The sequence below is a fragment of the Mycobacteriales bacterium genome, assembly GCA_035995165.1.
In the GTDB taxonomy this organism is placed as follows: Bacteria; Actinomycetota; Actinomycetes; order Mycobacteriales; family CADCTP01; genus CADCTP01.
In genome coordinates, this window is record DASYKU010000144.1 from 1 (window position 1) to 49793 (window position 49793).

At 74.0% G+C, this 49793-nt stretch carries 52 protein-coding genes; 36 read left to right on the plus strand and 16 right to left on the minus strand.

What is annotated here, in order from left to right; genetic code table 11:
• The 8 genes from VGP36_23810 to VGP36_23845 form a co-directional block, all read left to right on the plus strand.
• Nucleotides 1–1508, plus strand: a 1508-nt coding sequence (locus VGP36_23810) for a hypothetical protein (GenBank protein ID HEV7657738.1), incomplete at its 5' end; no start/stop codon positions are given.
• Between the two features lie 20 nt (nt 1509–1528).
• A complete protein-coding gene (locus VGP36_23815) occupies nt 1529–3880 on the plus strand; it encodes a hypothetical protein (protein HEV7657739.1) in 2352 nt (783 codons plus the stop codon).
• Nucleotides 3881–3890: 10 nt separating this feature from the next.
• Nucleotides 3891–6308, plus strand: coding sequence for a peptidoglycan-binding domain-containing protein (locus VGP36_23820; protein HEV7657740.1), 2418 nt, complete (start codon nt 3891–3893; stop codon nt 6306–6308).
• Nucleotides 6298–7455: a hypothetical protein gene (locus VGP36_23825; protein HEV7657741.1), complete on the plus strand. Its 1158-nt coding sequence runs from the start codon at nt 6298–6300 to the stop codon at nt 7453–7455. The genes VGP36_23820 and VGP36_23825 overlap by 11 nt, the downstream gene beginning before the upstream one ends.
• A 22-nt stretch (nt 7456–7477) precedes the next feature.
• Nucleotides 7478–7975 (plus strand): hypothetical protein, encoded by a 498-nt coding sequence (locus VGP36_23830; GenBank protein ID HEV7657742.1) that lies wholly within the window; start codon nt 7478–7480, stop codon nt 7973–7975.
• Nucleotides 7976–8021: 46 nt separating this feature from the next.
• Nucleotides 8022–8807, plus strand: coding sequence for a hypothetical protein (locus VGP36_23835; protein HEV7657743.1), 786 nt, complete (start codon nt 8022–8024; stop codon nt 8805–8807).
• A 9-nt stretch (nt 8808–8816) separates the two neighbouring features.
• Entirely contained in the window at nt 8817–9263 is a 447-nt protein-coding gene (locus tag VGP36_23840; protein ID HEV7657744.1) for a peptidoglycan-binding domain-containing protein, read from the plus strand.
• Nucleotides 9260–9754 carry a hypothetical protein gene (locus VGP36_23845; protein HEV7657745.1) on the plus strand — a complete coding sequence of 165 codons (495 nt, stop codon included), beginning with the start codon at nt 9260–9262 and terminating at the stop codon, nt 9752–9754. The genes VGP36_23840 and VGP36_23845 overlap by 4 nt, the downstream gene beginning before the upstream one ends.
• 54 nt (nt 9755–9808) lie before the next feature.
• On the opposite strand, the gene VGP36_23850 is transcribed toward VGP36_23845, so the two are convergent.
• Together VGP36_23850 and VGP36_23855 are read right to left on the minus strand one after the other, a co-directional pair.
• Entirely contained in the window at nt 9809–11107 is a 1299-nt protein-coding gene (locus VGP36_23850) for an iron-containing redox enzyme family protein (protein HEV7657746.1), read from the minus strand.
• A 10-nt stretch (nt 11108–11117) separates the two neighbouring features.
• Complete coding sequence (locus tag VGP36_23855) at nt 11118–13067, minus strand: hypothetical protein (GenBank protein ID HEV7657747.1); 1950 nt, start codon at nt 13065–13067, stop codon at nt 11118–11120.
• A gap of 130 nt (nt 13068–13197) precedes the next feature.
• Here VGP36_23855 and VGP36_23860 point away from each other — a divergent pair, with 130 nt between their 5' ends.
• From VGP36_23860 to VGP36_23870, 3 genes are read left to right on the plus strand one after another with little or no spacing between them, the layout of a single operon-like run.
• Entirely contained in the window at nt 13198–14994 is a 1797-nt protein-coding gene (locus VGP36_23860) for an FAD-dependent monooxygenase (GenBank protein ID HEV7657748.1), read from the plus strand.
• 1 nt (nt 14995) lies between these two features.
• Complete coding sequence (locus VGP36_23865) at nt 14996–16054, plus strand: maleylacetate reductase (protein HEV7657749.1); 1059 nt, start codon at nt 14996–14998, stop codon at nt 16052–16054.
• The gene (locus VGP36_23870; protein ID HEV7657750.1) at nt 16051–16908 is read left to right on the plus strand and encodes a dioxygenase; all 858 of its coding nucleotides are present in this window, start codon (nt 16051–16053) and stop codon (nt 16906–16908) included. The genes VGP36_23865 and VGP36_23870 overlap by 4 nt, the downstream gene beginning before the upstream one ends.
• Here VGP36_23870 and VGP36_23875 read toward each other — a convergent pair.
• The gene (locus VGP36_23875) at nt 16825–17490 is read right to left on the minus strand and encodes a Pr6Pr family membrane protein (protein ID HEV7657751.1); all 666 of its coding nucleotides are present in this window, start codon (nt 17488–17490) and stop codon (nt 16825–16827) included. The two genes, VGP36_23870 and VGP36_23875, sit on opposite strands and share 84 nt — an antisense overlap.
• Before the next feature lie 37 nt (nt 17491–17527).
• On the opposite strand from VGP36_23875, the gene VGP36_23880 reads away from it, so the two are divergent.
• The gene (locus tag VGP36_23880) at nt 17528–18067 is read left to right on the plus strand and encodes a YbaK/EbsC family protein (GenBank protein ID HEV7657752.1); all 540 of its coding nucleotides are present in this window, start codon (nt 17528–17530) and stop codon (nt 18065–18067) included.
• Nucleotides 18064–19161, plus strand: a complete 1098-nt coding sequence (locus VGP36_23885; GenBank protein HEV7657753.1) for a glutamate--cysteine ligase — start codon at nt 18064–18066, stop codon at nt 19159–19161. The genes VGP36_23880 and VGP36_23885 overlap by 4 nt, the downstream gene beginning before the upstream one ends.
• Before the next feature lie 51 nt (nt 19162–19212).
• Here VGP36_23885 and VGP36_23890 read toward each other — a convergent pair whose 3' ends face one another.
• Together VGP36_23890 and VGP36_23895 are read right to left on the minus strand one after the other, a co-directional pair.
• Nucleotides 19213–20058, minus strand: a complete 846-nt coding sequence (locus VGP36_23890) for an LPXTG cell wall anchor domain-containing protein (protein HEV7657754.1) — start codon at nt 20056–20058, stop codon at nt 19213–19215.
• 194 nt (nt 20059–20252) lie between these two features.
• On the minus strand, nt 20253–20942 hold the full coding sequence (locus VGP36_23895; GenBank protein ID HEV7657755.1) for an IclR family transcriptional regulator: 690 nt from the start codon (nt 20940–20942) through the stop codon (nt 20253–20255).
• 29 nt (nt 20943–20971) lie between these two features.
• Here VGP36_23895 and leuC point away from each other — a divergent pair, with 29 nt between their 5' ends.
• The 4 genes from leuC to VGP36_23915 all read left to right on the plus strand — a co-directional run bounded on the left by leuC (nt 20972) and on the right by VGP36_23915 (nt 24667).
• On the plus strand, nt 20972–22384 hold the full coding sequence (gene leuC / locus VGP36_23900) for a 3-isopropylmalate dehydratase large subunit (GenBank protein HEV7657756.1): 1413 nt from the start codon (nt 20972–20974) through the stop codon (nt 22382–22384).
• A 16-nt stretch (nt 22385–22400) separates the two neighbouring features.
• Nucleotides 22401–23000, plus strand: a complete 600-nt coding sequence (gene leuD / locus VGP36_23905) for a 3-isopropylmalate dehydratase small subunit (protein HEV7657757.1) — start codon at nt 22401–22403, stop codon at nt 22998–23000.
• A 3-nt stretch (nt 23001–23003) separates the two neighbouring features.
• On the plus strand, nt 23004–23852 hold the full coding sequence (locus tag VGP36_23910) for a class I SAM-dependent methyltransferase (protein HEV7657758.1): 849 nt from the start codon (nt 23004–23006) through the stop codon (nt 23850–23852).
• A gap of 170 nt (nt 23853–24022) precedes the next feature.
• Nucleotides 24023–24667 (plus strand): HU family DNA-binding protein, encoded by a 645-nt coding sequence (locus tag VGP36_23915; protein HEV7657759.1) that lies wholly within the window; start codon nt 24023–24025, stop codon nt 24665–24667.
• A 90-nt stretch (nt 24668–24757) separates the two neighbouring features.
• On the opposite strand, the gene VGP36_23920 is transcribed toward VGP36_23915, so the two are convergent.
• From VGP36_23920 to cofC, 4 genes are read right to left on the minus strand one after another with little or no spacing between them, the layout of a single operon-like run.
• Nucleotides 24758–25663 carry a bifunctional NUDIX hydrolase/histidine phosphatase family protein gene (locus tag VGP36_23920; GenBank protein ID HEV7657760.1) on the minus strand — a complete coding sequence of 302 codons (906 nt, stop codon included), beginning with the start codon at nt 25661–25663 and terminating at the stop codon, nt 24758–24760.
• Nucleotides 25660–27846, minus strand: a complete 2187-nt coding sequence (locus VGP36_23925) for an RNA degradosome polyphosphate kinase (protein HEV7657761.1) — start codon at nt 27844–27846, stop codon at nt 25660–25662. The genes VGP36_23920 and VGP36_23925 overlap by 4 nt, the downstream gene beginning before the upstream one ends.
• Nucleotides 27847–27886: 40 nt before the next feature.
• On the minus strand, nt 27887–28081 hold the full coding sequence (locus VGP36_23930) for a hypothetical protein (protein ID HEV7657762.1): 195 nt from the start codon (nt 28079–28081) through the stop codon (nt 27887–27889).
• 16 nt (nt 28082–28097) lie between these two features.
• Nucleotides 28098–28730, minus strand: coding sequence for a 2-phospho-L-lactate guanylyltransferase (gene cofC / locus VGP36_23935; protein ID HEV7657763.1), 633 nt, complete (start codon nt 28728–28730; stop codon nt 28098–28100).
• Between the two features lie 93 nt (nt 28731–28823).
• On the opposite strand from cofC, the gene VGP36_23940 reads away from it, so the two are divergent.
• From VGP36_23940 to VGP36_23960, 5 genes are all read left to right on the plus strand, one after another.
• Complete coding sequence (locus VGP36_23940) at nt 28824–29549, plus strand: lysophospholipid acyltransferase family protein (GenBank protein HEV7657764.1); 726 nt, start codon at nt 28824–28826, stop codon at nt 29547–29549.
• Nucleotides 29546–30556, plus strand: coding sequence for an NAD(P)H-dependent glycerol-3-phosphate dehydrogenase (locus tag VGP36_23945; GenBank protein HEV7657765.1), 1011 nt, complete (start codon nt 29546–29548; stop codon nt 30554–30556). Before VGP36_23940 ends, VGP36_23945 begins: the two co-directional genes overlap by 4 nt.
• A 47-nt stretch (nt 30557–30603) precedes the next feature.
• On the plus strand, nt 30604–31518 hold the full coding sequence (locus VGP36_23950; protein ID HEV7657766.1) for a hypothetical protein: 915 nt from the start codon (nt 30604–30606) through the stop codon (nt 31516–31518).
• 91 nt (nt 31519–31609) lie between these two features.
• Entirely contained in the window at nt 31610–32629 is a 1020-nt protein-coding gene (locus tag VGP36_23955) for an LLM class flavin-dependent oxidoreductase (protein ID HEV7657767.1), read from the plus strand.
• Nucleotides 32630–32790: 161 nt separating this feature from the next.
• Nucleotides 32791–33867 carry a D-alanine--D-alanine ligase family protein gene (locus VGP36_23960; GenBank protein HEV7657768.1) on the plus strand — a complete coding sequence of 359 codons (1077 nt, stop codon included), beginning with the start codon at nt 32791–32793 and terminating at the stop codon, nt 33865–33867.
• 4 nt (nt 33868–33871) lie between these two features.
• Here VGP36_23960 and VGP36_23965 read toward each other — a convergent pair whose 3' ends face one another.
• Together VGP36_23965 and VGP36_23970 are read right to left on the minus strand one after the other, a co-directional pair.
• Complete coding sequence (locus tag VGP36_23965) at nt 33872–34456, minus strand: DUF3515 domain-containing protein (GenBank protein ID HEV7657769.1); 585 nt, start codon at nt 34454–34456, stop codon at nt 33872–33874.
• A gap of 9 nt (nt 34457–34465) precedes the next feature.
• Nucleotides 34466–34699 carry an Lrp/AsnC ligand binding domain-containing protein gene (locus VGP36_23970; GenBank protein ID HEV7657770.1) on the minus strand — a complete coding sequence of 78 codons (234 nt, stop codon included), beginning with the start codon at nt 34697–34699 and terminating at the stop codon, nt 34466–34468.
• Between the two features lie 32 nt (nt 34700–34731).
• Between VGP36_23970 and VGP36_23975 the strand changes: the two genes are divergently transcribed.
• Genes VGP36_23975 through VGP36_23995 form a run of 5 tightly spaced genes read left to right on the plus strand, consistent with a single transcriptional unit; the run spans nt 34732 to nt 38213 of the window.
• Entirely contained in the window at nt 34732–35733 is a 1002-nt protein-coding gene (locus tag VGP36_23975; protein ID HEV7657771.1) for a thiamine-phosphate kinase, read from the plus strand.
• Nucleotides 35734–35743: 10 nt separating this feature from the next.
• Nucleotides 35744–36535, plus strand: coding sequence for a bifunctional hydroxymethylpyrimidine kinase/phosphomethylpyrimidine kinase (gene thiD, locus VGP36_23980; GenBank protein ID HEV7657772.1), 792 nt, complete (start codon nt 35744–35746; stop codon nt 36533–36535).
• Nucleotides 36532–37041 (plus strand): GNAT family N-acetyltransferase, encoded by a 510-nt coding sequence (locus tag VGP36_23985; GenBank protein HEV7657773.1) that lies wholly within the window; start codon nt 36532–36534, stop codon nt 37039–37041. The genes thiD and VGP36_23985 overlap by 4 nt, the downstream gene beginning before the upstream one ends.
• Before the next feature lie 28 nt (nt 37042–37069).
• Entirely contained in the window at nt 37070–37690 is a 621-nt protein-coding gene (locus VGP36_23990) for a cytidylate kinase-like family protein (GenBank protein HEV7657774.1), read from the plus strand.
• A 43-nt stretch (nt 37691–37733) separates the two neighbouring features.
• Nucleotides 37734–38213 (plus strand): hypothetical protein, encoded by a 480-nt coding sequence (locus tag VGP36_23995; GenBank protein HEV7657775.1) that lies wholly within the window; start codon nt 37734–37736, stop codon nt 38211–38213.
• Between the two features lie 62 nt (nt 38214–38275).
• Here the strand turns inward: VGP36_23995 and rpmB are convergent, their stop codons facing one another.
• On the minus strand, nt 38276–38467 hold the full coding sequence (rpmB, locus tag VGP36_24000; protein HEV7657776.1) for a 50S ribosomal protein L28: 192 nt from the start codon (nt 38465–38467) through the stop codon (nt 38276–38278).
• A gap of 156 nt (nt 38468–38623) precedes the next feature.
• Between rpmB and VGP36_24005 the strand changes: the two genes are divergently transcribed.
• Together VGP36_24005 and recG are read left to right on the plus strand one after the other, a co-directional pair.
• The gene (locus tag VGP36_24005) at nt 38624–40219 is read left to right on the plus strand and encodes a DAK2 domain-containing protein (protein ID HEV7657777.1); all 1596 of its coding nucleotides are present in this window, start codon (nt 38624–38626) and stop codon (nt 40217–40219) included.
• Complete coding sequence (gene recG, locus VGP36_24010; protein ID HEV7657778.1) at nt 40219–42384, plus strand: ATP-dependent DNA helicase RecG; 2166 nt, start codon at nt 40219–40221, stop codon at nt 42382–42384. The genes VGP36_24005 and recG overlap by 1 nt, the downstream gene beginning before the upstream one ends.
• A gap of 4 nt (nt 42385–42388) precedes the next feature.
• Here the strand turns inward: recG and VGP36_24015 are convergent, their stop codons facing one another.
• The 3 genes from VGP36_24015 to VGP36_24025 are packed head-to-tail and all read right to left on the minus strand — an operon-like array spanning nt 42389 to nt 44959.
• Nucleotides 42389–43357, minus strand: a complete 969-nt coding sequence (locus tag VGP36_24015; GenBank protein ID HEV7657779.1) for an ATP-binding cassette domain-containing protein — start codon at nt 43355–43357, stop codon at nt 42389–42391.
• Nucleotides 43354–44154 carry an ABC-2 family transporter protein gene (locus VGP36_24020; protein ID HEV7657780.1) on the minus strand — a complete coding sequence of 267 codons (801 nt, stop codon included), beginning with the start codon at nt 44152–44154 and terminating at the stop codon, nt 43354–43356. The genes VGP36_24015 and VGP36_24020 overlap by 4 nt, the downstream gene beginning before the upstream one ends.
• The gene (locus VGP36_24025; protein ID HEV7657781.1) at nt 44147–44959 is read right to left on the minus strand and encodes an ABC-2 family transporter protein; all 813 of its coding nucleotides are present in this window, start codon (nt 44957–44959) and stop codon (nt 44147–44149) included. The genes VGP36_24020 and VGP36_24025 overlap by 8 nt, the downstream gene beginning before the upstream one ends.
• 185 nt (nt 44960–45144) lie before the next feature.
• On the opposite strand from VGP36_24025, the gene rsmD reads away from it, so the two are divergent.
• The 6 genes from rsmD (at nt 45145) to rnc (ending at nt 48359) form a co-directional block, all read left to right on the plus strand.
• Nucleotides 45145–45699, plus strand: coding sequence for a 16S rRNA (guanine(966)-N(2))-methyltransferase RsmD (rsmD, locus tag VGP36_24030; protein ID HEV7657782.1), 555 nt, complete (start codon nt 45145–45147; stop codon nt 45697–45699).
• The gene (gene coaD / locus VGP36_24035) at nt 45696–46202 is read left to right on the plus strand and encodes a pantetheine-phosphate adenylyltransferase (protein HEV7657783.1); all 507 of its coding nucleotides are present in this window, start codon (nt 45696–45698) and stop codon (nt 46200–46202) included. The genes rsmD and coaD overlap by 4 nt, the downstream gene beginning before the upstream one ends.
• Nucleotides 46203–46745 carry a hypothetical protein gene (locus VGP36_24040; protein ID HEV7657784.1) on the plus strand — a complete coding sequence of 181 codons (543 nt, stop codon included), beginning with the start codon at nt 46203–46205 and terminating at the stop codon, nt 46743–46745. It begins immediately after the preceding gene.
• Between the two features lie 100 nt (nt 46746–46845).
• On the plus strand, nt 46846–47436 hold the full coding sequence (locus VGP36_24045) for a DUF177 domain-containing protein (protein ID HEV7657785.1): 591 nt from the start codon (nt 46846–46848) through the stop codon (nt 47434–47436).
• A 4-nt stretch (nt 47437–47440) separates the two neighbouring features.
• Nucleotides 47441–47620 (plus strand): 50S ribosomal protein L32, encoded by a 180-nt coding sequence (rpmF, locus tag VGP36_24050; protein HEV7657786.1) that lies wholly within the window; start codon nt 47441–47443, stop codon nt 47618–47620.
• Between the two features lie 22 nt (nt 47621–47642).
• Nucleotides 47643–48359, plus strand: coding sequence for a ribonuclease III (gene rnc, locus VGP36_24055; GenBank protein HEV7657787.1), 717 nt, complete (start codon nt 47643–47645; stop codon nt 48357–48359).
• 128 nt (nt 48360–48487) lie between these two features.
• On the opposite strand, the gene VGP36_24060 is transcribed toward rnc, so the two are convergent.
• The gene (locus VGP36_24060) at nt 48488–48898 is read right to left on the minus strand and encodes an SRPBCC family protein (GenBank protein HEV7657788.1); all 411 of its coding nucleotides are present in this window, start codon (nt 48896–48898) and stop codon (nt 48488–48490) included.
• 46 nt (nt 48899–48944) lie between these two features.
• Between VGP36_24060 and mutM the strand changes: the two genes are divergently transcribed.
• The coding region (mutM, locus tag VGP36_24065) for a bifunctional DNA-formamidopyrimidine glycosylase/DNA-(apurinic or apyrimidinic site) lyase (protein HEV7657789.1) at nt 48945–49793 on the plus strand (849 nt) is incomplete at its 3' end.

The following is a 49793-nucleotide window of genomic DNA, read 5'->3' on the forward strand; positions in this document are numbered from 1 at the left end:
GGCTCCGGCCGGGGCCGCTGCGGGACGCCTGGGACCAGGTGGCGCCGCTGGACCCGGCCGCCGACCGGCCCGCGGCGCTGACCACCGCCGGTGCCGCCGGGGTCGAGGTCCTGGACTGGCCGCCGCCCGGCGTCCCCGGGATGGACGCGCTGAAGGAACGGCTGGTGCGCTGGGGCTGGGACCTGCTCGACCAGAGCACCCAGGGTGCCCTGACCGCCGGAGGCGGCGCGGCGCCGGACTGGTCACAAGTGTCCGAAGTGGACACCTTGCTCTCGGGGCGGTCCTCGCTCGCCTGGCCGGTCAGGCCGGGAGGCAACCTGGCCGGCGTCGACGGTGGCTCCTACCACGAGGTCGATCTGAGCGACCCGATCTTCGACATCCTCACGGTCCGCAGCCGCTGCAACGTGGACTTCGCCCGGAACCGGATCGCCGGAATCACCCTGCAGCTGCGCTACGGGACGCATCGCCACGACGTGCTGTTCACCGACAATGCGGTCACCGACACCTTCCAGGCCGTGGTCGAGCCGACGCTGGGCCGGTCGTACGCGTACGGCGCCGTGGTCCAGTTCGCGGGCACGAGCCACCGCCTGGAACTGCCGGAGGTGACCGCGCAGGGCGAGCAGCTCCTGCTCTCCACCGGGGACGTCGGCTGGGTGCTCATCGACGTCGACGGCTCGGCGATCGACTGGGAGCTCACCGACGTCGTCGAGATCCACCTCACGTACGCCGACGCCGCCCGCGGCGTCCCGGCCCAGGAGGACACCGTCGTGCTGCGGTCCGCGGCCCCGATGGCCTCCTACGAACGGGCGATCTGGGTGCCGGTCGACCAGCCCTGGCAGTACCGCGCGGTGCACGTCCTGCACGACGGACGCCGGGTGGAGTCGCCGGCGCGGACGCACAGCAGCCGGGTGCTGATCGTGCCGCCGGCGTTCGCGCACACGCTCGCCGTCCGGTTCACCGTCCCCGGCGGGTTCGCCGGCGTGGCCCAGCACCTCGTCGAGTGCGAGCACCGGCCGGCGCCGGACGCGCCCGTCGTCCATGAGTTCCACCAGCTGACCCCGGCCACGCCGGAGGCCACCTGGACGGTCGGCCTCGTCCCGGACGAGCCGGCGACCTTCCGCTACAAGGTCACCAGCACGGCCACGGACGGCTCGGTCCGGCCGTACGACTGGGTCGACGCCGAGGGATCCCGGACCGTCGCGATCGGACGGCAACCGGCGAGCCTGCTGGAGGTCACCGTGGCCGCGGACCTCCTCGACTACGCCGTGGTGAAGCTGGCCCAGGTCTCCCTGCAGCACACCGGACCCGGCGGCCGGCCCGAGACCAAGAACATGCTCTTCCAGTCCAGCCGCTCCGGTCAGCAGGTCTGGACGCTGCCGCTGGAGGCGGGCGACCGCCCGGCCTACACCTGGAGCGCGCAGTACTACCTCACCGACGGCAGCCGGCGCTCGACCGCCGCGGCCGACTCGACCGACCACGTCCTCGTCCTGACCGTGCCACCCGCCTGAGTCCCGAGAGGGAGCATCCGATGCTCAACCTGTTCAGCAAGTTCATCGTTCCGGGCGTGGACCACGTCGAGATCTTCCAGGACGACGAGGACGCCCTCCAGTTCTGGATGCTGCCCGGCAAGCCGTCGCTGGTGACCGCCGCGGACGGGCTGCCGGCCATCTCGCTGATGACCTTCGCCCGGGACCTGTCCCTGATGGCCGACAGCTCCTCGGCGCTGCCGTCGGGCGAGACCGAGGGCGGCGTGCTGAACATGTCGCTCGAGCTGTCGGTCAGCCAGGACGACCAGGCCAAGATCCTCGACTACATCCGCAGCGACATCCTCGGCGGCCGGCGGTCGATGATCATGCCGATGATGCGGGCCGGGGGCGTCGTCTCGTTCGCCCGGCGGGCGGCCGTCGCGGGCACGCCGAAGCTGTCGTACCCGACCTGGGTCGACGGCACGGTGAAGTTCACGGTGCTGCCGGCCTCCGGGCTGACCTTCGTCAAGGGCATCGAGGGCAGCGACCACCCCTCGCTCACGAGCACGAACATCGTCAGCTACACGGCGCTGCTGGGACAGGAAGGCGTACGGCTGCTGAAGTCCTCGGCCGAGGACGGCGTCTTCCCCGGGGTCATCAACTACGCGCTGACGTACCAGGTCCGGATCCCGAACATCCACATCAGCATCACCGGCGAGGCCTCCGACATCTACGACGAGCTCAAGGACCACGTCACGATCCAGGAGACCCAGGGCGGCCGGCTGGTGCGCAGCTACCCGCAGGTGAGCAGCCTCAAGGAGCTGCAGACCAAGATCGTGAGCCTGCACATCGAGTACGACAAGAACAACTTCCCGGCGATGCCGGGGCAGGACCAGCACGCGGTCGACGACGCCAACAAGGCGCTCGAGGACCTCGTGCTCGACATCGCCCAGGGCTACCTGAAGGACCACTTCTTCACGCCGGCGTTCTCGCCGGACATCGACAAGAAGCTCGGCACCGACCCGCTGCAGAACTTCAAGCCGGCCGGGGCTCCGGTCACCGGCGGGAACCAGCTGTGGCTCAAGGACTTCGAGCAGCACATGGACGGGCACCTCGAGTTCACTCTGGACGGTCGCATCTCCCAGCCGATGCCGACCTATCCCAACGCCCTGCTGTACGAGGTCGTCACGCCGGAGGTCATGGCCAAGCGGATCACCACCGCCGACCTGAACACCCCGATCTTCCACGTCCTCGACGTCCCGGTGCGGGTCACCGCCGACTTCGAGAAGGACCCGATCGCGGCGATCACCGTGACCCTCGACTACAAGGAGACCGACGAGCGGACCGGCGACGTGATCGCGCACTCCTCGACGTTCACGTACGAGACCGGGGACGAGGTCTTCTACTTCCGCACCACGCTGGCCAAGAACGCCGACGGGTCGCCCAAGGACACCTACCGCTACAGCAGCCGGCTGAACTACAAGGCCAGCACGCAGGCCGTGACGACGCCGGTGGTGGACAGCCGGGAGCGCAGCCTGATCATCGGCTACGACGGCCTGAGCTGCGTCCAGGTCGACTGCATCGTCGGCGGCGTGCCCTGGGACGTCGTCGACCGGGTCGACGTCCGGTTCCGCTACCCCGGGCTGAACGCGCCGTCGGCCACCGAGCGGATCTCGCTGGCGGCGAACGACACCGCGAACAAGCGCTGGTTCACCTACACCGGCGGCAATCCCTCGCGCGAGTACGAGTACCAGGTCTCGTACGGGCTCACCGGCGGGCACACGATCTCGCTCGACCCGGTGCGCGACACGACCAGCCGGCTGACCATCGACGGCCCGTTCACCGAGCAGCTGGACCTCAGCTTCACCTCACAGGGCGTCTTCCCGCCGATCTCCGTCATCAACCTCAGCACCCGCTACACCGACGAGGCCCACGGCTACGGCGTCACCGAGACGCACGCCTTCACCGCCGCGGCCCAGACCTGGGAGTGGACGGTTCCCCTGCTGGACAAGGGTCTGCGCGAGTACGAGTACCGGTTCGACGTCACCTACGCCGACGGCTCGACCAAGCAGGGCAGCTGGCTGCGGACCGCGGAGACCAGCATCAACATCGGCGACGTGACCAGCAAGATGATGGCCGTCGACGTGGTGCCGACCCTGCTGGACATGACGAAGTGGAAGCTCGTGCTGGTCGGCCTCAGCTACACCGACGCGGCCAGCGGCCAGAAGCAGGCGAAGAACCTGCAGTTCACCCCGGCCGGCAACACGACCGACCCGGTGACCTGGACGGTGGCGCTGCACGACGAGAACGCGACCGTCTACACGTACACGGTCCAGGGGTTCGCGGTGGACGGCAGCAAGAAGACCGTCGGCCCGGTCGAGACGTCCGCCAACCCGCTCGTCATCGAGCTGTAGGGGCCCGGCGATGGACACCACCGCGGAGATGCGGATCGGCAACCTGTCCGCCGACCAGTTCCAGCCCGTCGCCCGGCTGGCCCGGGTCGACCGGACCGAGATGCTGGCGCAGCTGCGCAAGCGCCGGGTCACCGAGCCGGTCCCGGACCAGACGATCTGGGTCGGCCCGGACGGGGGCACCACGCAGGACCCGATCCCGACCTCGTGCGACGTGCTGTGGACGCTGGGCGGCAGGCAGTACTTCGTCCCGGCCGCGGTGATCGCGCGCCGGTCCCCGACCTCGGCGGTGCCGGCGGTCTTCGTCGACCGGGTGAGCGGGGGCTGGTCGCTGCGCCTCGTGCTCGAGTTCCGCCGGCACCCGAACATCCCGGCCGACCAGGGCGAGCCGCTCGCGATCGGCGGCCTCACCCTGCGGCTCTACTGCCCGCTCGACGGCGGCGGCGAGGACTCGCTGCCGATCACCGACATCACCGAGCAGACGCCGATCGGGGCCGGCGTGGTCCGCCGGCTGGTGGCCCGCGTCCCGGTCACGAGCACCTGGCTCGAGCGGATGCGGACGATGCCGGGCAGCGTCCTGCTCGTCACCGGCACCGCGGCGGTCGGCGGCCCGGACCCCACCGCGGCGGTCGGCGGCCCGGACCTCACCGCGCTGGCCGCGCCCCAGGAGTCCCTGCTCTTCCGGGGCGGCGGCACGATGCTGCGCTGGCGGCACCGGCCGGCCCCGGACCAGCTGCCCACGATCATGCTGACCGTCGAGCCCAGCGGCGCCTCGATGTACTTCCGCCGCGACGACCCCGCCGGCGACCCGGTCTACGCGCAGTTCGACGGCAAGGGCAGCGGCGAGTGGGTCCTGGGGCCCGGCGGTGCCTGGCAGACCGCGCCGGCCGCCGGCCAGTTCTACGCGCTGCCCACCGAGTACCGGCTCGCCTTCGACGTCGAGCACTCCCAGCCCGCGGTGACCGTGCTGCTGCTGGAACCGCCGGCGCCCGCGCCGGGGCAGCCGTCGGCGGCGTACCGGGCCCGGATCCGGTTCAAGCTGGTGCCCTGGTTCGACCCGCAGCTCGTGGACACGCTCCGCCGGGACATCAGCGAGTCCACCGGCGTCGTCTATCCCGAGCTCGTCGTCGGCGGCTACCAGAGCGCGGACTTCGCGACCTCGACGCTGTTCAACGACCTCGGCGGCACGGTGCTGGGCCAGGGCGACGCGTCCACCGCGGTCGACGGCCGGGGTTTCGAGCTCGTCTTCGAGTGCAGCATGGAGTTCTACACGCTGATGTGCGGGCTGCTGGCGCCCGCGCACGGGGCGCCGACCGGCCTGGAGGGCCGGGTGCGCTTCACGCTCGCGGCCCAGGCCGAGGGCGGCAGCCCGACCGTGCGCGACGTGCCGGTGCGGATCCGGCTCGACCTGCCGGCCGACGACTACCTCACCTTCGAGCAGGTGCCGCTGCCGGACCCGGTGACCTGGCCGCCGGGCTGGGTGCCGCCGGTGTACGCGCGGGTGCGCAACCTCGCCGCCGGTGACGCCGACGTCGGCGCCGCGGTGGCCGTGCTGCTGGTCGAGAGCCGCGACGACGAACCACCGGACGCCGCGGTCGCGGCGCTGGCCGTGCCGGCCTCGTTCCGGGTGCCGGGGGTGGGTACGCCGGTCCCGGTCGCACCGGCCCGGCCCGTACCGCCTCCGCCGCCGGCCTTTCCCGGGCCGCTCGTGATCGACACCCATCAGGCCAAGCCCGCCGTCCGGACCTTCCAGAAGCGGCTGGTCGAGCTCAAGATCCTCAAGCCCGCCGACGTGGACGGGTATTTCGGGGACTTCACCGCGGCGATGACCAAGCGCTTCCAGCGCGACGTCGGTCTGCCCGTGACCGGTGAGGTCGACGCGGCGACGTGGGCCGAGGCGTTCCCGATGACACCGCCGCCGCCACCGTCGGCCGGGCCGGGCGAGGTCGTGCTGACCCTGGCCGCCCAGGGCGGGAGCGCGGTCGACCCGAGCACGATCGGGGCGCTGGCGCTGGGCTTCGCCAAGGTCACGCTCCGGACCGAGGCATCGGCCGTGCTGGAGAAGGTGCACCAGCTGGCCGCCGCGACCACGGCCGCCACCACCGTACGGGTGCGCAGCGTCCAGCTCGCGCACCCCGAGAGCCTGCCGCCCGGCCTCACCGACCTGTACCAGCTCGACGTGCAGATCCGGCGGGACCAGCGGCCGCCGGTCACGGCCTACCTGACCCGCGAGGAGCCGGACAAGACCGTGACGCTCAGCCTGCTGATCGGCGACCTCGTCGCCGGTGTCGACCCGCAGCAGCCGACCTTCGACTGGCGGCGCCGCAACGTGTCGCCGGCCGGTCCGGGCGAGTTCTCGGAGTGGGAGACCGTCACCGGCCGGGAGCTGTTCGCCACCCCGGTGATTCCTGGAGCCCCCGATGTCAGCTGACGACGTCCCCGGCCTGGCCGATCCGCTGGTGCTGCAGGACCGGCTCTACCTGCGCTGCGCGGGCGGCACCCGGGTGGTACGGCCGCCGGCCGCGCCCGCGCTGCTCGGCGCCCCGGGCCTCGCCCTCTACCGGCACGACGACGGTGAGCCCCGCGGCGGCGGCGTCCTGACGCTGACGCTGGACCTGGGCGCGCCCTCGGACCCGGGCGACGCGGCCGACGCCGCGCTGCCGGCGCAGATCCAGGAGGTGCTCGCCCCGCAGCACGCGGACGGCGAGGTCCGCCTGGTGCTGGGCGAGCCGCTGGCGAGCGCCCCGGTGGCGGCCGGCGTCCGGCCGGTCGTCGCCCTCGCCGCCGGCCTGGACATCACCCGGGCGACCCTGCTGCGCAGCCTGGTCGGCCCGGGCACGCCGCCGGGCCTCGGCGCCACCGCCACCGGGACGCTGGTCGTCAGCGGCGGCCCGCGCGGCCGGGTGGAGATCGACCGGGACGGCGCCCGGGCCGAGCTGGCCGGAGCGGCGGGGCTGACCGACGGCGACGTGGCCGATGCCCTCGACCGGCTGCTGAAGCTCGGCCTCGTCCGGGTGACGCTGGCGGAGAGCTTCGCCGCGTACCCGGGCTGGCCGCCGCTCGCGTTCGCCGCGGCCGCGCTGTTCGAGCCGGCGGTGACCGCGCACCCGTGGACCGCGGTGCCGGGCCTGCGGCTGCCGGGGTACGCCCCGGATGCCCGGTGGCAGCCGGCTTCCGGCCGTCCGGGCGGCGGCCCGATGGTCCTGACCCTGGACGGGAACCGGCTGCCCTGGGCCGCCGCCGCACCGCTGCCGCTGGACCAGGTCGCCGTGACCGAGTGGGACCTGCCCGGCTCGCGCGTCCGGCAGGTCGACGTCATGGTGCTCGGCCCGTGGCCCGCGGACGTCGCGGATCCCGCCGTCCAGGTACGGATCGGCGACGGTCCGGCGACCACGGTTCCGCTGACGGCGGAGCGGCAGTCGGTACGCCTGGTGCCGCCCGCGGGCGGGCCGGGCGACCACTCCTGGCGGGTCACCGCCCGCCGCGGCGACCACGCGGTCGCCGGCGCCTGGGAGACCACCCGCAGCAGGGAGCTGGTCGTCCGGGCCGACCAGCAAATGCTCGACGACAACCGATGACCGACGAACGGGGAGCAGTGGGATGAGCGCGATCGACGAGAAGTGGCGGCAGTGCCAGTGGCTCGGAGCCCCGGTGGACGAGGGCGCGGGGAGCGGGGAGATGACCCTGCGGGACGGCCACGGCCGGGCCCGCGACTACCAGAACGGGTCGATCTTCTGGACCCCGGAGCTGGGCGCGCACGAGGTGCACGGCGACATCCGGGTGAAGTGGGCGCGGCTGGGCGGCGAGCGCGGTCTGCTCGGCTACCCGGTCACCGACGAGCTCGGCTGCGGGCCGGGCAACGGCCGCTACAACCACTTCACGGGCGGGTCCGTCTACTGGACCCCGGACCTCGGCGCCCACGAGGTGCACGCGCAGATCCGGGACAAGTGGGCCGAGCTGGGCTGGCAGAGCAGCACGCTGGGCTACCCGACGAGCGACGTCCGGACCGAGGCGGGCCGGCTGTCCTGCGGCTTCGAGGGCGGCACGATCGTCTGGACGCCGGCCGGGGGCGCCGTGGTCGGCCAGCGCATCGACTGACGCCCGCACTCAGATCCGCACACTGACGAACGAGAGGACCTTCGCCATGCCCGAAACCGTGCTCAACGCCGACGGGTCGACCACCGACTGGAACGACGACGGGTCGGCCACCACCAGCTGGCCGGACGGAACCGTCCGGGTCGACTACCCGAACAACTCCTCCACCACGACGTACCCGGACGGCCGGGTGCTCAACGTCTACGCCGACGGCAGCCGCGACTTCAACGACCAGTACGGCACCGCGCTGGACCCGGACACCGGCCAGCCGCTGTCCGACCCGGGGCCGGTCGTCACCCCGCCCGTGGACGCCGAGGAGATCGTCACCGACGTCCTGCACGGGGCGCACGCGCTGAGCTCGCTGGCCGACGCCGTCGGGATGCTCGGCAGCGTCGAGGTGCTCGAGGTGGTCGCCGAGCCGATCGACGGCGTGCTCACGGTGGCCGTGATGGCCTTCGAGGTCTGGAAGGCGCTGGAGGCGGCCAACCGCGCCTACGCGACGGCCGGCTACTGCTACGGCCTGATGTACGGCGCCCTGGACCTGGGGACGCCGGAGTACCCGGCCGGGACGTACTCGCTCGACAGCGAGGAGACGATCGCGGTCAAGCGGGAGAAGTTCGCCGACGGGATCAAGCAGGCGCAGGCCGAGCTCGACGACGGGGCCAACGGTGTCCTGCTGCGCAACAAGATCCTGCTGCGGACCGCGGCCAGGAACAGCGACCCGAACGCCGCCATCGACGAGATCTGGCAGGCGTCGTGCCGCAAGACCGACAACGAGTTCTACGCCGGCCACCTGCGGCTGATGTGGCCCGGCACCGGAATCACGGAACGGTAGGGGAGCGTCATGGACGAACCGGTTCTGCGTACCGGATCCCAGGGTGACTGGGTGTACTACCTGCAGCAGCTGCTGGCCCAGGCCGGGTACGACCCGGGCGGCCTGGACGGCGACTTCGGTCCCGGCACGCTGGCCGCGGTGCAGGCGTTCCAGCGCGACTACGGGCTCGGCGTCGACGGCGTGGCCGGACCGGCGACCTGGGCCGCGCTCACCGGCGTCCCGGCCGACGGCGGTGCCGGCGGCGGCGGTTCGGACGGCGGCGGGGTCGCCTCCGACGCCGTGCCGGAGTCGCTGGTGACCGCGGGCGCCCCGGCGACCCTCTCGGAGTGGTCGGACGCCGAGAAGGAGGCCTTCTTCGAGGGGACGGTCTCGCAGAGCGACGACGCCGGGGTACCCGAGGACGTGCCCCTGCTGGCCATGAGCGACCTTCCGTCCGATGGGGGTGTCATCGCATGAGCGCCGACACGATCGTGAACGTGGCCAAGGCGGCGTGGGACGTCTTCACCGACGACGCCCCCTCCGTCGACATCAAGGGCTCCACGGCCAACGCCGTGCCGAAGGTCGACGACTGGCAGGACCTGCGGGGGACCCGCGGCCCGATGTGGCTGCAGCAGAGCTGGCAGCGGATGTGTGCCTGGCCGATGGAGGACTACATCGTCGCCGAGTTCACCTTCGTCCTGAAGTGGGACTACGGCGCGACGTACCACGGCGGGGGGGCCTTCATCCCGAACATCTGGATCGAGGTCCCGCACTACGACATCTTCTGGGGCCAGCACGTCTTCCTGTCCCTGACCGTGCACAACCCGACGAACGCCAGCACGGTCCCGAACGCGCCGCTGGCGCGGGTGCCGGTCACCATCGCCGGCACCGCCCGCAACAGCCTGCGGGACCTGCACGTCGAGTGGAGCTACAACCTCTACGGCAACGGCCGGTACGAGCGGACCTGAGCCCGCGCGAGGGGGCCGGCCGGCGGTGACGCCGGCCGGCCCCCTCGTCCGTCCTCAGTGGACGCTGCCGCTGCCGTGGATCTCGCGCGTCGGGTGCTCGTCCACCCGCTCCGGCGGGGACAGCAGGGTGATCGGCCGCTCCACCGCGGCAGCGTTCGGGATCGACTCCGCCGCGACGGCGGTCAGCGATCGGGTCCAGTCCTGCCAGACGGTGATCTCCTCGGCGGAGAAGACCCGGTACATCGGCCCCTCCGGGCCCAGCAGCTCGAAGAAGGGGCTCTTCTCCGGCTCCCCGGGCACGATCCGCCCGCTGCTCACCAGCGTCGCCAGCAACCGGTCGGGGTCCGCGAACAGGTCGTTGAGCAGGGTGCCGCCGAGCTTGCGGGTGCCGTGGTTCAGCCGCGCCTTCGGCGCCCGGTCCGCGACCATCGCGGCCACCCGCTGGGCCGGGGTGGGCGCCTGCCGCAGCTTCTCCGCCACCTGCTGGCCGAGCTCGCCGGTCGTCGCGAACGCGACGTACCCGGTCCAGATCCGCTCCCACTGGTCCTGCCGGGCCTCGTCCCCGAGGTCGACCCGCACCTGCTCCAGGTGCCGCTCGACCGCCTGCTGGGCGAGCGCGCCGTGCCCGGAGGCGGCGTTGTCGATGGCCACGTGCATCTCGTAGAACCGGGTGTCGATCCCGAAGTGCCGGTTGAGCAGCACCTGGCTGCGCAGCTCGATCGAGGACCACTCCAGGTACTGCGTCATCCCGAGCAGCTCCGGGAAGTAGTCCTGCGGGAACTGCGAGACGACCAGCTGGAACAGCGGGAGCGTGTACGCGGCGTCCACGATCCGCGGGTCGTCGGCGTAGTCGCGGGAGCGCAGGTCGGGCAGGTCGAGATCGACCGAGCGGAGCAGCTCGGTGTAGATGGTGGCGTGGTTGCGGTCGGGGTCGCCGCCGCCGATCTCGTCGGAGTAGATGGAGAACAGCAGCGCCTGCACCTCGTTCATCGGGCCGACCGGGGCGATGCTGCGCAGCCAGGCGCCGTCGGTCTGGTTGAACGGCGCCATCTGCAGCAGCCACTCGATCACGTCGGCCCGGGTCCGGCGGGTCCAGCCGCGCTGCGCCTCGTACCGGGCGACGTCGTCGGCCAGGCCCTGGTAGATCTGGTCCAGCCGCTCCCGGAACGCCGCCGGGCTGTACGGGAAGGCCTGCAGCTCCGGCTCCAGCGAGCCGTCGGCCAGCGTCGCCCGGGCCGCGCCGAGGAACCGCTCGGCCAGCGTCCGCGCGGTCGGCAGGAAGTCCTCGTACGAGTCGAGGTTCAGCATGATGTGGAAGTAGTCGCGGTCCCGCAGCCCGGTGTAGTCGTCCACGGTTCCTCCTTCAGTGGTCGGCGGGGGTGACGAACAGCTCGCGGCCGGTGGTGGTCTGCCAGGGGCTGAACTCGCCCGGGCCGGCCGTGCTCAGGTTGCGGCGGCGCCAGCCGACGCCGGGCTGCTGCGGATCGGCGCCGCCGACCAGGTCGCCGATGAGCAGGGCGAGGGCGACCGTCTTGTCCGGCTCGGTACGGGTCAGGAAGACCGTCACCGGCGCCCGCCGGCCCAGCCGGACCTCGATCTCCAGCCCGTAGAGGTCGGCCAGCGGCGCGGGCAGGTTCTCCGGGTGGGCCAGCTGGTAGCTGGTGACCCGGACCGAGGTGGGCCGGGTCGTGGCGGTGGCCAGCTCGTGCACCTGCTCCAGGACGGCCGTCGCGGAGGCGGCGACCGTGATCTCGGTGAACCGCAGGTCGAGCGCCGAGATCCGGTCCGCGACCACCGGCACCGAGGTGGTCAGGCTCAGCGTGGCGCTGCTGCCCTCCGACCCCGCGGCGGCCAAAGCGAGCGGCAGCGGCTGCGCGCTCAGCGGAACCGGGTACGTCAGCGGCTGTCCGGCGACCACCAGCGTGCCGGCCGCGCCGGTGGCCGTGACCGCCGCCCGGGCCAGGTTCCGTACGGTCGCGGTCAGCTCGTGGACGGACCCGGCGCCGGTCGGGACCGGCTGCACCGGCAGGTACCCGTCGGCGAGGACGTCGAGGCGGACGTGCACGGGCACGTCGCGGGTCAGCCGGCTGTCCGCGCCGGTCGGCAGCGTGAAGCGGACGTGCCCGTCGAGCCCGGTCGGCACCCCGGTGGCGGGCGCGAGCATCGTGCACAGCAGCGTGTAGAACTCCATGCTGCAGTCGAAGACCAGCTCGAACCCCTGCGCGTCGATCGCGGTCGTCCCCTGCCCGAGCACGTCGCCCCCGAGGCTCCCGAACAGCGTGCTCGGCGTGAACTCGACGGCGTCGTAGCCGCCGGTCACCAGCACCGGGTACGGCGTCCCCTCGCTCTCCGCGATGTCCGTGCGCAGCTGCCCCAGCAGCTCCGGGTCCCACCAGGGCACGAGGTGGAACCGCACCCGGACCCGGTACTCGCCGCCGTCCGCCTCCGGCGCCAGCAGCAGCACGGTGACGGCCGGCAGCCCGTGCTCGGGGTCGAAGGCCAGCCGGTACTCGTGCGGCAGCGCGCCGAAGTCGCCGGCCGCCGTGCGTGCCCACGGACCGGCCGGGCCGACGACCCACACCCCGGTGGCCGTGCCGGCGGTGCCGTCCACGGCGGCGTAGACGGGCCCGTTGGCGCGCTCGGCGAGCGGGAAGGAGAAGGGCAGGTCGCCCTTGGGCCCCAGCAGGCTCCCGACCCGCTCGGGGTCGTACGGCACGTCCTTGCGGCTCTCGGCCTGCACGGCCGCGTCCGACCAGGCGTACCGGGGCCGGCCGGAGACGGCGAGGGTCATGCCGGTCTCGGTCTTGAGCAGGTCGATCCAGGCCCGTTCGACCGGGCCGCTGAGCACGATCTGCCGGATCACGTCCGGCCCTTCCGGCGCCTCGTCCTGCATCGTGGTGAGGGTCGTCAGCTCGCCCGGGCGGGGCGCGCGCAGGCCCGCCCGCAGCTCGACGTCGAGCGGCACGGCCGTGGCCGGGATCGTGCCGGGCCGGTAGAGCTGGAGGGTGACCCGCAGGAGCCAGCCGTCGCCGGCCGGCTCGACGGTCACGGCCGGCACCCGGGAGGTCGGGGTGCGGGTCGCGACCCGGGCCAGCGGATAGAAGTACTCCCGGCCCTCGAACGGGGTCCCGGCCGCGCCCGGGAAGGTCGTCTCGCGTTCGTACGGGAGGGCGTCGAGCGTGGGGACCGCCGGGGCCTCGTAGGCCAGCGTGGTCACCGGCCGCGCGACCGGCCCGACCGGGCCCAGCTCGACCACCGGCCCCGGTCCGGCGCCCGGGAGCGCGGTGATCGTGAACGTCGGAATCTCGGGCATGCCGTGTCCCCCCAGCGTGGTCCTCGCCTAGCAGAGGGCCCGGGCGGGCCGGTGATACGGCGGGCCCGGTGGCGAGGTAGTTGTGCGCGCTACATTCTCGGGACGGTTGCCGGGTGGGCGGAGGACGAACGTGGTCGTGTTCGACGACGGGGTCGCGGAGACGGAGCTCCCGGCGGGGAGCCTGGTCGAGACCGACGTGGTGGTGGTCGGATCGGGACCGGCGGGGGCGTCGGCGGCGCTGTTCCTCTCGACGCTCGGCGTACCGAACATCATGATCACCAAGTACCGGTGGACGGCGAACACCCCGCGGGCGCACATCACGAACCAGCGGACGATGGAGATCTTCCGCGACGTCGGCGTCGAGGACCAGGTGCTGGCCGAGGCCACCCCGCACGAGCTGATGGGCGACACGGTCTTCTGCACGTCCATCGCCGGCGAGGAGATCGGCCGCATCCTCACCTGGGGCACCCACCCGGCCCGCGAGGGCGACTACCGGCTCGCCTCGCCCAGCCTGAACTGCGACATCCCGCAGACGTACCTGGAGCCGATCCTGGTCCGCAACGCGACCGTGCGGGGGACGCAGAGCCGGTTCTCCACCGAGTACCTGTCCCACGAGCAGGACGCGGACGGCGTCACGGTGCGGGTGCGCGACCGCCTGACCGGCGCCGAGTACGGGATCCGGGCCAAGTACCTGCTCGGTGCCGACGGCGCCCGGTCCGCCGTCGCGGCCGACCTCGGGCTGCCGATGCAGGGGCAGATGGACGTGGCCGGCTCGATGAACATCACGTTCACGGCCGACCTGGCCGGGCTCGTCGGGCACCGCCCGTCCGTCCTCTACTGGGTCATCCAGCCGGGCGCGGACGTCGGCGGCATCGGCGCCGGCCTGGTCCGGATGGTGCGGCCCTGGACCGAGTGGCTGATCGTCTGGGGGTACGACATCACTCGGCCGCCGCCGCAGGTGGACGTCGCGGCCGCGACCGAGATCGTGCGGAACCTGGTCGGCGTACCGGACCTCGAGGTCGAGATCACCGGCACGTCCCTGTGGGGCAACAACGAGCAGTACGCGACGAGCCTGCAGCAGGGCCGGGTGTTCTGCGCCGGCGACGCCGTGCACAAGCACCCGCCGAGCAACGGGCTGGGCTCCAACACCTCCATCCAGGACAGCTACAACCTGGCCTGGAAGCTGGCCGCGGTGCTGCGCGGGCAGGCCGGGCCGGAGCTGCTGGACACGTACACGGCCGAGCGGCAGCCGGTGGCCCAGCAGATCGTCACCCGGGCCAACCAGTCGAGCCGCGAGTTCGGCGGGTTCTTCGACGCGCTCGGGCTCGGCCCCGGCCAGACCGAGGAGCAGATGCGGGCCGCGATCGACGAGCGGAAGGCCAACACCCCGGCCGGGCTGCGCAAGCGGGCCGAGCTGCGGGAGGCGATGGAGCTGAAGAACTACGAGTTCAACGCGCACGGCGTCGAGCTCGGCCAGCGCTACGACTCCACCGCGATCGTCGGCGACGGCACGACGCCGCCGGCGCCGACCCGCGACCCGGTCCTCTACTACCAGCCGACCACGACCCCGGGCGCCCGGCTGCCGCACGCCTGGGTCGGCGACGCGCGGCACACACTGTCCACTCACGACCTCGCGCCGTACGGACGGTTCACGCTGCTGACCGGGATCGCCGGCGAGGCCTGGGCCGCGGCCGCCGACGCGGTCGCCAAGCGCCTGGACGTGCCGCTCGCGGCCGTGCTGATCGGCCCCGGCCGGGAGGTCGACGACCTCTACTACGACTGGGCCGTGCAGCGCGAGGTCGAGGAGAGCGGGGCGCTGCTGGTCCGGCCGGACAAGCACGTCGGCTGGCGCGCGCACACGCTGCCCGCGGACCCCGAGGAGGCGCTGCTGTCGGCGCTGCGCGCGATCCTGCACCGGCCGGCCTGAGGTGCGCTTCGCCCACCGGACCCGGGGCCAGCGGGTCGTGCTCGACGCGGGCGCGGCGGCCGAGCGGGTGCTGGCCGAGCTGGACCGGCTGGCGCCGGCGGCGGTGCTGGTGATCGGCAGCGACCGGCAGGCCGCGCTGCTGGACGCGCTGGCCGACCGGACCGCGCTGCGCTGGACCGAGGTCATCCAGCACGTGCCGGTCGCGCTGGCGGACCGGGCCCGGGCCGCCGCGGCCGAGCACGGCGTCGACGTCGTGGTCGCGATCGGCGGCGGGTCCGCGATCGGGCTGGCCAAGGCGATCGCGCTGGACCGGCCGGCCCGGATCGTGGCCGTGCCGACGACGTACGCGGGCTCGGAGGCGACGAGCGTCTGGGGCCTGACCGACGCCGGGGGCAAGAAGACCGGCACCGACGACCGGGTGCTGCCCGAGACCGTCGTGTACGACCCGGCGCTCACCCTCTCGATGCCGCCCGACCTGGCCGCCGCCTCCGGCCTGAACGCCGTCGCGCACTGCGTCGACGCGTTCTGGGGGCCGAGCACCGACCCGATCGACGCGGCCCTGGCCGGGGAAGGCCTGCGGGCGCTGAACGAGGGCCTGCGCGCGCTGGTCGCCGACCCGGCCGACGTCGACGCCCGCGGCCGCACCCAGTACGGCTGCTACCTCGCCGCCGTCGCCTTCGGCTCGGCCGGCTCCGGGATGCACCACAAGATCTGCCACGTCCTCGGCGGTCGCTTCGACCTGCCGCACGCCGCGACGCACGCGATCGTCCTGCCGTACGTGCTGGCGTACAACGCGGGATCGGCCCCTGAGGCCGCGGACCGGATCGCCACCGCGCTGGGCGCTGCGGACGCCGTACAGGGGCTGGAGGACGTGCGGGCCGCGCTGCACGCGCCGCGGGCGCTGACGGACATCGGTCTGCGCGAGCAGGATCTCGCGGCCGCGGTGGAGGCCGCCCTGCCGGCGATCCCGGCGTCCAACCCGCGACCGGTCGACGCCGCCGCGCTGGCCCGCCTGCTGCACGCCGCGTGGGCCGGAGACGAACCAGGAGAGCTGACATGAGCGACCAGGAGACGCGCGAGCGGGAGCTGACCGACACGGTCGTGGCCAGCTTCGCCGGCACCCCGGACGAGCGCCTGCGTACGGTGGTCGGCGCGCTGACCCGGCACCTGCACGCGTTCGCCCGCGAGGTCCGGCTCACCGAGGCCGAGTGGGGCGCGGCGATCGAGTTCCTCACCGCCGCCGGGCACATCACCGACGACAAGCGGCAGGAGTTCATCCTGCTCTCCGATGTCCTCGGCCTGTCGATGCAGACGATCACGATCAACCACGCGGTCTCCGGCGCCGTGACCGAGTCGACCGTGCTGGGGCCGTTCTTCGTGGCCGGGTCGCCGGCGATCGAGTCCGGCGGCGACATCGCGTTCGGCGCCTCCGGCGAGCCCTGCTGGGTCGAGGGCACGGTCGCCGACGAGGCCGGCAACCCCGTCCCGGACGCGCTGCTGGAGGTCTGGGAGGCCGACGACGACGGCTTCTACGACGTCCAGTACGCGGGGGACGAGGTCGCCGCCCGCGGGCACCTGCGGACCGACGCCGAGGGAAACTACCGGTTCTGGGCGCTGACGCCGACGCCGTACCCGATCCCGGACGACGGCCCGGTCGGCCGGCTGCTCGCGGCGACGAACCGGTCCCCGATGCGGGCGCCGCACCTGCACTTCATGGTCAGCGCGGACGGGTTCCGGACGCTCATCACGCACATCTTCGTGGCCGGCGAGTCGCTCGACGGCGACAGCGTCTTCGGCGTCCGGGCCTCGCTGGTCAAGGAGTTCGAGCGGTCAACGGGTCCGACGCCGGACGGGCGGGCGGTCGCCGGATCCTGGACGCGGACGCGCTTCGACATCGTCCTGGCGCGCGGCTGAGGCCAGCCGCTGGGCGGCGATGCGATGCACCAGCAGTGCCAGCACGGCCATGCCGATGGCGAGGACGATCGCGTACACGATCACGTGGTCGTAGCCGTGCGGCCGCGGGTCCAGGAACGGGTACGGGTAGAAGTGCGCGACCGGCCCGCGGATCAGCGAGTAGGCGAAGTAGACGAGCGGGAACGCCAGCCAGGCCAGCGCCCTGGCCCGGGACGACCGCGTCCAGGGCGGCAGGAACAGCCAGTCCACCAGGATCAGGATCGGCAGCACCTGGTGCAGCACCGAGTTCGTCCAGGGCGCCGGCAGCTCGACGTCCACGGTGGACAGCAGCGCTGCGTACACGATCCCGGTGATGACCATGTAGAGCGTCACCGCGCCGCGGAAGTACGCCCAGCGCTCGGCGCGGGGATCGCGCACGCCGCCCACCGCCAGCACCACGATCGCGAGGATGTTGCTCTCGATCGTGAAGAAGCTGACGAAGTTGGCGACCGTGCCGCGGCTCGTGACGAGCGCCGTGATCACCGCCGCGGCGCCCAGTGCGGCCACCGCGACCCGCAGGACCCGGATGATCAGTACCCCCATGTGGGCAGCGTCCCATGAGATCACGCAGGATGGGACCGTGACCGAGACCCTGGAGCTGGCGCCGGCCCTGACCCGGCCCGACCTGCTGGCCGACCCCGTCCTCGCGGCGTTGCGCGGCGCGGCGGGGGAGCAGCCGGTGGAGCAGATCGCGGTGGCCGCCATCGACCCCGAGCTGGCCGACACCGCCGCCTTCTGCGAGCGGTACGGCGTGGCCCTGCAGGAGTCGGCCAACTGCGTCGTGATCGCGGGGAAGCGGGACGGCGAGGTGCGCTACCTGGCCTGCGTCGTGCTCGCCACCACCCGGGCCGACGTGAACGGCATCGCCCGCAAGCGGCTGGACGTCCGCAAGGCGTCGTTCGCGCCGATGGACGACGCGGTCGCCGCGACCGGCATGGAGTACGGCGGGATCACGCCGATCGGGCTGCCGCTGGGCTGGCCGGTGCTCGTCGACCGGGCCGTGGCCGAGGCGGGTTCGGTCGTGATCGGATCGGGCGTGCGGCGCTCGAAGCTGCGGCTGCCGGGGCCGGTGCTGGCCGCGCTGCCGGGTGTCGAGGTCATCGACGGCCTCGGCCGGTGACCGTCACCATCGGCGTCGAGGAGGAGTTCCACCTCCTCGACCCGGTCCGCCGGGTGCCGGCCGAGGACGCCGAGCGGGTGCTGGCGGCGGCCGAGTCGCTGGGCCTGACGATCGAGCCGGAGCTGCAGCTCTCCCAGATCGAGGTCGCCACCGGGATCTGCACCACGTTGCCGGAGCTGCGGGCGCAGATCGCCGAGCACCGCCGGGCCGCCGTGGCCGCGACCGCGGACGTGGGGCTGGCCGTGGCCGGCTCCGGCTCGCTGCCGGCGGCGCTGGACCTGGCCGGCCAGCCGTACCCGAAACGCCGCTACCAGCGCCTGATCGCCGAGTACGCGGAGGTCGGCCGGGAGCAGCTGGTCTGCGCGATGCAGACCCAGGTCGGCGTCGAGGACCGGGAGCAGGCGGTCGCGGCCCTGCCGTACGTCGGGGCCTGGCTGCCGGTGCTGCTGGCGCTCTCGGCGTCCTCGCCGTACTTCGACGGCGAGGACACCGGCTACGCCTCGTACCGGTCGGTGCTCTGGTCGCGGTGGCCGTCGGCGGGGCCGCCGCTGGCGTTCGCGAGCGCCGCCGAGTACGACGAGACGGTCGCCGCGCTGGTCGCCTCGGGCACGGTGGCGGACCCGGGGATGGTGTATTTCGACGTCCGGCCGTCGGCCCGCTACCCGACCCTGGAGGTCCGGATCTGCGACGCGGTGCCGCTGCTGGACGACGCGGTCACGCTGGCCGGCCTGGCCCGGGCGCTGGTCGTCACCGCGCTGCGGACGGTCGACGGGTCCGGCCCGGAGTTCGTGCCGCCGCGGCCGGAGCTGGTCCGGGCCGCGCGCTGGCGGGCCGGCCGGTCCGGGCTGTCGACCGTGCTGATCGACCCGCGGACCGCTGCCGCCGTCCCGGCCCGGGCGGCGGTCGAGGCGCTGCTGGAGCACCTGCATCCGGCCCTGGACGAGCTGGGCGACCGGGACGCGATGGCGGAGGGGGTCGCGGCGATCCTGCGCCGCGGGACGTCCGCGGACCGGCAGCGGGCCGCGTACTCGCGGCGGGAGTCGCTGCCGGACGCGGTTGACGACCTGCTGGCCGAGACCCTCATCGGGCTCTGACAGCGAGAGGGGCCGGTGCGGACACCGGCCCCTCTCACTTCCCCTCAATACCTACGCGGTCCGGCGACGCCGTCCCACGAGGCTCAACCCGATGCCGGCGCCCACCAGCGCCACTCCGATCCCGATCAGCGGGACGGTCGAGTTCGATCCGGTCGAGGCCAGCACCGGCGGTGCGGGCGGCGCGGCCACGGTCGGCACCGGCGCGACCGGGCCGGCGCTGACGGTCGGCGCCGGGACCGCCGGCATCGTCGTCGTCTGCGACGGCGTCGGAGCGGCGGTGGTCGTCCCGGTCTCCGTGGGCGTCGGAGCGGCGGTCGTCGTCCCGGTCTCCGTGGGCGTCGGAGCGGCGGTGGTCGTCCCGGTCTCCGTCGGCGTGGGCGCCGTGGTCCTCGGCGTCGGCGTCGGCGCCTCGCACGGGATCGGCTTCCCGTAGCTGTCCACGAACCGGAAGATCGAGCCCTTGATCAGCTGGCCCTTGTGCCCGGTGGTCGTCGTGACCGTGGTGATCTCCGGCGGCAGGTAGAGGTCGACCTGCACGGCGCCGCAGCCGGGCAGCGCGACCGACAGCGTGGTGGTCCCGGTGCCGGCGACCGTGCCGACCGCGGTCTCGCCGAACAGCGTCTGCGGCAGCGCGGTCTTGTCGAACACCGTGCCGGCCCAGGTGTCAGGGACGGTGTACGCGGACAGCAGCACGTCGCTGCAGAGGGCGGTCCCGGGCCTGGCGTGCACGGTCGCGGTGCCGTGCACCGCGTCGAGCGTGCCGGCCAGCTGGTCCGGGGTCGGGTTGGTCTGGCAGTCGGCGGCACCCGACTGGGTCGCGGAGGCGGGGACGGCGTACGCGAGCACACCGAGGCCGACGACGGCGAACGCGACGGCGAGGCGACGAGCGACGGACATGGATCTCCAGGAGGGGAGGTCCGGCCGGGCCTGGGGCCGGGAGGGGTCGTTGGACGGCGGAACACTAAGCGCTCACACCGGGCCGACCCGGGTCCCGAACGGGTGAATCACCCTAAGCACCGATAAAATCGCTGTCCGTCGATCAGGGCAGGTCAGACCCTGTACATCTGCAAGGATCGTACGGCGGGAAGCCCTTACAGGCGGGCGGTCAATGCGGTGGCGGCGGCGGTCACCAGCGGGGCGAACCGAGGCCCCGGACGGCGGGTCAGCCGCTCCACCGGGCCGGACACGGAGATGGCCGCGACGACATCGCCGGCGTGGTCGCGGATCGGCGCGGAGACCGAGGCGACGCCGGCCTCGCGCTGGGCCACCGAGTAGGCCCAGCCGCGGCGGCGGACCTCGGCCAGCGCCCGCGGGCCGAACCGGACGCCCGGTGGTTGCTCGTCGTCGGTCCAGGCCGCGAGCACCTGGGCCGCGGACCCGGCGGTCATCGTCAGCCGGGCGCCGACGGCCACCGCCGTCCGCAGCCCGCTGGTCCGCTCGGCCGCGGCGACGCAGACCCGCTCGTCGCCGTCGCGCCGGTAGAGCTGGGCGCTCTCGCCGCTGCGGTCCCGCAGCCGGGCCAGCACCGGGCCGGCCGCCGCCAGCAGCGGGTCCGGGGCGCTGCGGGCCAGCTCGGCCAGCCGCGGGCCGGGCACCCAGCGGCCGCCGGGATCGCGCACCAGCAGCCGGTGCGCCTCCAGCGCGACCGCGAGCCGGTGCGCCGTCGCTCGCGGCAGCCCGGTCGCCTCGACCAGCTCGCCCAGCCCGACGGGCCCGTGGGCGGCGGCGTCGAGCACGGCAACGGACTTGTCGAGCACGCCGACTCCGCTAAGCTGTCCCATGAATCAAGATGCTAGTCCCAAGATGTGAGATGAGGCGAGCGCGGATGGCCGGCACACTGGCCGAGAAACTGTGGGAGTCGCACGTGGTGCGCCGGGCCGAGGGCGAGCCCGACCTGCTCTACATCGACCTGCACCTCGTGCACGAGGTCACCAGCCCGCAGGCGTTCGACGGGCTGCGGCTGGCCGGCCGCACGGTCCGCCGGCCCGACCTCACCATCGCCACCGAGGACCACAACGTCCCGACGCTCGACATCGAGCTCCCGATCGCGGACAAGGTCTCGGCCACCCAGGTGGAGACGCTGCGCCGCAACTGCGCCGAGTTCGGCGTCCCGCTCTACCCGATGGGCGACCGCGAGCAGGGCATCGTGCACGTCATCGGCCCGCAGCTGGGCCTGACCCAGCCCGGCCTGACCATCGTCTGCGGCGACTCCCACACCAGCACCCACGGCGCGTTCGGCGCCCTCGCCTTCGGCATCGGCACCAGCGAGGTCGAGCACGTGCTGGCGACCCAGACGCTGACCCAGCGTCCACAGAGGACGATGGCGGTCACGGTCGAGGGCGAGCTGCCCGAGGGCGTCACCGCGAAGGACCTCGTGCTCGCGCTGATCGCGAAGATCGGCACCGGCGGCGGCCAGGGTTACCTGGTCGAGTATCGCGGGGCGGCGATCGAGGCGATGTCGATGGAAGCCCGGATGACGATCTGCAACATGTCGATCGAGGCGGGCGCCAAGGCCGGGATGATCGCCCCGGACGAGACCACCTTCGCCTACCTCAAGGGCCGGCCGCACACGCCGCAGGGGGCCGACTGGGACGCCGCGCTGGCGTACTGGCGGACGCTGCGCAGCGAGCCGGACGCGACGTTCGACCGCGAGGTCGTGCTCGACGCGGCGTCGCTCTCGCCGTTCGTCACCTGGGGGACCAACCCGGGGCAGGGTGTGCCGCTGTCCGGGCGGGTCCCGGACCCGGCCGGGATGACGGACGCCAACCAGCGCACGGCGGCCGAGTCGGCGCTGGCGTACATGGGGCTGGCGGCCGGGACCGCGATGCGCGACGTCGCGGTGGACACGGTGTTCCTCGGCTCCTGCACCAACGGGCGGATCGAGGACCTGCGGGCCGCGGCCGCGGTGATCCAGGGCCGCACGGTCGCCGGCGGGGTGCGGATGCTCGTCGTGCCCGGCTCCATGCGGGTCAAGGAGCAGGCCGAGCTGGAGGGGCTGCACGAGGTCTTCCTCGCGGCCGGGGCCGAGTGGCGCTCGGCCGGCTGCTCGATGTGCCTGGGCATGAACCCCGACCAGCTCGCGCCGGGGGAGCGCTCGGCCAGCACCAGCAACCGCAACTTCGAGGGCCGGCAGGGCAAGGGCGGCCGGACCCACCTGGTCTCGCCGCCGGTCGCCGCCGCCACCGCCGTCACCGGCCGGCTGACCGCCCCGGCAGACCTGTAGAGAGAGGGCCGCAGACATGGAGAAGTTCACCGTCCACACCGGCCGGGTGGTCCCGCTGCGCCGCAGCGACGTCGACACCGACCAGATCATCCCGGCCGTCTGGCTCAAGCAGGTCAGCCGGACCGGCTTCGGCGCCGGCCTGTTCTCGGCCTGGCGCTCGAAGGACCCGGGCTTCGTCCTGAACCGGGACGAGTACGCGGGAGCCACCGTCCTCGTCGCCGGCCCCGACTTCGGCACCGGTTCCTCCCGCGAGCACGCCGTCTGGGCCCTGCAGGACCACGGGTTCAAGGTCGTGCTCTCGCCCCGGTTCGGCGACATCTTCCGCGGCAACTCGCTCAAGGCCGGGCTGCTGACCGTCCTGCTGCCCGAGGACGTGGTCGAGGAGCTGTGGGCCCGGGCCGAGAAGGACCCGGCGTCCGAGGTCACCGTCGACCTGCAGAGCCGGGAGGTCCGCTACGACGGGACCGCGGTGCCCTTCGAGCTCGACGACTTCACCCGCTGGCGCCTGCTCAACGGCCTCGACGACATCGGCCTGACGCTGACCCACACCGCCGACGTCGACGCGTACGAGGCGACCCGCCCGTCGTTCACACCGACCACGGTGCCGGTCGGCTGAGCGGTGACGACCTCCTGGGACGCCGAGCTCTACGCGGCCAACACCGCCCACCACCGCCGGCACGACAGCGACGTCCTCGGCGGGCTGTCGCTGCCGGCGGGCTCCCGGGCGCTCGACGTCGGCTGCGGTGTCGGTGATTTCACCGCCGGGCTGGCCGGGCTGGGCGAGGCCGTGACCGTGCTCGGGGTGGACGCCGACCCCGGCATGGTCGCGACCGCCGCGCAGCGGTACGGCTCGGCGTCCCTGTCCTTCGAGGTCTGCGCGGCCCAGGAGCTCGACCGGGTGGTGCCGGCGGCCTCGGTGGACGCGGTGTTCTCGGTCGCGGCGCTGCACTGGGTGCCCGCGGCCGACCACCCCGGCATGCTGGCCCAGGTCCGCCGGACGCTGCGGCCGGGCGGGTTGTTCCGGGCCGAGTTCGGCGGCGCCGGGCAGATCGCGCCGGTGAAGGCGATCCTGGACGAGGAGTCGGCCCGGCTCGGCGGCGGGCCGGCCGGCTGGTTCTTCCCCTCGCCCGAGCAGTACCGGCCGCTGCTGGCCGCCGCCGGCTTCGCGGTGCCGGCCGCGGAAGGCCCGGCCGGGAAGGGGCCGGCCGACGGCGGCCCGGCCGACGGGGCTCCGGCCGGGGGGTGGGTCCGGCTGCTGCGGCAGGTCCGGGAGTTCCCGGCGGCGGAGGGGATGCTCGGCTGGCTGCGCTCCCAGACCTTCCCGGCGTACGAGCCGGTGCTGCCGGCCGGGGCGTCGGCGGAGTTCCGGGCCCGGTGCGAGCAGCGGGCGGCGTCCGAACTGCGGCGCGCCGACGGAAGTTTCGACATTGATTTCGTCCGCCTGGACCTGCTCGTACGGCCCTCCTGAGGGGTGAATCGCCTGTCCCGTAGTGGTTTCCGGATGTGAATTCGCGGGAACTGCTTGCGACACAGGCGTTCCGTGGGCAGTCCGGTGTTTGTTTTGCGCCGGATCGACGCTTACCGTTCGCCTCAGATCGGCGCGAAGAAAGCCGAGACCTGTCCCGGGAGGACCAAACAGTGAACAAGGCACAGCTGGTCGAAGCGCTTTCCACGCGCCTCGGCGAGGACAAGAAACGCACCCAAGCCACGGTCGACGCGCTGCTCGACACGGTCTACCGGACCGTGCAGAAGGGCGAGAAGGTCGCCCTGACCGGGTTCGGCGTGTTCGAGAAGCGCGACCGCGCGGCCCGCACGGCCCGCAACCCCGCGACCGGCGAGAAGGTCCGGGTCAAGAAGACCTCCGTGCCGGCGTTCCGCGCGGGCCAGGAGTTCAAGAACGTCGTGAACGGCTCGAAGAAGCTGGCGAAGGTGGCTCCGGCCAAGGCGGCGGCGGCGACCGCGGCCAAGTCGACCGCGAAGGCGGCGCCGGCGAAGGCGACGACCACGCGCAGCACCACCGCGGCCAAGGCCACCCCGGCCCGGGCGACGAAGACCGCGGCGAAGGCGACGCCGGCCAAGAAGACGGCGGCGGCGAAGACGCTCGCGACCAAGTCGCCGGCCCCGGCCAAGGCGACGAAGACCGCCGCGGCGAAGACGCTCGCGTCCAAGACGACCGCGACGAAGGCTCCGGCGGCGAAGAAGACGACGGCCAAGGCCACGCCGGCGAAGAAGGCGGCGGCGAAGTCGACGCCGCGCAAGACCGCGGCGAAGACCACCGCGTAGTCCCTCCCCGCGTCAGCGTCCCCGGGCCGGCCTCCCGCCGACCCGGGGACGCGCGCGTTCCGGACCGTACGGCCCCGGGCGCGTCCCTTTCTAGGCCGTGGCCAGGTCGGGGTAGTAGTCGGCGGCCAGCAGGCGGGCGCCGTGGAAGGTGAGCGCCCAGACGCTCGCCTTGCGAGCCGGGATCTTGCGGCCGGACCGGCGCCCCACCGTCACCGCGTGCATGGAGGCGAGGGTGCCGACCAGGTCGGGGATCACGCCGCCCTGGCTGGCCAGCGCGCTCACCCCGCCCGCGGCCGCGGCCGCCAGCACCCGGTCCAGCCCGCCGGCCGGGTCCTTGTCGTACACCTCTTCCGACAGCGCCGGCTCGGAGCCGACCGGCAGCCCGAGGTCCGCCGCCAGCGGCTCGACCGTCTGCACGCACCGCAGCGGCTCAGCGGCCCGTACGGCGACCGGCGCGAACCAGCGCAGCGTCTGCCGCAACCCCTCGGCCTGTTTGCGTCCTGGCGCGTCCAGGGGCCGCAGCGCGTCCTTGCCCTTCCAGGCCGACCGGCTGCCGGCCTTGGCGTGCCGTACCAGCAGGACGACCGCGGTCGGCATCGGCGTCCGCGCGTGGTCCGCGACGAACTCACGGTCCCGGTCGTAGGTCAGCAGCGCGCCGGCCTCGGCGACCGGGAGCCAGCGCAGCGAGTCGACCTCGTCGTTGGCGACGAACGTCCCCTCGGCCGGGGTCATCGACCAGTAGTCGACGTACTTGCGGTCCGGGCCGAGCGTGTATTCCTGGGTGGCCAGCCGCGGTCCGACCACCGGCCGGACCCCGGTCTCCTCCTCGACCTCGCGGACCGCGGCCCGCAGCGGGTGCTCGCCCGCGTGGAGCTTGCCTTTGGGCAGCGACCAGTCGTCGTACCGGGGCCGGTGCACCAGGCAGATCTCCCGCCCGGTCGCGACCGGGCGCCACAGGACCCCGCCGCCGGCGAGGATCCGCTCGCCGCCGCTCACTGGCTGCGGGAGGCGTGCCGGCGCATCAGCACCTCCTGGTAGTCCCGCAACGGCTTGCCGGGTTGCCCGGGGTTGCGCTGCCAGACCTCGTCGGGCTGCAGCTCCCAGGCCACGATGTCGTCGCAGAACGCGAGGTCCAGGGTGTCGCGCAGGACCTCCCGGGCGGCCGGGTCGGTCACCCGCACCAGCACCTCCACCCGCCGGTCGAGGTTGCGGTGCATGAGGTCCGCGCTGCCCATGAGGTATTCGGGCTCGCCGTCGTTCTCGACGCAGACGACCCGGCTGTGCTCCAGGAACCGGCCGAGGATCGAGCGCACCCGGATGTTCTCCGACAGCCCCGGGACGCCGGCCCGGATCGTGCAGAACGTCCGTACCAGCAGGTCGACCTGGACCCCGGCCCGCGACGCCCGGTAGAGCGCGTCGATGGTCTCCTCGTCGACGAGGTGGTTGGTCTTGATCCGGATGCGGGCCGACCGGCCGGCCTCGGCGTGCGCGATCTCGCGTTCGATCCGCTCGATGATGCCGCGCCGGATGCCGTGCGGCGCCACCAGGATCGAGCGGTACTCGGTCTGCCGCGAATACCCGGTCAGCACGTTGAACAGGTCGGTGAGGTCGGCGCCGATGTCCGGGTCGGCGGTGAACAGGCCGAGGTCCTCGTATATGCGGGCGGTCTTGGGGTTGTAGTTGCCGGTGCCGATGTGGCAGTAGCGCCGGATCGAGCCGCCCTCCTGCCGGACCACGAGCGCGGTCTTGCAGTGGGTCTTCAGGCCGACCACGCCGTAGACGACGTGGCAGCCGGCGCGCTCCAGCGCCTTGGCCCACTTGATGTTGGCCTGCTCGTCGAAGCGGGCCTTGATCTCGACCAGCACCACGACCTGCTTGCCGGCCTCGGCCGCGTCGATCAGCGCCTCGACGATGGGGGAGTCGCCGGAGGTGCGGTAGAGGGTCTGCTTGATGGCGAGCACGTTCGCGTCGTTCGCGGCCTGCTCGATGAAGCGCTGCACGCTGGTGGAGAAGGACTCGTACGGGTGGTGCACGAGCACGTCGCCCTCGCGCAGCGTCGCGAACACGCTCTTGGCCGTCTCGTTCTCGGCGAACCGCGGCGGGGTCGACGGCACGAACGGCGGGTCCTTGAGGTCGGGCCGGTCCACGTCGTAGATCTGCCAGAGCGAGGCCAGCTCGAGCAGCCCGGGGATGTGCAGCACGTCCTCGTCCGGGACGTCGATCTCCTCGGTGAGCAGGTCCAGCACCCGCGGCGTGATCGTGTCCTGGACCTCGAGCCGGACCGCGGGACCGAACCGGCGCCGGGTCAGCGTCCGCTCCAGCGCCTGCAGCAGGTCCTCGTCGCGGTCCTCCTCGACCTCGATGTCGGTGTTGCGGGTCACCCGGAACAGGTGGTGCTCCACGACCTCCAGCCCCGGGAAGAGCAGGTCGAGGTGGGCCGCGATCAGGTCCTCCATCGGCAGGTACGCGTGGTCGGCCCGGGAGTCCTTCACGTCCACGAACCGGGACACGTTGTTGGGCACCTTCACCCGGGCGAACCGCTCGGTCGCGCCGCCCGGCGCCCCGGTGTCCCGCACCACCACGGCCAGGTTCAGCGAGAGCCCGCTGATGTACGGGAACGGGTGCGAGGGGTCCACCGCGAGCGGGGTGAGGACCGGGAACACCTGGGCCCGGAAGTACTCCGCCAGCCGGCTGCGCTCGGCGCCGTCGAGGTCGTCCCAGTGCAGCACCACGATCCCGGTGCCGGCCAGGGCCGGCTCGATGTCGTCCTGCCAGGCGATCGAGTGCCGCGCGACCAGCTCCTTGGAGCGCCGCGAGACCTGGGTCAGCGTCTCGCGCGCGGTCCGCCCGTCGCTGGAGCGCACGGCCAGGCCCATGTCCAGGCGGCGCTTCAGCCCGGCCACCCGGACCATGTAGAACTCGTCCAGGTTGGTGGCGAAGATCGCGAGGAACTTGGCCCGCTCCAGCAGCGGGATCCGGCGGTCCTCGGCCTGGGCCAGCACCCGGGCGTTGAACTCCAGCCAGGACAGCTCCCGGCCGGAGAACCGGTCGTCGGGCAGGTCCGGAGCAAGCGGCAGTTCGTGACCGTCGAGATCGGCCGCCAGCGCGCCGCCGGCGTCGTCGGGTTCGATGTCGGCCTGGGTGCGGGCGACGTCGCGGTCGGTCTCGTCGGCGGTCATGCCGCCATGATTCCTCAGCTCGGTGAACTGAGGGAGACCGTCAGCGGAGCGTCGCGATGGTGATCCGGACCACCCGGTCGCCGGTGATCTCCAGCCGGACGCGCTGCCCGGGGCGGAGCAGGCGCAGGCCGCCGGCGGCGAAGGCGGCGCCGTCGTACGGAACCCGGCGGCCGTCGTCGGTCAGCACGCTGCCGCTCCCGGTGTCCGGATCGAACGCCGCCACGGTCGCCTGCACGGGGTGAGGGTAGTGCTCAGGCGACCGCGTGGGCGGCGGTCCAGGCGGAGGTCGCGGGGCCGAGGCCGAGGCCGGCGGCGGCCCGCAGGTCCGCCGCCGTGTCCACGTCGTGCCGCAGCGACGGCCAGTCCCCGGCCAGCTCGACCGCGCCGGTGGCCCGGTGCGCCGCGGCCGAACCCGCACCGTACCGGGGCCGGACCGGGACGCCGGGCGCGGTCGCCAGCAGCGTCGTGCCGGTCCCGTCCGCGTCCGGCACGAACGCCCGCTGCGCGCCGGCCGCGGACCGCAGCGCGGCGCCCAGCTCGGCCGGCCGCAGCGCCGGCAGGTCCGCGGACAGCAGCGCGACGCCGTCGGCGGGGGCCAGCCGCGCGGCCGCCGCCGCCCCGTGCGCCAGCGCCGGGTTCAGGCCCGCGTCGGGCTCGTCCGGGACGACCAGCGCCCCGGCCGCGGTCATCGCCGCGGCCGCGGCCGGGTCGTCGGTCACCACGACCACCCGGGCGACCTCGGCCGCGCGCCGGGCGGCGGCGACCGTGTCCAGGGCCAGGGAGAGCGCGAGCTCCTCGTGCTCGGGCCGGGGGCGACCCACCGCGTACAGCCGGGACTTCGCCACGCCGAGCCGCTTGACCGGCACGACCACGGACCACCGCACGTCGTCCCACGCTACGCGGGGTGGGCCGCGTGGACACCGGCGGTCGCGGCCGGGAAGACTGCGGGCGACGACGAGGGTGACGGAGGTGGTCCGGTGCGGCATCCGGGACGCAAGCACGCCGGGTTCTGGATCTGGCTCTCGGTGGTGCTGATCAAGCCGACCGTGGGGGCGCTGTTCAAGCGCCGCTGGCGGGGCCAGGAGCACGTGCCGCAGCAGGGCGGCGCGATCCTGGTGTCCAACCACGTCTCCCAGGCCGACTTCCTCACCGTCGCCGTGTACGTCTGGGACTCCGGGCGGATCCCGCGGTTCCTCATCAAGCACAGCCTGTTCGGCGTGCCGGGGATCGGCCGGCTGCTGAACGGGGCCAAGCAGATCCCGGTCGTCCGGGGCTCGGCCGCGGCCCGGCAGTCGCTGGACGAGGCGGTCGCGGCGATCGGCCGGGGCGAGTTCGTCTGCATCTACCCGGAGGGCACGGTCACCCGCGACCCGGACTTCTGGCCCATGCAGGCCCGGACGGGCGTGGCCCGGCTGGCGCTGAACACCGACGTGCCGGTGATCCCGGTCTGCAACTGGGGACCGCAGGAGATGCTGGACGTCGAGCACCGCAAGGTCCGGCCGTTCCCGCGGCACGAGGCCTGGTGCGTGGCCGGGCCGCCGGTCGACCTCTCGGCGTACCGGGGGAAGCCGCTGACGGCCGACCTGCTGCGCGAGACGACCGACCACATCATGGCCGCGATCCGGGACCAGCTGGCCGAGGTCCGGGGCGAGACCCCGCCGGAGACGTTCTTCCGCCGCCCGCAGGCCCGCGAGGCGTCCTGATGCGGGCGGCCGTGCTCGGCGCCGGCTCCTGGGGGACCACGTTCGCGAAGGTGCTCGCCGACGCCGGCGGCGACGTGACGCTGGTCGGCCGCCGGCCGGACCTGGTCGCCGCGGTCACCGACCGGCACGAGAACCCCGACTACCTGCCCGGGATCGCGCTGCCGGCCGGGCTGCGGGCGAGCACCGACGCGGCCGCCGCGCTGGCCGGCGCGCAGATCGTGGTGCTGGCGGTGCCGGCCCAGAAGGTCCGCGACAACCTCGCGGCCTGGGGTCCGGCCATCGGCCCGGACGCGACGCTGGTCAGCCTCATGAAGGGCATCGAGCTCGGTACGGCCAAGCGGATGAGCGAGGTGATCGGCGAGGTCGTCGGCTGCGACGCCGGCCGGGTCGCGGTCGTGTCCGGGCCCAACCTGGCCCGCGAGATCGCCGAGGAGCAGCCCGCCGCGACGGTGGTCGCGTGCTCGGAGAAGGACCGGGCCGAGCTGGTGCAGAAGGCCTGCTTCACGCCGTACCTGCGGTCCTACACGAACACCGACGTGGTCGGCTGCGAGCTCGGCGGAGCGGTGAAGAACGTGATCGCGCTGGCGGCCGGGATGGCCGAGGGGATGGGTTTCGGCGACAACACCCGGGCCTCGCTGATCACCCGTGGGCTGGCCGAGACGGCCCGCCTCGGCGCGGCGCTCGGAGCGGACCCGATGACGTTCGCGGGGCTGGCCGGGCTGGGCGACCTGGTCGCGACGTGCAGCTCGCCGCTGTCGCGGAACCGGACGTTCGGGGAGCGGCTGGGCCGGGGCGAGACGCTGGAGCAGGCCCGGGCCGCGGTCCGCACGACCGCCGAGGGCGTCCAGTCCTGCCGGTCGGTGCTGGAGCTGGCCCGCCGGGTCGGGGTGGACGTGCCGATCACCGAGGGCGTCGTCCGGGTCTGTCACGAGGGCCTGGACGCGACCCGGCTGGTGCCGGCGCTGATGGGCCGGGGGCTGAAGGACGAGCGTCCGGTCAGCACCTGAGTAGGGGCATGGCTGGCACCCCGGGCGGCGGTGGTTGACTCGGGGACGTGACCGTCCACGTGCTGCACGAGAACCGGGAGTGGATGCCGCCGTTCGCGGCCGCGTTCGCCGCCGAGGGGGTCGACTGGGACGAGACGCTCGTCACCGGGGGAGCGCTGGACCTCTCCGCGGTCCCCGCCCCGGGCGTGTACTGGTCCCGGATGAGCGCCTCGGCCCACACCCGCGGCCACGACGCCTCGGCCGAGCACGCCCGGGCCCTGCTGGACCACCTGGAGGCGTCCGGGCGGCGGGTCGTCAACGGCCGGGCCGTGCTGGACCTGGAGCTGTCCAAGGTCCGGCAGCTGGCCCTGCTGCGGGCGGCCGGCGTCGACGTGCCGCGGACGGTCGTGGTGGCCGGCGCGGCGCCGGCCGACGTGCTGGCCGCGGCCCGGACGGTCGGCGGGCCGGTCGTGGTCAAGCCGAACCGGGGCGGCAAGGGCCTCGGCGTCGCCCGCTTCGACACGGTCGACGAGCTGGCGGCGGCGCTGCCCGGGCTGGAGCCGCCGGTGGACGGCGTCCTGCTGGTCCAGGAGTACGTCGAGCCGGCCCGGCCGCGGATCACCCGGGCCGAGGTCGTCGGCGGCGAGCTGGTCTACGCGATCACCGCGGACACCGGCCGGGGCGGCTTCCAGCTCTGCCCGGCCGACGCCTGCGCGGTCGACGGCAGCACCGAGAGCCTGTTCGCGCTGCGGACGGAGGCGGTCCCGCCGGCCCTGGTGGCCGCGTACGAGGGGTTCGCCAAGCAGCACGGGCTGGAGGTGGCGGGCTTCGAGTTCCTGGAGACCGCGACCGGCCGGCTGGTCACGTACGACGTGAACACCAACACCAACTACAACGCGGACGTCGAGGCGGTGGCACCCCGCTCCGCGGCCCGGGCGGTGGCCCGCTACCTCGGCGACCTGGACGAGGAGTGGGCACAGTGAGCGAGCGCGAGGGCGCGCAGCGCGAGCGGGGAACGACGAGAGCCGGTCGCCGGGCGCTTGCGCCCGGCGGCCTGATCGAGGAGTGGGCACAGTGAGGTTCGGCTACTGGATGCCGGTGTTCGGGGGCTGGCTGCGCAACGTCGAGGACGAGGGCATGCCCGTCTCCTGGACCTACCTGCGCGATCTCGCCGTCGACTCGGAGCGGCAGGGTTTCGACCTGTCGCTGGTCGCCGAGCTCAACCTCAACGACATCAAGGGGCACCGGGCGTCCTCGGTGGACGCCTGGACGCTCGGGTCCGCGCTGGCCGGCGCGACCTCGACGCTGGAGCTGATGCTCGCGGTCCGGCCGAATTACCACGCCCCGTCGCTGACGGCCAAGGCACTGTCCACGTTGGACCTCATCGCGCCCGGCCGGGTCAGCCTGAACGTCGTCTCCTCCTGGTGGAAGGACGAGGCCACCCAGTACGGCATGCCCTTCGACGTGCACGACGCGCGGTACGCACGGACCGAGGAGTGGCTGACCGTGCTGCGGCGGCTGCTCACCGAGCCGACCGTCGACCACCACGGCGACCTGTACGAGTTGCAGGGCGCGATCCTGGAGCCCAAGCCGTCCGCGCCGGTGCCGGTCTACATGGGCGGGGAGTCGCCGCGGGCGCTGGACGTCATCGCCCGCCTCGGCGACGCGTACGTCATGCACGGCGACCCGCCGGAGGCCATCGCGGACCGGATCAAGCGCATCTCGGACCTGCGGGCCGGGGCCGGCGGGACGCCGCTGCAGTTCGGGCTGTCCGGGTTCGTGATCGTGCGCGACACCGAGGCCGAGGCCCGGGCCGAGCTGGACCGGGTGCTGGATGTGCGCTCCTCGCCCGAGGCGTACGCGTCGTACCAGGACTTCGTGCGCGGGTCCCAGCTGGAGGGGGAGCTCTCGCTGCGCGAGTACAGCGTGTCGAACCGCGGGTTGCGGGCCGGGCTGGTCGGGACGGCGCAGCAGGTCGCGGACCGGATCAGGGCGTACGAGGAGGCCGGGGTCGGGCTGATGCTGCTGCAGTTCAGCCCCCAGGCCGAGGAGATGGCCCGCTTCGGCGAGCAGGTGATCCCCCTCTTCCACTAGTCGCGGAGGAGGGGCGCGGCGGCGTCCGGACCGCGGCGACGCGCCGACGAGGTCGCCGCGCGGCGCGGAGGGAAGATGTCGCCATGGAGCGTCCTCGCGCAGCGGCCATGAGCACAGCGTGGTGGCGCGGTCGCCGAAGGCGTGCCGGTATGGTCCGCGCCATGTCAGGGCGGAGAGTGCGGGTCGCGGTGGTCTTCGGCGGTCGCAGCACGGAGCACGCGATCTCGTGCGTCTCCGCGGGCAGCGTGCTCGCGGCGCTCGACCCGGCGGTGTACGAGGTGGTGCCGGTCGGCATCACCCCCAAGGGCGCCTGGGTGATCACCTCGGGCGACCCGGAGACGCTGGCCATCCGCGACCGGGTGCTGCCGACGGTCGACACCGGCACCGCGGTGGTGCTGCCGGGCGACCCGACCGCGGGCGGCCTGGTCGTGGTCGAGCCCGGCGAGGGCGCCAGGGTCCTGCACGGCGTGGACGTCGTCTTCCCGGTCCTGCACGGGCCGTACGGGGAGGACGGGACGATCCAGGGCCTGCTGGAGATGGCCGGGGTGCCGTACGTGGGCTCCGGTGTGCTCGGCAGCGCGGTCGCGATGGACAAGGAGTTCACCAAGAAGCTGCTGCTGGCCGACGGCCTGCCGGTGGGGCCGTACGCGGTGGTCCGGGCCGGCGCCGACCTGCCCGCGGCCGAGCGGGACCGGCTCGGCCTGCCGGTGTTCGTGAAGCCGGCCCGCGGCGGCTCCTCGATCGGGATCACCCGGGTCACCGACTGGGCCGACTGGCCCGCGGCGCTCGCGACCGCCCGCGAGGTCGACGGCAAGGTGCTGGTCGAGGCGGCGGTGCCGGGCCGGGAGATCGAGCTCGCGGTGCTGGAGGGGCTCGGCGGCGGCGCCCCGGACGTGTCGGTGCCGGCCGAGATCACGCTGCTCGGCGGCCGGGAGTGGTACGACTTCGAGGCCAAGTACCTCGACGACGTCTCCGCGCTGGAGATGCCGGCCGACCTGCCGGCCGAGGTGACGCAGCGCCTGCAGGACCTGGCCGCGCGCGCGTTCGTCGCGCTGGACGGCGCCGGGCTGGCCCGGGTCGACTTCTTCGTCGGGCCGGCCGGCGAGTGCACGATCAACGAGGTCAACACGATGCCGGGGTTCACGCCGATCTCGGTGTTCCCGCAGGCGTGGGCGGCGTCCGGGCTGGACTACGCGGCCCTGCTGGACCGGCTGATCACGACCGCGCTGGAGCGGTAGGCCCCTAGTTCGCCGGGTCGAGCGGCCGGGGCCTGAGCGCCGCGATCACCGCGGTCGAGAGCCGGGCCGCCGGGCCGCCGGCGTCCGCCGCCGGGACCAGCACCTCGACGTACACGGGCCGGTCGACCACCACCCAGGCCGTCGTCGAGCCGCGCCGCTCGGCGAACCAGCTGACGCCGTTGATCTGCTGCACGTCCGCGGTCGCGATGAACGACGGCGGCCGGGCCACCCCGCAGCGCAGCGTGATCGCCGGGTCGCCCCAGGCCGCCACGTAGGGCGAGGAGGAGTCGACCGGCCGGGCCGGGATGTCCCCGAGGTCGGTCGGCAGCGCCGCGATCAGCTCCTGGCAGGACTGCTGCGCCGCCGCGCTCAACGCCGGCGGGGGAGCGACCTTCACCGGCGGCAGGGCCGCGGCCGCGGACGGCGTCGCCGTCGGCGCCACCGGTTGCGCGTTCCCGCCGCGACCGAGCGCGACGGCCAGCACCACGAGCACGAGCGTCACCGGCAGCGCGACCAGCGTCGCCAGCCGGGCCGCCGAGCGCCGGTCGGACCGGTCGCGGACGGGATGCTCGTCGGTCGCCGTGGGCACGGGCGAAGTCTAGAGATGCACGACCGGGCAGGTCAGGGTGCGGGTGATGCCCGCGACGGCCTGGACCTTGGCGACCACGAGCTTGCCGAGCTCGTCGACGTTGTTGGCCTCCGCCCGGACGATCACGTCGTACGGACCGGTGACGTCCTCGGCCTGCGTGACTCCAGAGATCTCTGCGATGGTCGTCGCCACGTGGGCGGCTTTGCCGACCTCGGTCTGGATCAGGATGTAGGCCTGGACCACGGCGAGCCCTTCGTCGGGTGGATGCGGGGAGGGTGGAAAATCTACCTCAGTCGACCCGGAATGATCTCACCGAGAGGACACGTGCCATCACTGTCGCTGAGGTCGGGGAGTTCGGGCTCGTCGATCGGCTGACCGCGCGCTTCACCGCGAGCACGGCGCCGGCGCCGGTGCTCGGCCCCGGCGACGACGCGGCGGTGCTGGCCACGCCGGACGGCCGGGTGGTCGCGACCACCGACCTGCTCGTCGACATGCGGCACTTCCGGCGCGACTGGTCCACGGCCGAGGACGTCGGGCACAAGGCCGCGGCGCAGAACCTGGCCGACGTGGCCGCGATGGGCGCGGTGCCGACCGGGCTGCTGGTCGGGCTGTCGGTGCCGCCGGACACGCCGGTGGCCTGGCTGGAGGGGCTGGCCGACGGGATGCGGGCCGAGTGCGACCCGCTCGGCGTGCGGGTGCTCGGCGGCGACGTGGTCCGCGCGGAGGTGCTGATGGTGGCGGTGACCGCGCTCGGTGACCTGCAGGGGCGGCAGCCGGTGACCCGGGCCGGGGCCCGGCCGGGCGACGTCGTGGCGTACACGGGGCGGCTGGGCTGGGCCGCGGCCGGGCTGGCCGTGCTCGGGCGCGGGTTCCGCTCGCCGGTCTCGGTCGTGGCCGCGCACCGCCGCCCCGAGCCGCCGTACGGGCAGGGGCCGCGGGCGGCCGAGCTCGGCGCGACCGCCATGGTGGACGTGAGCGACGGGCTGGTCGCCGACCTGCTGCACGTCGCGCTGGCCAGCTCGGTCGGGATCGAGCTGGACACCTCCAAGCTGGACGTGCCGGCCAAGCTGCGCGACGTCGGCCGCGCGCTCGGGGTCGAGCCGCTGGACTGGGTGCTGGCCGGCGGCGACGACCACGCGCTGGCCGCGACGTTCCCGGGCGCGAGCCCGCCGCCGGCGCCGTGGCGGGTGATCGGCCGGGTCGCCCGCGGGCGGGGCGTGGTCGTGGACGGCAGCGCGTACGACGGGCCCGAGGGGTTCGACCACTTCGCTCGCTAACGTGGTCCGGGTGACTGCACCTGTCCGGGTCCTGACCGTGGCCGGTTCCGATTCCGGCGGCGGCGCCGGCATCCAGGCCGACCTGAAGACGATGCTGGCCCACGGCGTGCACGGCATGAGCGTGCTGGCCGCGGTGACCGCGCAGAACTCGCTCGGTGTCCAGGGCTACTGGGAGCTGCCGGTCGAGGCCGTCCGGGCCCAGCTCGACAGCGTGCTGGGCGACATCGGCGTGGACGCGGTGAAGACCGGCATGCTGGCCTCGACCGAGCTGGTCACGGCCGTGTCGGAGGTGCTGGCCGGGGTGGGCGTGCCGGTCGTGGTCGACCCGGTCGGGGTGAGCAAGCACGGCGACTCCCTGCTGGCCGCCGACGCGGTCGCCGCGGTCCGCGAGACGCTGCTGCCGGTCGCCACCCTCGTCACCCCCAACCTGTACGAGGTGGGCCAGCTCACCGGCGTCAAGGTCGACACCGAGGCCGGCCTGCGGGAGGCGGCCGAGGCGGTGCTCGCGCTCGGCCCGGCCGCGGTGCTGGTCAAGGGCGGCCACCTGGCCGGGGACGCGGTCGACCTGCTGCTCACCGCGGCCGGCGAGGAGCGGACGTACCGGGCGGCCCGGCTGGACAACCGGCACACCCACGGCACCGGCTGCACGCTGGCCAGCGCGATCGCGTCCCGGCTGGCCCTCGGCGACCCGCTGCCGGACGCGGTCGAGACGGCCAAGGCGTACGTGACCGGGGCGATCGCGCACGGCTTCCCCCTCGGCGCCGGCATCGGCCCGGTCGACCACGGCTGGCGGTGGCGGTGAGCATCACGGTCGCCCGCTTGGACGACCCGGTCGTCAAGGACCTCATCGAGCTGATCCAGGGCGAGTACGTCCTCCGCTACGGCGGTCCGGACGCCGCGCCCATCGACGCCGCCGAGTTCGCCCCGCCGCGGGGGCTGTTCCTGCTGGCCACGGTCGACGGCGAGCCGGCCGGCTGCGGCGGCTGGCGCGACCTCGGCGACCGGCGCGACCTCGGCGACCGGCGGGACCTCGGCGACCGGCGGGACCTCGGCGAGCGGCGGGCCGAGGTCAAGCGGATGTTCACGGTGGCTTGGTACCGCAACCGCGGGGTCGCCCGGGCCCTGCTGGCCGAGCTGGAGCGGACCGCCGCCGCGGCCGGGATCGGGCAGCTGGTGCTGGAGACCGGCCTGGTCCAGCCGGAGGCGATGGCCCTCTACGCCTCGTCCGGGTACGAGCTGATCGACGGCTTCGGCCACTACGCCGGCGCGCCGCTGTCCCGTGCGTACGGCAAACGCCTGGTCGAGTGAGGCAGCCCGTCTGCCATGCTCTCGGTCCGTGGGAGTCGTCACGGTCTCGGCGTCGTACGGCGCCGGCGGCAGCGAGATCGGCCCGGCCGTCGCCGCGGCCCTCGGCCTGCCGTTCGTGGACCGGGCGGTGCCGGCCGGCGTCGCCCGCAAGCTCGACGTGCCGCTGGACCTGGCCCAGCAGCGGGACGAGACCACCGACCGCGGCCTGTGGCGGGTGATCTCCTCGATGGCGCTGGTGCCGGAGATGGCCGGGGCCGGGCCGCTGGCGTACCACACGTTCTCCGACGAGCACGCCTTCCGGGAGAAGACCGAGGAGGTGCTGCTCGAGATCGCGGAGGTCGGCGGGGTGGTGCTCGGCCGGGCCGCGGCGCTGGTGCTGGCCGGCCGGGACGACGCCCTGCACGTCCGGCTGGACGGCCCGGTGGAGACCCGGATCGCCCACGCCGTGCAGCGCTCGGGCCGGCCCGAGGCCGAGGTGCGCCGGACGCTGCGCTCCAACGACGCCGCGCGGGCCGCGTACGTTAGGAACTTCTACCGGGCCGATCCGGCCGACGCCCGGCACTATCACCTGGTGCTCGACACCACCGCGATCCCCTGGAACGCCGCGGCCGACCTGGTCGTCGCAGCGGCGCGTGCCCGGGGTCTGTGACACCAGCGACCCCGGCCCTGACCGGCAACGAGAGAGGCAGGACATGAGCGAGCCCACCTACGGCTCCGGCCAGTACGACCCGCAGCAGGGCTACGGCGGCCAGCAGCACGGCGCCCAGCAGCAGTACGGCGGGCAGCCGTCCGGGCAGCAGCCGTCGTACCCGACGGGTCAGCAGCCGCAGCAGTACGGCGGCGGCTACCAGCAGCCCCAGCAGCCCCAGCCGCCCGCCGGCGGCGGCTACCAGCCCGGCGGCTACCCCTCCGGCAGCTACCCGGCGTCCTCGCCGGCCACCGCGAAGGCCCCGCACGACAAGGTCTCGCAGGCGGCGACGTTCCTGACCTACATCGGCTACGTCTGCGCGGTCGCCGGCGTGCTCGGCTTCATCTTCTTCCTCGCCGCGGACGGCTTCAGCACCTCGGGCAAGATCGCCCAGGCGCTGCTGGCGCTCTCGACGGGCCTGGGCCTCGGCGGGCTCAACTACGCCGCCGGGACCTGGCTGGGCCAGAAGAAGACGACGGTCTGACGCACACGACGAGGCCCGCTCCCGGTTCGGGAGCGGGCCTCGATGTCGTTGCGGGCCTTGGTCTAGGCCCGGGTGACCTTGCCGGCCTTCAGGCAGGACGTGCACACGGTGACCCGGCGGCGGGTGCCGGGGGAGACCAGTGCGCGGACGGTCTGCACGTTGGGGTTCCACCGGCGCGAGGTGCGACGGTGGGAGTGGGACACCGACTTGCCGAAGCCGGGCCGCTTGCCGCAGACGTCGCACACGCTGGCCACGGGGGAACTCCTCTGATGATTTCCGGATCGTCCTGCACCGGCTCGCTGGGCCGGGCAACCGCGCCAGTGTAGCCAGCGGCGCGAGGGGCGACCAAACGGGGCGGGCCGAGGTCGTACCCTCGCCGCCGGGGACGTGTCCGGGACGAGCGTACGGAGGTGGCGGCGATCGAGGTGCTGGACCCGTCGGCCGTCCGGCGCTGGTGCACCGGGGCGGTCGCGGCACTGGAGGCGGCCCGGGCGGAGATCGACGACCTCAACGTGTACCCGGTGCCGGACGGGGACACCGGCACGAACCTGCTGCTGACCCTGCGCGCGGCCGACTCGGCGGTGCGTACGGACCCGCCGGGGGACCTGGCCGCGACGCTCGCCTCGATGGCGCGGGGCGCCGTGCTCGGCGCCCGGGGGAACTCCGGCGTCATCCTCAGCCAGGTCCTCCGCGGCCTCGCCGAGTCCCTCCCGGCCTACCCCCCGGACCCGGGCTCGGGGGCCGGCTCGGCGGAGGCGATGGGGTCGGGGGGACGGGCGCTGGGGGCGGCGCTGGCGCGCGCGGCCCGGCTGGCCTGGGAGGCCGTGGCCGAGCCGGTCGAGGGCACCATGCTCACCGTGGTCCGGGCCGCGGCCGAGGCCGCCACCGCCGCCGGCGACTCGCTGGCCGAGGTCGCCCGGGCCGCCGCCCGCGGCGCCGCCCGGGCCCTGGAACGCACCCCGGAGCAGCTGCCGGTGCTGGCCCGGGCCGGCGTGGTCGACGCCGGCGGCCGCGGCCTCTGCCTGCTGCTGGAGGCGCTGGCCGCGGTGGTCGGCGGCGACCCGGTCCCGGTGCAGCGGGGCCGCTCCCGAGCCCCCCGGGACACGGTCCGGGAGACCGGCTCGGACGCGTACGACTACGAGGTGCAGTACCTGCTCGACGCCGAGGAGCCGGGCGCGCTCCGCGAGGAGCTGACCGGGCTGGGCGACTCGCTGGTCGTGGTCGGCACCGGCGAGGGCACCTGGACCGTGCACGTGCACGTCAACGACGTCGGCGCCGCGATCGAGGCCGGCGTCCGGGCCGGCCGCCCGCACCGGATCACCGTGACCCGCTTCGCCGACGAGCCGCCGCCGGACTTCCGCCGGGACGGCACCTCGGTGGTCGCGGTCGCCCCCGGAGCCGGCGTCGCGGAGCTGTTCGTGGCCGAGGGCGTGCTGGTCGCGGACGGCACCGAGGACGCCGTGCTGGACGCGGTGCTCTCGGCCGGGACCGCGGCCGCGGTCGTGCTGCCGGGCCGGGTCGAGCTGGTCGCGATCGCCGACGCCGCCGCCCGCCGGGCCCGGGCCGCCGGGATCGAGGTCGCCGTGGTGCCGACCCGCTCGCCGGTGCAGGGGCTGGCCGCGGTGGCCGTGCACGACGAGGGCCGCCGCTTCGGCGACGACATCATCGCGATGGCCGAGGCGGCCGCGGCCACCCGCTGGGCCGAGGTCTTCCCGGCCGAGCGCGACGCGCTGACGATGGCCGGTCCCTGCCAGGCGGGTGACATCCTCGGTCTGGTGGACGGCGAGGTGGTGGTCATCGGGTCCGAGCAGACGGCGGTCGCGGCCGAGGTGCTGGACCGGATGCTGTCCGGCGGTGGCGAGCTGGTGACGCTGGTGCTCGGGGCCGCCGACGCGGAGCTGGGCCACGCCCTGGAACGCCGGCTCGTCCGGGACCATCCCGGGGTGGAGGTGGCGGTGTACCCGGTGGCGCGGCCCGACGTACCGCTGCTGGCCGGGGTGGAGTGATGGCCCGCCTGGACACCCCGCTGGAGGATCTCGTCGGCGGGAAGACGGCCACCCCGCTGGCGAAGGGGCTCGACCTGGAGACGGTCGGGGACCTGCTGCGGCACTACCCGCGGCGGTACGCCGAGCGCGGCAAGCTGACCAACCTGCGCGACCTCAGCCCGGGCGAGGACGTCACCGTGTTCGCCCGCGTCAGCAAGGTCGGCCGCCGGCAGATGCGGGCCCGCCGCGGCACGATCGTCGAGGCCGAGATCACCGACGGCCAGGGCACGCTCAAGCTCACGTTCTTCAACCAGCCCTGGCGGGAGAAGGAGCTGGAGGTCGGCCGGCAGGGCCTGTTCGCCGGCAAGGTCACGGTCTTCAACGGCAAGCGGCAGCTCAACAGCCCCGACTTCCGGATCCTGGACGCCGAGGAGTCCAAGGGCGACATCGAGGAGTTCGCCGGCGCCCTGATCCCGGTCTACCCGGCCACCTCGGCCACGCCGACCTGGACGATCGCCCGCTGCGTACGGATGGCGCTGGACTCCCTCGACCCGCCGGTCGACCCGCTGCCGTCCGGGATCCGGGCCCGGCACGACCTCATCGACCTGGAGTCGGCCCTGCGCGGGATCCACCGCCCGGCCGACTACGGCGCGCTGGAGCGGGCCCGGAAGCGGCTGAAGTGGGAGGAGGCGCTGCCGCTGCAGGCGCTGCTGGCCCAGCGGCGGCGGGCGGCGGCCGAGCGCCCGGGCAAGGCCCGCCCGCCCCGTACGGACGGGATCCTGGCCGCGTTCGACGCGGCGCTGCCGTTCCCGCTCACCGGCGGGCAGGTCGGGATCGGCGAGACGCTCGCGTCGGAGCTGGCGTCCGAACACCCCATGCACCGGCTGCTGCAGGGCGAGGTCGGCTCGGGCAAGACCGTCTGCGCGCTGCGGGCGATGCTGCAGGTGGTCGACGCCGGCGGCCAGGCCGCGCTGCTGGCGCCGACCGAGGTGCTGGCCGCGCAGCACGCCCGCTCGCTGGCCGCGCTGCTCGGCCCGCTGGCCCGGGCCGGCGAGCTGGACGGGGCCGAGCAGGCCACCCGGATCGCGTTGCTGACCGGCTCGCTGCCGGTCGCGGCCAAGCGCCGGGCCATGCTGGCGGCGGTCTCCGGCGACGCCGGCATCGTGGTCGGCACCCACGCGCTGCTCTCCGAGGGCGTCGAGTTCCTCGACCTCGGCCTGGTCGTGGTCGACGAGCAGCACCGCTTCGGGGTCGAGCAGCGGGACGCGCTGCGGGCCAAGGGCGATGCCCCGCACGTGCTGGTGATGACCGCGACCCCCATCCCGCGCACCGTCGCCATGACCGTGTACGGCGACCTCGAGGTCTCCTCGCTGCGGGAGCTGCCCCGGGGCCGGTCGCCGATCGCCTCGACCGTGGTCCCGGCCGGGGAGAAGCCGTCCTGGCTGGACCGCGTCTGGACCCGGATCAAGGAGGAGGTCGCCGCCGGCCACCAGGCGTACGTGGTCTGCCCGCGGATCGGCGGCACCGACCCGGACGAGGACGAGGAACCGTCCGAAGAGGACGGTGAGAGCCGGCGACCCCCGATCGCGGTGCTCGACGTCGCACCCGGGCTGGCCGAGGGCCCGCTGCACGGGCTGCGGGTCAGGATCCTGCACGGCCGCCTGCCGGCGGAGGAGAAGGACGCGGTGATGCGGGCCTTCGCCGCGGCCGAGGTCGACGTGCTGGTCGCGACCACGGTCGTCGAGGTCGGCGTGGACGTGCCGAACGCGACGGTGATGGCGGTGCTGGACGCCGACCGGTTCGGCATCTCCCAGCTGCACCAGCTGCGCGGCCGGGTCGGGCGGGGCAGCGCGCCCGGGCTCTGCCTGCTGGTCACCGACTCCCCGGCCGGGACGCCGGCCCGCGAGCGGCTGGACGCGGTGGCGTCCACTGTGGACGGTTTCGAGCTGGCCGAGCTCGACCTGGAGCAGCGCCGGGAAGGGCAGGTGCTGGGGGAGGCCCAGTCCGGCCGGTCCTCGTTCAAGCTGCTGTCGCTGATCCGGGACCGCGACCTCATCACGACCGCCCGGGAGGAGGCGAGCACGATCGTCGCCGCCGACCCCGAGCTCGCCGACCACCCCGGCCTCGCCGCCGCCGTCACCGCCCTCACCGAGAAGGAACGCTCCGAGTTCCTCGAGAAGACCTGACCACTCAGGTTCGGGTGCTGGCGGCCCGGCGGTAGAGGCGGGCGACGACGTCCTCGATGCCGGGCTCGGCGATGGTCAGGTCGCGGAGCTCGACCCGGGCGGAGACGGCGGCGACGGCCGCGGCGGCGGAGCCGGTCAGGGCCAGGTTCTGGCGCAGCCCGCCGGCCTCGACCGAGAGCAGCCGGGTGCCGGGTACGTCGGCCAGCGGCGCGGCCGGCGTGGTCAGCTCGACCGTGAGCACCCGGTCCACGCCGGCCGCCGCGGCCAGCCCGGCCAGGTCGCCGGTGTGCACGACCTTGCCGCCGTCGACGACCACGACCCGGTTCGAGAGCCGCTCGATGTCGGGCAGGTCGTGGGTGGTGAGCAGGATCGTGGTCCCGGCCTCGCGGCGTTCGTCGGCCAGGAACGTCCGCAGCGCCTCCTTGCTCACGATGTCCAGTCCCACGGTCGGCTCGTCCAGCAGCAGGAGCTGCGGGGAGTGCAGCAGCGCCGCGGTGACCTCGCCGCGCATCCGCTGCCCCAGCGAGAGCTGCCGGACCGGCGTGTCCAGGAAGGGCGAGAGGTCCAGCAGCGCGACGCAGCGCTGCAGCCGGTCGGCCGCCTGCGCCGGCGGCAGCCGGTGGATCGCGGCCAGCAGCCGGAACGACTCGGCCAGCGGCAGGTCCCACCAGAGCTGGCTGCGCTGCCCGAAGACCACGCCGATCCGGCGGGCCAGCTCCCGCCGCTGCCGTACCGGTTCCAGGCCGCAGACCCGGACGAGGCCCGAGGTCGGCACCAGGATCCCGGTCAGCATCTTGACGGTGGTCGACTTGCCGGCCCCGTTCGCGCCGATGTAGCCGACGCACTCGCCCTCGGCGACGGAGAAGCTGATCCCGTCGACCGCCCGTACGACCCGCTTCTCCCGGCGGAACCGGCGTCCCGGGCGCCGGACGACGAAGTGCCGGGTGAGCCCGTCCAGTTCGATGATGCTCATCCGCCCGCTCCCACGTAGTGCCGGATCCCGGATCGCCAGAGCAGGCCGGCCGCGACGGCCGCGAGGAGGGCGGCCAGCGGCGAGGCCCAGGGCAGCCAGTCCGGCAGCCCGCTCGGGTCGGACCGGCCCAGGATCGCCAGCGCCGGCAGGTAGCCGGTGAACGCCGCCGGCACGACGAAGGTGAAGAACCGCGCCAGCACGGGGCTCAGCACCGCGGTCGGCCACTCGCCCAGATATCCCGACCCGTACGTCAGCGCGCTGGTCACCTCGGTCCCCTCGACGAGCCAGAACGAGACCGCGCCGGCGACCACGAACAGCGCGCCGAACACGACCGTGGCCGCGACCGGCGCGATCGCCAGCATCGCCACCCGGGCCGCCGTCCAGTCCACGTCCAGCCGGGTCAGTACGGCGACCAGCAGCACCAGCGAGACCGCGACCCGGCCCAGCCGGCGCAGCTGCAGGTCGGCCGCGGCGAGCTGGCCGAGCACCGACAGCGGCCGCAGCAGCACCACGTCGAACGTGCCCGAGCGGACGTGCTGGATCACCGCGTCGCTCTGCCCGACCAGCAGGTCGGCGGTCGCGAACCCGGTCGAGGAGATCGCGAACACCAGCACGACCTCGGTGAAGGACAGCCCGGCGATCGAGGGCACCTGGTGGAAGACCGCGAAGACCTCGATGAAGTCCAGCCCGACGCCGAACGCGGTGCCGAGCACCTCCAGCACGAACGAGGCCCGGTACGTCGTCTGCCCGGCCATCCCGGCCCGCAGCAGCATCCCGTAGACGCGCGCGTCAGCCACCCTGCACCACCAGCCGCCGGGTGCCGCGCCCGAACACCGCCACCCCAACCCCGAGCAGGACGACCGCCCAGGCCACCTGCACGCCGATCAGCCCGAGCGCGGCCGCGCCGGTGGACCGCTCGGTGACGATGTCCAGCGGCGTCTGCAGCACCGACGGGAACGGGGTCGCGTACGCCACGGCCTGGGCCCAGCCGGGCAGGAAGTGGATCGGTACCAGCAGCCCGCACAGCACGTTCGAGGCCAGGACGTACAGGTTGATCACGCCGCGGACGTCGACCAGCCAGAACGCGACCAGGCTGACCAGCAGCCGGCCGCCGAAGCTGACCAGCACGGCCACCGCGGCCGAGACCACGAACAGCGGCACGGTCTCCGGCCGGGTCGGCACCCGCAGCCCGAACAGCAGCCCGCCGACGACCAGCGGCCCGGCGAAGCGGATCAGGCAGGCCTGCCCGGCCCGGCCGACGTCCTCGGCCAGCCAGGCCGCGATCGGGTGCACCGGCCGGCCCAGGTCGATGGCGACGTCGCCGGTCCGGACCCGCTGGGTGACCTGGGTCCAGCTGAACAGCCAGACCATCGCGATCATCCCCTGGGAGACCCAGGTGTACGTCGAGAGCGCCGCCCGGTCGTACCCGGCCACCGTGCCGCCGGCGGCGTCCGCGGCGGCGAACAGGATCGACACCCGGATCACGCCGAAGACCGTGTTGGTGAACGCGCCCGCCAGCGTCGCCTGCCGGTACGTCGCGTACCGCCGGAACCCGGCGACCACCAGCGCCCCCGCCGCCCCGGGTGAAGGCAGCGCAGACACAATCGAAGGACATTACGCCGCCGGCTCGTCCCCGGCCACGCGTTTCGCCGGCCCCGACGGGACCGGTGATCCCCGGGGGCGATGGGGTCCTCCGGCCCCGGCGGGGCGGCGATGGGGTCCGCCGCCTCCGGCGGGCCCGGTGGAGAGACCGGTCGGGGGCCGCCCCGAGGTTTTAGGGTGATCAGATGACTCGGATCGTGGCGGGGGAGGTGGGGGGGCGGCGGTTGGTCGTGCCGCCGGGGGAGCGGACGCGGCCGACCTCCGATCGGGCGCGGGAGGCGTTGTTCGGGACCCTGTCCGGACTGCTCGACCTCGCCGGCGCCCGGGTCCTCGACCTCTACGCCGGCTCCGGCGCGGTCGGCCTGGAGGCGGTCTCCCGCGGCGCCGCGCACGCGCTGCTCGTCGACGCCGACGCCCGCGCCGCCGCCACCGCGACCGGCAACGCGGCCACCCTCGGCCTGGCCGACCGGGTCACCGTCCGCCGGGACAAGGTCGAGCGGACGCTGGCGGGGGAGCCGGCCGAGCACGACCTCGTCTTCGCCGACCCGCCGTACGCGCTGGCCGACGCCGAGCTCGCCGCCGTGCTGACCCGGCTGACCGAGGGCTGGCTGGCGGCGGGCGCGGTGCTGGTGGTGGAACGGGCCAGCCGGGGCGCCGGCCCATCCTGGCCGGAGCGTGTCGAGCCTCTCAAACAGCGCCGCTACGGCGAGGGCACCCTTTGGTACGGTCGACTCTCGTGACGACCGGGAGCGCGCCCGCGCCACGGCGTGCCGTCTGCCCGGGGTCGTTCGACCCGGTCACGCTCGGCCACCTCGACATCATCGGCCGCGCCAGCACGCTCTACGACGAGGTCGTCGTCGCGGTCCTGGTGAACAAGAGCAAGACCGGCCTGTTCAGCGTCGACGAGCGGATCGACATGCTGAAGTCGGTCACCGCCGAGTACGGCAACGTGCGCGTCGACTCCTTCCACGGCCTGCTCGTGCACTACTGCCAGGCCAACGACATCCCGGTCGTGGTCAAGGGGATCCGCGCGGTCAGCGACTTCGACTACGAGCTGAAGATGGCGCAGATGAACCACGGCTTGACCGGCCTGGAGACTCTCTTCATGCCGACCAACCCGGAGTTCAGCTTCCTGACCTCCAGCCTGGTCAAGGAGGTCGCCACCTGGGACGGCGACGTCGGCCGGCTGGTGCCCCCGCTGGTGCTGGAACGGCTCGCCGCCCGCCTCCACGAACGTCGCTAGATGGCCGCCGTCGGCGACGCGCTGCGCCGGGTGCCGGACGCGCTGGACGAGCTGGTCGCCCTGGTCGAGTCGGCCCGGGCGATGCCGCTGTCGTCCTCCTGCGTGCTGCCGCGCGAGGAGGCGCTGGACCTGCTGGACGAGCTGCGGGCCGCGCTGCCCGAGGCGCTGGAGGACGCCCGCGAGGTGATGGGCGCCCGCGAGGAGCTGCTCGGCCAGGCCCGCGACCGCCGGGACCGGATCACCGCCGACGCCCGCGCGGAGGCCGACCGGGTGCTCACCGGGGCCCGGGACGCGGCCGACCGGATGCTGGCCGAGGCCCGGGCCACCGCGGAACGGATGATCTCCGCGGACGGCGTCCGGCGGGCCGCCGAGGCCGAGGCCCGGGGCATCCTGGAGGCGGCCGAGGACCGGGCCGTGCGACTCAAGGCCGACGCCGACACGTACGCGGACCAGCGCCTCGCCGTCCTGGAGGACACCCTGGCCCGGCTGCTCGGCACCGTCGAGCGCGGCCGCGAGCTGCTGGCCCAACCGGCCCACGACTAGCCGATACGACTAGCCGTTTCGACGTACCGCCGAGGGCTCGGGTAGCCTTGGCGGTCGGTCCGTACCCGGGCTGTCCCTGCCTGTCTTCGAGAAGCGACCCATGCCAGCCAGAACGACGCCGCGCGACCGGGCGACGACCCGTCTCGACCCCCGCAAGCCCTTCGTGCTCGACGTGCGCGAGCTGGGCCGCCGACCGGGGTCGATGCGTGCTGTGCAGGCCGAGGTCCCGGCGCCGGCCGACCTGGTGACCGGGCTGGCCGGGATCCCCGCGGGCGCGCCGATCGGGCTGGACCTGCGGCTGGAGTCGGTGGTCGAGGGCGTGCTGGTCTCCGGCACGGTGACCGCCCCGGTGACCGGCGAGTGCGCCCGCTGCCTGACCCCGGTGTCCGGCTCCGAGTCCGTCGACGTGACCGAGCTGTTCGCGTACCCGGACTCGGTGACCGAGCAGACCTCCGAGGACGACGAGGTCAGCCACCTGGTCGGGGACATGCTCGACCTGGAGCCGGTGGTGCGCGACGCGCTGGTGCTCGACCTGCCGCTGTCCCCGCTGTGCCGGGACGACTGCCGCGGGCTGTGCGCCGAGTGCGGCGAGCGCCTGGACGACCTGCCCGACGACCACACCCACACCACGACCGACCCGCGCTGGGCCGCTCTCGCCGAGCGGTTCGGTGGAAGTCCCGAGAAGGAGTAATCCAGTGGCAGTCCCGAAGCGCCGGATGTCCCGGAGCAACACCCGGTCCCGGCGGTCGCAGTGGAAGACCTCGGCCCCGACCCTGGTCCTCTGCGAGAACCGCGCCTGCCGCCAGCCCAAGCTGCCGCACACGGTCTGCAAGGTCTGCGGGACGTACGACAACAAGCAGGTCGTCGCGGTCTGACCGGGCGAGACGACCTGTTGGCGTGAACGGCGGTTCGCGCACGGTTCCCGACCCGGCCTCGCTCGAGGGCGCGCTCGGCGTCCAGTTGCAGGCCGAGCTGCTGGGCCGTGCCCTGACGCACCGCTCCTACGCGTACGAGAACGGCGGCCTGCCGACCAACGAGCGGCTGGAGTTCCTCGGCGACTCCGTGCTCGGTCTGGTGATCACCGACGCGCTCTACAACGGCCACCCGGACCTGCCGGAGGGCCAGCTGGCGAAGCTGCGCGCCTCGGTGGTGAACATGCGGGCGCTGGCCGACGTGGCCCGGCGGCTGGGCCCCGACGGCCTGGGCGCGTACGTCCGGCTGGGCCGGGGCGAGGAGGTCACCGGCGGCCGGGACAAGGCCAGCATCCTGGCCGACACGCTGGAGGCCCTGCTCGGCGCGGTGTACGTCGAGCACGGGCTGGGCGTCGCCGACGAGGTCATACACAAGCTGTTCGACCCGGTGCTGGCGGACGCGGCCCAGCGCGGCGCCGGCCTGGACTGGAAGACCTCGCTGCAGGAGCTGACGGCGTCGCTCTCGCTCGGCGTCCCCGAGTACGGCGTGAGCGAGGAGGGCCCGGACCACGCCAAGTCGTTCACGGCGGTGGCCCGGGTCGGCGGCGAGTCGTTCGGCAGCGGTGCCGGCCGCAGCAAGAAGGAAGCCGAGCAGAAGGCGGCCGAGGCCGCGTGGACCGTCCTGCAGGACCGGACCCAGTAGCCGCGGGCGGGCCCGGCTCCTCGCCGTGGACGTGATGGGGTCCGCCGCCCCCGGCGGGGCTCGGTGGACGCGGTCGGGCCGGCCCCGGACCTGAGCCCCGTCCGGGGGTTACGGGCCCCCGGCGGCGGTCAAGCGCGCTTGCGGACTTCGTCTTCGAGGCGTTCCAGGGCCTCGGCCATGTCCTGGCGGGTCTTGTCGGCGGCGGCGCCGCGGTGGGCCTGGGGCTGCTTGCCGAAGAACGAGAGGTGCAGGTTCACCTCGGAGGCGGCGTCGCCCTCGTGGTAGACCTGCGCCCAGCCCGCGTAGTCGGGGCCCTCGCTGCCCCACTCCATCCGCAGCTGCTCCTTCTCGGCCCGGAACAAGCCGTCGCTGGCGTAGTGCCGGCCCCCGGCGTCCCCTTCGACGTGCAGCTTGTCCGGACCGGCTTCCTCGACGTCCATGGTGGTCGGCAGCCAGCGCTGCATCGTCTCGACGTCGGACATGATGTCGAACACGACGTCGGCGGCGGCCGGCATGCGGCGGCTCTCCTCGTACTCCATGGCCGCATGATCTACCCCCGTACCGGCGGGCACTACCGTGGTCGGCGTGCCGGAGCTGCCCGAGGTCGAGGTCGTCCGCCGCGGGCTGGAGCGGTGGGTGGCCGGCCGGACCGTGGCCAAGGCCGAGATGCTGCACCCGCGGGCGACCCGGCGGCACGTCGCCGGCCCCGACGACGTCGTGGCCCGCCTGACCGGCCGGACGCTGAGCTCGGTCGAGCGCCGCGGGAAGTACCTCTGGCTGCCGCTGTCCGGCGCGGACGAGGCGCTGCTCGGCCACCTCGGCATGAGCGGCCAGCTGCTGGTGCTGCCGCCGGAGACGCCGGACGGGCCGCACCTGCGGGCCCGGCTCGCGTTCACCGACGGCGGCCGGGAGCTGCGCTACGTCGACCAGCGCACGTTCGGCGGGCTGTCGGTCGAGCCGACGGTGGACGGGGTGCCGGCGGTGATCGCCCACATCGGGCGGGACCCGCTGGACCCGGATTTCGACCTGGCCGCGTTCACCGCGGCGCTGCGCCAGCGCAAGACCGGGATCAAGCGCGCGTTGCTGGACCAGTCGCTGGTTTCCGGCATCGGCAACATCTACGCCGACGAGGCGCTGTGGCGGGCCAAGCTGCACTGGGCGCGCCCGACCGAGACCATGACCGCACCCGTGGTCGCGACCCTGATCCAGGGCGTCCGGGACGTGATGGGGGAGGCGCTGTCCGCCGGCGGCACCTCGTTCGACTCGCTGTACGTCGACGTCAACGGCGAGAGCGGCTACTTCGGGCGCTCGCTGGACGTCTACGGCCGGCGGGACGAGCCGTGCCGGCGCTGCGGCACGCCGATCCGGCGGGATCCGTTCATGAACCGCTCGTCGTACACCTGCCCGCGCTGCCAGCCGCGACCGCGCCGGGGG

What these genes read in the sequence shown, in the direction of transcription:
- VGP36_23815 (HEV7657739.1), top strand. Translation starts at nt 1,529, where the DNA reads ATGCTCAACCTGTTCAGCAAGTTCATCGTTCCGGGCGTGGACCACGTC.
- VGP36_23820 (HEV7657740.1), top strand. Translation starts at nt 3,891, where the DNA reads ATGGACACCACCGCGGAGATGCGGATCGGCAACCTGTCCGCCGACCAG.
- VGP36_23825 (HEV7657741.1), top strand. Translation starts at nt 6,298, where the DNA reads ATGTCAGCTGACGACGTCCCCGGCCTGGCCGATCCGCTGGTGCTGCAG.
- VGP36_23830 (HEV7657742.1), top strand. Translation starts at nt 7,478, where the DNA reads ATGAGCGCGATCGACGAGAAGTGGCGGCAGTGCCAGTGGCTCGGAGCC.
- VGP36_23835 (HEV7657743.1), top strand. Translation starts at nt 8,022, where the DNA reads ATGCCCGAAACCGTGCTCAACGCCGACGGGTCGACCACCGACTGGAAC.
- VGP36_23840 (HEV7657744.1), top strand. Translation starts at nt 8,817, where the DNA reads ATGGACGAACCGGTTCTGCGTACCGGATCCCAGGGTGACTGGGTGTAC.
- VGP36_23845 (HEV7657745.1), top strand. Translation starts at nt 9,260, where the DNA reads ATGAGCGCCGACACGATCGTGAACGTGGCCAAGGCGGCGTGGGACGTC.
- VGP36_23855 (HEV7657747.1), bottom strand. Translation starts at nt 13,067, where the DNA reads ATGCCCGAGATTCCGACGTTCACGATCACCGCGCTCCCGGGCGCCGGA.
- VGP36_23870 (HEV7657750.1), top strand. Translation starts at nt 16,051, where the DNA reads ATGAGCGACCAGGAGACGCGCGAGCGGGAGCTGACCGACACGGTCGTG.
- VGP36_23875 (HEV7657751.1), bottom strand. Translation starts at nt 17,490, where the DNA reads ATGGGGGTACTGATCATCCGGGTCCTGCGGGTCGCGGTGGCCGCACTG.
- VGP36_23890 (HEV7657754.1), bottom strand. Translation starts at nt 20,058, where the DNA reads ATGTCCGTCGCTCGTCGCCTCGCCGTCGCGTTCGCCGTCGTCGGCCTC.
- VGP36_23895 (HEV7657755.1), bottom strand. Translation starts at nt 20,942, where the DNA reads ATGGGACAGCTTAGCGGAGTCGGCGTGCTCGACAAGTCCGTTGCCGTG.
- leuC (HEV7657756.1), top strand. Translation starts at nt 20,972, where the DNA reads ATGAGGCGAGCGCGGATGGCCGGCACACTGGCCGAGAAACTGTGGGAG.
- leuD (HEV7657757.1), top strand. Translation starts at nt 22,401, where the DNA reads ATGGAGAAGTTCACCGTCCACACCGGCCGGGTGGTCCCGCTGCGCCGC.
- VGP36_23925 (HEV7657761.1), bottom strand. Translation starts at nt 27,846, where the DNA reads ATGACCGCCGACGAGACCGACCGCGACGTCGCCCGCACCCAGGCCGAC.
- VGP36_23960 (HEV7657768.1), top strand. Translation starts at nt 32,791, where the DNA reads ATGTCAGGGCGGAGAGTGCGGGTCGCGGTGGTCTTCGGCGGTCGCAGC.
- VGP36_23995 (HEV7657775.1), top strand. Translation starts at nt 37,734, where the DNA reads ATGAGCGAGCCCACCTACGGCTCCGGCCAGTACGACCCGCAGCAGGGC.
- recG (HEV7657778.1), top strand. Translation starts at nt 40,219, where the DNA reads ATGGCCCGCCTGGACACCCCGCTGGAGGATCTCGTCGGCGGGAAGACG.
- VGP36_24015 (HEV7657779.1), bottom strand. Translation starts at nt 43,357, where the DNA reads ATGAGCATCATCGAACTGGACGGGCTCACCCGGCACTTCGTCGTCCGG.
- rsmD (HEV7657782.1), top strand. Translation starts at nt 45,145, where the DNA reads ATGACTCGGATCGTGGCGGGGGAGGTGGGGGGGCGGCGGTTGGTCGTG.
- VGP36_24040 (HEV7657784.1), top strand. Translation starts at nt 46,203, where the DNA reads ATGGCCGCCGTCGGCGACGCGCTGCGCCGGGTGCCGGACGCGCTGGAC.
- VGP36_24045 (HEV7657785.1), top strand. Translation starts at nt 46,846, where the DNA reads ATGCCAGCCAGAACGACGCCGCGCGACCGGGCGACGACCCGTCTCGAC.
- VGP36_24060 (HEV7657788.1), bottom strand. Translation starts at nt 48,898, where the DNA reads ATGGAGTACGAGGAGAGCCGCCGCATGCCGGCCGCCGCCGACGTCGTG.